Origin of the sequence: Rothia sp. HMSC066H02 (assembly GCF_001814995.1) — a bacterium.
GTDB lineage: Bacteria > Actinomycetota > Actinomycetes > Actinomycetales > Micrococcaceae > Rothia > Rothia mucilaginosa.
The window spans coordinates 115,343-173,013 of sequence record NZ_KV818683.1 but is presented as its reverse complement, the minus strand read 5'-3'; the positions used below and the strand labels follow the sequence as shown (position 1 = coordinate 173,013).

Below are 57,671 nucleotides of genomic sequence, written 5' to 3'. Positions count from 1 at the left end.
CCGCCCGCATGGCGCCGCTGCCGCCGCAGTCGCTCAAGCACAAGCTGCCTCAGGATATTGCGGCTGAGTTGCAGGCTCGTGAGGAGGCTCTTCAGGCTGCTAAGGAGGCGCGCGCGGCGGAGCGTCAGGCTCGCCTGGCGGCTCGTGAGGGCGCTTCGCGTGAGCCGTTGGCTCCGGTGCCGGGTGCTTCTCCGGCGTTGTTGGCGCGTCCGGCTGGTTCGCCGGTGGCAACTACTACCCAGCCGGCTACTATCCAGACGCCCGCTGAGGTTCCGGCGGCACCGGTCGCTCCGGCTACCGCCCAGTCTGCTGTGTCCACTCCTGCTGTTTCTGCGCCCGTTGCAGCTCCCGTTGTTTCGGCAGCTGAGCCGTCGGCCGCTCTGCAGGTGGCTGCCGCTCAGGTGCGTGAGGCGTTGAAGCGTTACCGTCAGGTCTTCCGCCGCGACGCGCTGGCACCCGCCCTGGCGCAGGTGTCTGAGGAGCGTTTCCGCCGTATTGGTTTCGATCTGTTCCTGATGCGCGGCTACACGGTGGAGCCGCTGGAGGCTCGGGGTGTGGACGGCGTGGCGACCCCCGCCACCAGTGAAAAAGAGCGAGCGTTCTACGTTCGTACTCTGCGCCCGGCATCTAACGGCGTGCTGTCCGCGAGCGTTCGGCCTCAGGACATTACCGCGTTCTTCCTGGCAATTCACGCCCGCGGCGGTCAGCTCGGCACCTTCATCACGAACGCCGCATTCAGCGATGAGGCGTACGACGAGTTCATCCGCTGCTCGACCAAGTACCCGAACATTCTGGTGGATCTGGTATCCGGCGATGAGCTGCAGGACCGCCTCATTGCGCACCGCCTCGGCGTGGTCCAGAGCGCGAACGGTCTGCTCGGGCTCAACGGTGAATACTTCGCCAGCTAAGTCGCCAGCTAGCAGCTTGTAACCCATCTGGGTGGCGCCCCGGTCTTCCTCTCCTGCACGTTCAGGAGGGAGAAAGCCGGGGCGTTTTCGCGCCTGAGCCCCGGTGAGTTGTCCACAGGTGAGCTGTTTTCCTCGCATTCGGTGCCGCTCAGCCCGTAATATTGCCGGTTTAAGCGAGCTAAATCACCGAAAATCGTGGTTGAAGGCACACCCCTGCGTTAGGATATGAACATGAGCACTTACCAGGAACTTCCCAGCATCTACCGATTGAAGCGCTCGCTGACCGACGTCGATCAGATTGCTAACGAATATTTTGAAAAGGTCCTCGACCTGAACCCCGTCCATGCAACTGAGCTTGGTCGCAAAGGCGTAGAGACCCTGTACCCCGACTACTCGCCCGCCGGCGAGAAGGCTTTTGCGCGCCTTGCGAAGAAGACTTTGAAGAAGGTCGATAACGTCCTGCCTATTGATGACGTTGACCTGGTCACCCTGGATGCTCTGCAGGAGCGCCTGAGCCTGTACCGCAAGCAGCACAAGGCTGGCTTTGGTGGCTGGCAGATGAATAATATTGCCTCCGTCCCGCAGGAGGTGCGCTCGGTTTTCGACCTGATGAAGCGCAACACCCAGCAGGATTGGGAGCACATTATTGGTCGTATGCACCGCGTGACTGAGGCGCTGGAGGGTTACATCCAGACCCTTGAGGCAGCTCGTGAAGAGGGCAAGGTCGCCCCGCGCCGCCAGGTGGATATTGTCATTGAGCAGACCGCCGCATACTACGCTCCCGGTGGTTTCTTTGACGAGCTTGCCGCCGAGGTCGCCGAGGCTGTCCCCGCGCTGAAGGATGAGGCTGCCGCAGGTGCCGAGACCGCAAAGGAAGGCTACCGCCGCCTCAACAGCTACCTGGTGGAGAAGCTGCAGCCGGTCGCTCCCTCCCGCGACGCTGTGGGCCGTAAGGCGTACAGCCTGCACTCCCGTTCGTTCCTAGGTACCACCATTGACCTGGACGAAACCTACGCCTGGGGCGTGAAGGAGCTGGAGAGCATTATCGCTCGTCAGCGTGAGGTTGCCGAGGAGATTGAGCCGGGCGCAAGCATTGAGCGTGCGAAGCAGCTGCTCGATGAAGATCCGGCGCGTCAGTTGCACGGCACCGATGAGCTGAAGGCATGGATGCAGAAGCTCGCCGACGCCGCGGTGGAGAACCTGGCGGGTAGCCACTTTGAAATTGGCGGCCCCATGCGCCGCATCGAGTGCTGCATTGCACCCACGAACGAGGGCGGCATTTACTACACCGGCCCCTCCCCCGATTTCTCGCGTCCGGGCCGCATGTGGTGGTCGGTTCCCGAGGGTGAGGATACGTTCACTACCTGGCGTGAAACCTCCACCGTGTACCACGAGGGCGTTCCGGGCCACCACCTGCAGATCGCTATTGCTACGGCCCTGAAGGGCACCATGAACTCCTGGCGCACGAACATGCTGTGGGTTTCCGGTCACGGTGAGGGCTGGGCGCTGTACGCCGAGCGCCTCATGGAGGAACTGGGCTACCTGAAGGATCCGGGTGACCGCATGGGCATGCTGAACGCTCAGCGTATGCGCGCCGCCCGTGTGGTCTTCGATATTGGTGTTCACTGCGAGATGCCGATTCCCGCGGAGTGGGCTGAGCAGCTGGGCGTTGAGCCGGGCACCATCTGGACTTCTGAGCTGGGTTACGAGTTCTTGAAGCTGAACCTGGACGAGTCCGAGGGCCACCTGCGTTTCGAGTTCCTGCGTTACCTGGGTTGGCCGGGTCAGGCACCGAGCTACAAGATTGGCGAGCGCCTCTGGCTGGAGCTGCGCGATCAGGCTGTGCGCCGCGGCGATGACATGCGCGCGTTCCATACGCGTGCGCTTCTGCTCGGTTCGGTGGGTCTGGATACTCTGCGCCGCGCTCTGACCGATGAGATGATGCTTCCTCTGGACACTGAGGATGACGACGATGAGGACGATGACGAGTAGCCTCTAGTCTGCTCGCTCCTCGTTGAGTGAATCTCTGGAGTCTCTGAACTGGGGTCCCTGAATTGGAGTCTCTGAACTGGATCCCCTGAACTAGAGCCTTGAGATTAGGAGCTCTATAGACGAAGCCCCCGCTTCAGCTTTGGCTGAGGCGGGGGCTTCGCTGTGTTTTCGTGTCGTCTGAAATCTATATCTTCTGAAGGCTATGTCTTCTGGGGTCTATGCCTTCTGGTGGCTATCCGAAGTTTGCGGCACCGGGGTCCATGGTGCCGAATCCCATGCCGGTGGAGTCGTTCAGATCCACCAGGTGCGGGGCGAAGCGGCACCAGTAGTCGGTGAGCGCGCCGTTCGATTCGCGGATGCCCACGCCTACGGTGCGTCCATCGACCACCCATACGCCGAGGATGGGGTGGCTGACCGGGTTGATGATGCCCTCGTAGCGCGGTGCCGGGATGTATTCCTGGTAGATGAATTCGCTTTCGGGGGCGTTGGCGAAGAAGTCGTCGTCTTCGGGCTTGATGAAGACGTCGTAGTCGGGGGCGTAGATTTCTACGCCGTCGCCTTCGCGTCCGAAGAGGGGCTTGCGAACCCAGTTGCGCATGCCGCCGCGGTGCCCCGCGTAGGTGGGTACGAGGTTCGGGTGGCCGGGGTACTTATCCCAGAGCGCGGCGAGCAGCAGCTTATTGGAGAGGAACATCTTCCATGCAGGCTCAATCCAGCGGTCCATGGCGCCGTGGTAGGCGAAGAGGAGCTTGTCGTACCCTGCTTCGCTGTCGGTGACCAGGTCTTCCCAGGGGTAGAGCTTGAAGAGGTTGGTGATGGCGCGGCCGTGGGCGTCTTCCCAACTCTTGGTGTCTTCGTTGAAGATGACTTCGTCGATGGGAATCATGTGGGTTTTGATGCCCGCCTGCTGAGCCGAGTAGGCGATGAGCCAGAGGTTGTTGTAGTCCTCGTTGGTCTCATCAATTTCGGAGGGTACGTGTGCCAGGTGCAGTACGGGCTGCACGCCCGCGGTGATTTCGGGGGCGAAGATGTGGCGCCAACGGTTGGTGAAGGCTTCACCGATTTCACCCCAGTGGGCGTAGCCGCGGGTGTCGAGGCGCTGGTCTTTCGCCCAGGTTTTTTGGCTGACTGCCGCCTCCACGATGCCGGTGGGGGTGTCGGCGTTGTATTCGAGCAGCTTCATCGGGTCGCCGGGCACACCCGAGTAGGTGAAGTCGAAGCGGCCGTAGAAGTCGGCGTCGCGGCGGTTCCAGGATTCAACCGCGAGGTTGAACGCCGCCTGGGGCAGGCCGAGGGTACCGAACGCGCCGGAGGCAATGTACTCGACGGTTTCCAGGCACATGCGGTGCATTTCTTCCGCCTGGGCGCGCACAGAGTCCATTTCTTGCGGGCTGAAAATGTAGGCGGCGTATTCGTTCCAATAGTGGTCGGTGTCGTGGGGGCCGTCCACGCTGTAGGTGAGGCCTTCCTCAATGATGACGTTCTCCCAGTCGGGTCGGCCGACGGGAAATTCTTCGCGGCGCATGAGGGGCTAGGCTCCTTCGAAGTAGTGAATGGAAAGCGGTGTTGTTACGTCACCGCGGGTGTGGCTGTTCAAGTGAGGAAAATGCGGGCGGGACCGCTCAGTCCCTGCCCGCATTCAGTGTAATGACTTATGGCTTAGCCGCCGGAGGTACCGCCGCCGGACTTCGAGCCGCCACCGAAACCGCCCTTGCTGCCGGACTTCGAGGAAGAGCCAGACTTGGACGAAGAACCGGACTTCGAGGACGAACCCGACTTGGAGGACGAACCAGACTTGGAGGTGTTCGACTTGCTGTAGGAGCCGGTGCTACCGCTATTGCTGGTGCCCTGCTTACCGCTGGAGACCGAGCCAGTGGTCTTATTACGCACCGAGGAGGTCTTACCGGAGTTATTGGTGCTGGTCACCTTGCCGGAGGAAACGGTGGAGGACTTCTTCGCGGTGCGGTAGGAGTCCTCGAAGCCGCCGCCCTTGGAGGACACGCCACTGTAGACGGTGCCGTTGCTGGGGCGGGTGGTGCTGCCTCCGGAGAGCTTGGTGCCCACACCGGGAACAGTGGGGGTGCCGGTAGAGTTCGCGGCACTTTGGCGACCCAGGTAGTACCAGAGGAACGCATTCGAATTATTGTGGGTGGTGGTCGAACCAGAAGTGCCCGAAGACCCAGAAGAGCCCGAGGAACTGGAGGAACCGGAAGAACCAGAAGAGCTTGAGGACTCCGTGGAAGAGGCCGAGGGCGAGTCGGTCGGCTCCTGAACGCCTGCCTTCTCACATTCGCTATCTTCCACGCGCAGGCCGGTCTTCGCGTCCTGGCAGACGCGGGCGTACTCTTCACCCTGCGACAGGAACGCGTTCTCTTCCTGGTGCATGGAATTGTAGGCGAAGATGCCACCGCCAACCAGCAGCACGCCGGCGCCCGCTACGGCAATCATCTTGGCGATGCCGGGGCGGGTCGCACCCAGGTTCAGGGTCTGCTGGGCAGAGGTCTGTGCGGCGCGGGTAGCGAAATCTGCAACCGCTTCCATGCGATTGCGGGGCTTCTTCGGGCCGTTAGGGGTGGTGGTTCCGCCGGGGTATTGGGGAGCAGAACTCATGCATCTCTCCTTGAAAGGTGGTGCGTAGCGTAACGCTCAACGCGTACATAAAGCTGAGTGGGTACAGCATCATCCGGCGACTTTCGCCGGACTATCGGTGTGGTTCCAGCATATCAAGCCCTAGCTTTCGGATTATTAGCTGACGGCAAAATCTCAGCAGGCTTCGCCGCATGTTGCGCAGTTGTTTCCTTTCTGTTTGCTTTTGCGGTGATTCCTAATTAACTATCAGCCGATTTAACCGCCTATGGGGGGAGGTGGCAGCTGGCGGCGGCGTTGCTGGTTGGGCTACGCTGCTGGCGGCGTTGTTGGTTGGGCAGTCGGGTTGGGCTGCGTTGCTGGTTAGACTGCGGGATGTACAGCCGAAAGGTCCCTTCGGAAAGTCACAGTTCGTCACGCATCCCCTACACTGCACCGGATTGCAATACTTCTTCACACAAACTCGCGCCGGAGCGCGCAAAAGTTTTAGAGTATGCCACATGTCTACACCGCATGCATCATCTCGTTCACGTCTGCCCAAGTGGGCTACTTCTTTCGGCAACCAAATCATTGCCTCCCTCATTCTGGGTATTGTTCTCGGCGCGCTCGCCCTCGCACTGGGCGGGGACGCGAAGAGCAACCCCAACTGGCTCATGGTGACCTTAGATACCATCGGCTCCTCCTACGTCACTCTGCTGAAGGCGGCCGTTGTTCCGCTGATTTTCACCGCCGTGGTCGCCTCCATCTCTAACCTGTCGCAGGTGACGAACGCGGCACGCCTGGCGGTTAACACGCTCATCTGGTTTGCGATTACCGCGTTCTTCGCGGTGCTCATTGGTATTGCGATGGGCCTGATCGTTCAGCCGGGCGTGGGTGCGCAGGTGCAGGGCAAGGCGTACACCGGCTCGACCGGTTCGTGGACCGCGTTCCTGACCGGTCTGATTCCGGTGAACTTCTTGGGTCTGGGCGTCAGCGCTAAGTCCGGTGATTCCGGCATCACCGCCTCGGCAAACTTCAACGTGCTGCAGATCCTGGTCATTTCCGGCGCGGTCGGCATTGCCGCGCTGAAGGTTGGTGAGGCTGCCAAGCCGTTCATTGACGTGGTCAAGAGCGCCCTGGCGATTATTCAGAAGATTCTGTGGTGGATTATTCGCCTGGCGCCGCTGGGTACCGTGGGTCTGATCGCTAAGGCAGTTTTCGCGTACGGTTGGGCGTCGATGGGTTCGCTGGTCGCGTTCGTTATCGCCCTCTACATTGGCCTGTTGCTGGTCTTCCTCGTGGTCTACCCGATTATTGTTCGCGCGAACGGCCTGTCGGTTCGCCAGTACTTCTCGGGCGTGTGGCCGGCGCTCCAGCTGGGCTTCGTGTCCCGCTCTTCGATGGGTTCGATGCCGATGACTCAGACCGTTGCCGAACGCAACCTGGGTGTTCCCCGCGCCTACGCATCCTTCGCCGTTCCGCTGGGTGCGACCACCAAGATGGACGGTTGCGCCTCGGTTTACCCGGCTCTTGCCGCGATCTTCGTGGCTCAGTTCTACGGTATTCAGCTGGACTTCACCCAGTACCTGCTGATTGTGATGGTGTCCGTGCTCGGTTCGGCTGCGACTGCCGGTACGACCGGCGCTATCGTGATGCTGACCCTGACCCTTTCCACTCTGGGTCTGCCGCTGGACGGTGTGGGTCTGCTCCTGGCGATTGACCCGATCGTTGACATGGGCCGTACCGCTCTGAACGTTGCCGGCCAGGCTCTGGTTCCCGCGATTGTGGCTCGCCGCGAGGGCATCCTGGACGAGGAGCTCTACAACGCTCCCCGTTCGGAGGGCGGCTTCGTGGCTCAGGAGTTCTACGATGAGCGCATTGCCGGCGAGGCGCAGCGACTTCACGAGGTGGAAGACAACACCGCCGTGGCACACCGCTAATCTGACGAAGGCTCACGCACACGGCGCTAGGCGGTACCGCTTAGCGCCGTGTAGCTTCTCCGCTACCCATGCCCCCAGCATGGGCAAAATACATTTGTCAAACGTCATAAAAGTGTCACTATTGATTCTTTTTTTCTTTAAGGTTTGAGAAGAGTTATGATTTTGAACGGCGTGTTCCATCTCCTACGTGGTTGAGGGGGATGGGACACGCTCTTTCTATGCCCGCCGGTTTTATGCCCCCTCGTTATACCCCTCGGCTCGACACTCCAGCCCTCCCGCAGATCACGCCCCCCCCAGATTACGCGAAGGCCCCGTGTTCAACGCTGACGCACAGGCGGAGGCTTCCACCCAGTGACCCTCAATCTGCACCCGAGAGTAAAACTCACCGGCAACGCTCTAAAATAGAACCCATGACTACCAGCGCTTCACCGATCCGACTGATTCTTGCTTCCGCCTCCCCGGCGCGCCGCAAGCTCCTGGAAGACTCCCGCATCGCATTCACGGTGCGCGTCTCCTCCGTAGATGAAGACGCCGCACTCGCTACCGCCAACGAACAGGCGCGAGCGCAGGGACGTGCGGGACTCACCCCGGCTGAAACCGCCTCCCTGCTGGCGCAGCTGAAGGCGCAGGCGGTTGCCGCCGAACTCGCCGCCGAGGGTGTGCGCGATGCGCTGGTTCTGGGCTGCGATTCGGTCTTCGAGTTTGAGGGTGTTGCCTACGGCAAGCCTCACACTGCCGAGGCGGCACGCGAGCGCATCAGCGCAATGAGCGGCAACTACGGTGTGCTACATACCGGTCACGCGCTCGTGGATATGCGCGGTCTTGAGCCAGGTGCTGAGCTGTCCGCTACTTCTGAGCTTCCTACTGTCTCGGAGCTGCGCAGCGCCACCGTCCACTTTGATGAGCTCAGCCCCGAAGAAATCGAGGTGTACATTGCTACCGGCGAGCCGCTCTGGGTGGCGGGTTCTTTCACCCTCGACGGTTACGGTTCCGCGTTTATTCGCGGTATTGAGGGCGAGTTCCACACGGTGGTGGGCCTGTCCATCCACGCGCTACGCGATATGTTGCGACGCCGCGAAGTAGCGGTGACCGAGTTGTGGCTGCCTCCCGAGGATGAGGATTAGAACCACGCCCACCGCATAAACCCACAGCATAAATCTGTCTCAAAGCGCGCCCTGAAATATACATTGTTGAACACCAATCGATAAGATAGAACAGTATGATGCGCGTTATATTCGCCAATCCTGCCGATGTATCCTTGGAGCAGGAGATTAAAGGAGAGCTTTAAGTGACTCAGCACCAGGCAGAAGCCGCCAAGAAATTTACTGCAGTCCCCGGCCGCCACACCGGCCCGGTCAGCAAGATTCTGATCGCTAACCGCGGTGAAATTGCTGTCCGCGTGATTCGCGCAGCCTGCGATGAGGGTCTGCAGACCGTCGCCGTCTACGCTGACCCCGACCGCGACGCCCAGCACGTAAAGCTCGCCGATGAAGCCTACGCTCTCGGCGGTGCCACCGCGGCACAGTCCTACCTGGTGATGGACAAGCTCATTGAGATTGCCGTCCGCTCCGGTGCTGACGCCGTGCACCCCGGCTACGGTTTCCTCTCTGAGAACGCGCAGTTCGCGCAGAAGTGCATCGACGCGGGCCTGACCTGGATTGGCCCCTCCCCCGAGTCCATTACCCAGCTGGGCGATAAGGTGGCGGCACGCCACATCGCGCAGAAGGTGGGCGCTCCCCTGGTGCCCGGCACCAAGGACCCGGTCAAGTCCGCCGATGAGGTTGTTGCCTTCGCGGATGAGCACGGCCTGCCCATTGCGGTGAAGGCCGCATTTGGTGGCGGTGGCCGCGGCATTAAGGTGGCTCGCGACCGCGAGAGCATTGTTGAGATGTACGAGTCCGCTGTTCGTGAGGCGACCGCGGCGTTCGGTCGCGGCGAGTGCTTCATTGAGCGTTTCCTGGATTCGCCCCGTCACGTTGAGACCCAGTGTCTGGCGGATGCGCACGGCAACGTCGTGGTGGTTTCCACCCGTGACTGCTCCCTGCAGCGCCGCAACCAGAAGCTCATTGAGGAGGCGCCCGCCCCCTACCTGAGCGATGAGCAGAACGAGCGCCTGTACGAGGCGTCCCGCGCGATTCTGCGCGAGGCTGGCTACCAGGGCGCAGGCACCTGTGAGTTCCTGGTCGGCACCGACGGCACCATCTCTTTCCTTGAGGTGAACACCCGTCTGCAGGTGGAGCACCCGGTCTCCGAGGAGATTTCCGGTCTGGACCTGGTTCGTGAGCAGTTCCGTATTGCTCGCGGCGAGAAGATTGAGGAGAAGGACCCGGTTCTGCGCGGTCACTCCTTCGAGTTCCGTATTAACGGTGAGGATGCGGGCCGTTCCTTCATGCCCGCCCCCGGCACCATCGAGAAGCTGACCGTGCCCACCGGCCCCGGCGTGCGCTGGGATTCCGGCTTCGTGGCTGGCGACGTTATCGGCGGTAACTTCGACTCTATGCTGGCTAAGCTCATTGTTACCGGCGCGGACCGTGAGCAGGCTCTGCAGCGTGCCCGCCGTGCCCTGGCTGAGCTGACCATTGAGGGTATGCCCACCGTCATCCCGTTCCACCGCGTCGTGCTGGATGATCCCGCCTTCGCGCCGGCTGAGGGCGGCGAGTTCAAGGTGCACACCCGCTGGATTGAGACCGAGTTCAATAACACCATCCCCATGTACTCCGGCGCACCCGGCAGCGTGGATTCCGATAAGGACGAGCGCACCACCGTGGTCGTTGAGGTTAACGGCAAGCGCATGGAGGTGTCCCTACCCGATCTGGGCGGTGGCGCTAAGCCTGCCGCTAAGCCCGCCGCCAAGACCCGCAAGTCCCGTTCGGCACGTAGCGCGGCGAAGGGTGGCGGCGATGAGCTGACCAGCCCCATGCAGGGCACCATCGTCAAGGTTGCCGCATCTGACGGCGACACCGTCGCTGAGGGCGACCTGATTCTGGTGCTGGAGGCAATGAAGATGGAGCAGCCCATTACCGCACACAAGGCGGGTAAGGTTTCGGGTCTGTCGGCTAAGCCGGGCGATACCGTCACCTCCGGCGCGGTGCTGGCGACCATCAAGTAACACTTCGCTCGGTACTGAGGTCTCGCGACTGCGAGCGCCATAGGCTATACGAATCCCCCGGAAGGGTATGAGGTAATACCTCGTATCTTTCCGGGGGATTTTCTATGTCCGCTCTTGCCTGTTTAGGTGGGATTTACGCCGCTAACCCCTGTGTTCGCGTCCAGATAGTGGCTGTATTTGTTTGGGTTTTTCTGAACAGAGTTATAATGTTGCACTTTAGAGGAGCCTTTCAGAATCCGACGCCTGCCGCACCTCACCCGGTGCGGTCACGGCACCCAGTACGCGCCTACGGCACACCCGCCTCCCGCGCTGACCGGCAACGGAACACCTACCTCAGGCTCCATGTGTACACACAAATTCACCATCTCGGGAGTTTTCCTCATGAGCGCTTCTGCATCCGACACGAAAGCGTCTGCTGCACCGGTGAAGAATACGACTCCTCGCAGTCGAGTTATTCTCGCCTCGCTCGTTGGTACCACCATCGAGTTCTACGATTTCTACATTTACGCCACTGCAGCAGTGGCTGTGTTCCCCGTACTGTTCTTCCCCTCGAAGGACGCAACCACCGAGCTTCTGGCTTCCTTCGCTACCTTCGGCGTCGCATTCATCGCGCGCCCCCTCGGTTCCGTGATCTTCGGCCACTTCGGCGACAAGATCGGTCGTAAGGCTACCCTCGTCGGTGCACTGCTCACCATGGGTCTGGCAACCTTCATCATCGGTCTGCTGCCCACCTATCACCAGATTGGTCTGTGGGCACCGACCATGCTGACCATTATGCGTTTCTGCCAGGGCTTGGGCCTGGGCGGCGAATGGTCCGGTGCGGCGCTGCTCGCGAGCGAATACGCTGAGGATGGCAAGCGCGCCCGCGCCGCGATGTGGCCTCAGCTGGGTGCACCCATCGGCTTCGTGCTTGCGAACGGCTTCATGCTGTTGCTGACCAGCTGGATTACCTTCAACTCCGCAACCGACGCGAAGAACCTCGAGCACCCCTTCCTCATTTGGGGTTGGCGTATTCCGTTCCTGCTGTCCATCGTGATGGTCGCCGTTGGTCTGTACGTGCGTTTCAAGCTGGAGGAGACCCCCGTCTTCGCCAAGGCTGCCGCTAACAACGAGAAGGTGAAGACCCCGCTCGTTGAGGCGTTCAAGGTCGCTTGGTGGCCCATGATTCAGGGCACCTTCATCATGGTGGCATGCTATGTGCTGTTCTACCTGATGACCGCTTGGGTCCTCTCCTACGGTATCGGCAAGGCGGATAAGGGCGGCCTGGCTATCCCCTACCGCGAGTTCCTGATCATTCAGCTGATCTCCATTATTGGCTTCGCAATCTTCATTCCGATCTCGGGTTGGCTGGCTGACAAGTACGGCCGCCGCACCCAGCAGCTGTGGACCACCATCGCGATGGCTGTCTTCGGTCTGTCCTTCGGTCTGTTCATCTCCCCCTCTGTTGTTGGTACCGGCGCGAACGCAAACGCGGCAGTGGTTACCCTCTTCATCTTTATCGGTATGTGCCTGATGGGTCTGTCCTTCGGTTCCATGTCCGCATACCTGCCGGAGCTGTACCCCACTAACGTGCGTTACACCGCCAGCGGTATCGCCTACAACGTGGCGTCCATCCTCGGTGCGGCACTGACCCCGTTCGTGGCTGTTTGGCTGAACACTTCCTACGGTGTGGCTGCAGTGGGCGGCTACCTGGCATTCGCCTCGATCCTGAGTGTTGTCTTCATCCTGCTCACTCACGAAACCCGTGACGTGGATATGAACGCCGTCAGCACCACGAAGTAAAACTTCGCAGGGGCTAAGGCGTCTCTACAGCAAAGCGGTGGGGGTCGCCTCCTGAATCTAAGGAATTCAGGAGGCGACCCCCACCGCTTTTATACTGTTCCGGGATGCTGCACCAGGCGGGGAACGCCCAGCTCAGCACCTAACAGGTTGATGCCTACAGACCGCGAGTGTGCAGCTTACGTGCAGCCTCAGCAATAGAGCCCGAGAGCGAGGGGTAGACCGTGAAGGTATCCGCCAGGTCATCCACCGCGAGCTTCTTCTCCACCGCCAGGGCAATGGGGTAAATCAGCTCGGAAGCACGCTGACCAACCACCACGCCACCAATGACGGTGCCGGAGTGTCGGCGAGCAAAAATCTTCACGAAGCCGTCGCGCATCGCCATCATCTTCGCGCGCGGGTTCGTGCCCAGCTGCAGGGTCACCGCGTCACCGCGGTAGGCGCCTTCGGCAAGGTCCTTCTCACTCACGCCTACAGTCGCAATCTCCGGGGAGGTGAAGATGTTCGCGGCAACCTTATCGGTACGCAACGGGCGCACCGCATCACCGAGGATATGGGCCATAGCGATACGGCCCTGCATCGCAGCCACAGAAGCCAGCGGGTACACACCCGTGCAGTCGCCGGCGGCGTAAATGCTGTTCACGCTCGTGCGGGACACACCGTCCACCTTAATATGGCCGCTCGGGGTCTGCTCAACACCGATGTCTTCCAGGCCCAAATCTTCAGTGTTCGGAATCGAACCAATAGCAACCAGACAGTGAGTGCCAGAAACCTTACGACCATCCGACAGAGTCACAATAACGCCGGAGCCATCCTCAGTACGCTCAACAGCAGCCGCACGGGAACGCGGCATCACTCGCACGCCGCGACGCTCAAAGACGTCCTCCAACACGCGAGCTGCGTCCTCGTCCTCACCGGGAAGCACACGGTCACGCGAAGACACCAGGGTCACCTTAGAACCCAGACCGTTATACGCCGACGCGAACTCCGCACCGGTCACACCCGAACCAATCACAATCAGCTCCTCGGGAACCTCGGAGAGGTTGTACAGCTGAGTCCAGGTCAGAATGCGCTCGCCATCGGGCATACCGGTCGCCATTTCACGCGGATGCGTACCCACCGACAACAGCACAAAGTCCGCGTGCAGAGGGTAGACCAGACCCGCCTCATCAGTCACCTGGACAGTGTGGCGGTCAAGGAGTTTACCGGTACCGTGAATAATCTTCACGCCAGCAGAAGCCAGGGCACGCTTAATGTCGGCGGACTGCTGCTGGGCCAGGTCGCGGACTCGGCGGTTCACGCGGTCCATATCAACACGAAGCTGCGGCGCCTTACCCTTCGTGTTCTCGATGCCCAGGCTACCCGCCTCGGAGAAGCGGGTCATCATATCCGCCGTAGCAATCAGGGTTTTAGAGGGCACAACGTCAGTCAGAACGGCGGAGCCACCAATGGCATTGCGTTCGATCAGAGTCACGTCCGCGTTGGATGCGGCAGCCACCATCGCTGCCTCGTAGCCGCCGGGGCCACCACCAATAATTACAATTCGCTGAGATGCATAGTTCACCGTTGAAGTCATGCCTTAATTGTGAGCTATGCCGCCCCTACGGGGCAAACGCACTCGCCGTGCAGATGTGCCATATTGTGGCAATCTGCACGGCGAGCATCTTCATGGTTCGGCATCATGGTTCGGCAGCCCGATATGACTGGGCGGCGCCTACCCCTGTATGTCTCTACTCCTCGAGAGCCTGCGGCTTCTCCGCGTAAATCGAGTTGATAAACTTCTCAGCCCACTCCAGCATGGGGCGGTCCACCAGTTCCTTACCGCCGACCGGCATGGTCTTCGGGCGCGGAACCAGCGTCAACCAGGTATTCAGACCCTTCGGCTGGGCGTGCGTGGAGCCAGGGTACACGCGCTTCAGACGCATCTGGCGGGACTCCGGCAGCGGCGTAGCGGTTACCACGCGAACCTTCGGCCCCAACACCACCAGCTCATGAATACCGGCGGCACGGGCGTGCATACGCACCGTCGCCACGGCAAGCAGGTTCTCTACCGCCTCCGGCAGCTCGCCGTAACGGTCGACCAGCTCCTCGCGAGCCTCCGCAATCTTCTCCTCGGTATCGGCGGCAGCAATCTGACGGTACGCCTGCAAGCGCAGACGCTCAGAATCAATATAGGTGTGCGGAATATGCGCGTTGACGGGCAGGTCAATCTTCGTTTCGACCTCGCGCTCTTCCTTCTCGCCGCGGTAGTTTGCGACCGCCTCGCCGACCAGGCGCAGGTACAGGTCAAAACCGACACCGGCAATATGGCCGGACTGTTCGCCACCGAGCAGGTTGCCCGCGCCGCGAATCTCCAGGTCCTTCATCGCAAGCTGCAGGCCAGCGCCCAGCTCATTGTGGGTCGCCACGGCCTTCAGACGCTCGTGGGCAATCTCGCCGAGGGTCTTATCCACCGGGTACAGGAAGTACGCGTAGGCGCGCTCGCGGCCACGACCCACGCGGCCGCGCAGCTGGTGCAGCTGGCTCAGACCGTAGTTCTGGGCGTGGTCGACAATGAGGGTGTTCGCGTTCGAAATATCCAGGCCGGTCTCCACGATGGTCGTGCACACCAGCACGTCAAAGCGGCGCTCCCAGAAGTCCACAATAATCTGCTCCAGGCGCGATTCACTCATGCGGCCGTGGGCGGTGGCGATGCGCGCCTCCGGAACGAGCTTGCCGATTTCCGCAGCAACATCGTCGATATCAGCCACGCGGTTGTGCACGAAGAACACCTGTCCTTCACGCATGAGCTCGCGGCGGATTGCGGCGGTAATCTGGCTGTCGGTGCGCGGACCGACGAAGGTCAACACGGGGTGGCGCTCCTCCGGCGCGGTGGCAAGGGTGGAGGTTTCGCGAATACCGGTCAGCGACATTTCGAGGGTGCGCGGGATCGGGGTTGCGCTCATGGCCAGCACGTCCACATTGGTGCGCATCTGCTTGAGCTTTTCCTTGTGCTCCACTCCAAAGCGCTGTTCCTCGTCAATGATGACCAGGCCCAGGTCCTTGAATACCACGCTGTCCGAGAGGATGCGGTGGGTACCAATCACCACGTCCACCGCGCCGGATGCGATTTCTTCGGTAATCTGGCGGGTTTCCTTCGCCTTCTGGAAGCGGGAGAGCACACGAATCTTCACGGGGAATCCCGAGAAGCGCTCGCTGAACGTCTCGTAGTGCTGCTGCGCGAGCAGGGTCGTGGGTACGAGCACCGCGACCTGTTTGCCGTCCTGCACCGCCTTGAATGCGGCACGTACGGCGACCTCGGTTTTGCCGAAGCCCACATCGCCGGAGATGAGGCGGTCCATGGGGATTTCTTTCTCCATATCCTCCTTCACCTCGTGGATGGCGGTGAGCTGGTCGGGAGTCTCGTTGTAGGGGAAGGACTCTTCCAGCTCTCGCTGCCAGGGGGTGTCTGCGGCGAAGGCGTGACCGCGCGAGGCCTGGCGTGCCGAGTAGAGTTTCACCAGGTCGGCGGCGATTTCCTTGACTGCCTTGCGAGCGCGGGACTTGGTCTTAGCCCAGTCGCTGCCGCCCATCTTGGACAGACTCGGGTTCTCGCCACCCACGTAGTTGGAGATGAGATCCAGCTGGTCGGAGGGCACGAAGAGGCGGTCGGGTGCGCCACCGCGCTTGGCGGGGGCGTACTCGATGACCAGGTATTCCTTCATGGGTTGCACACCGTTGACCGGGGAGGCACCCGCCACCGGGCGAGAAGTCATCTCGACGAAGCGACCGATGCCGTGGCGTTCGTGTACCACGTAGTCGCCGGGGTTCAGCGCGAGAGGATCAACCGCGTTGCGGCGGCGGCGTGTCTTGAATTTCTGTCCTGTGGCGCCTCGGGGTGCGTAGGTTCCGCGGCGTCCGAGCAGTTCTGCTTCGGTGAAGACGGCGAGCTTCGCTTCCTCAAGGAGGAAGCCTGCGGAGGCGGGCGCCTCGCAGACCTCGACGATGCCGTGTTCGAGGTCCCCGGCGGGGTCGGCTTCGAGGCTGGTTCGGCGGGCTGCGGGTACGGCGGGTGCCCCTTCGCCGGAATGGAAGAGGTCGATGAGGCGGTCGGTGGAGCCGCGGCCGTTGGTGAGGGCGAGGACGGTCCACTGTTGCTGAATAAGGTCGCCAACCTGGCTGAGCATGCGTTCGACGGAGCCGTTGAATGCGGTTGCGGGGGTGGCGTTGACGGTGTAGGTGTCGATGCCATCTTCGATGGCGTCGGCAATGCTCTGGTTTTCGAGTGCGCCTGCGGCGGCGTCTTCGAGCAGGTCTGCGTCGGTGACGAGTTCGGTGATTTCCCACCAGCTGAGCTTGGCTTCGAGCGCCTGTGCTGTGGTTTGGTCAATGGTGCGGAATCCGCTGTCGCTCATGCGGAGCTGACCGAGGTCGATGGGTGCTACTGCGTCGGCTTCTGCGGAGGTGTCCCATGCGGCGGCGAGGAATTCTTCGTTGGTGGCGACGAGGTCTTCGGCGCGGGCGCGCACACGCTCGGGTTCGACGTTAATGATCATGGACCCAGCTGGCAACAGCTCGGTGAGGGTGTTCATGGATTCGATGAGTAGCGGGGTGAGTGATTCCATGCCTTCGACGTAGATTCCGCCGGCAATCTTCTCAAGCATGGTTGCGGCTGCCGGGTAGTCGGCCTTCAGGCGCGCGGCGCGGCTCATGACCTCGGGGGTGATGAGCAGTTCGCGGCAGGGCAGCAGGGTGAGTTCGGTGAGCTCTCCTCCCCCGCTGAGGGTGCGCTGGTCGGCGACGGAGAAGTGGCGCATTTCGTCGAGTTCGTCGCCGAAGAATTCGAGGCGGACGGGGGTAGTTGCGGTGGGCGGGAAGACGTCGATGATGCCGCCGCGTACGGCGTATTCACCGCGCTTGGCAACCAGGTCTACGCGGGAGTATGCGGCGTCGTTGAGGCCGCGCACCACATCTTTGAAGGGGTATTCTTCGCCGCGGACCAGGTGCACGGGTTCGAGCTTTTCGATGCCGGTGACGATGGGCTGGATGACGGCGCGTACGGGTGCGATGACAACCTGGGGGCGGCTGCTGGGCTCCCCGGTCATGGCGCGTAGTACCTGCAGGCGGCGGCCTACGGTGTCGGAACGCGGTGAGAGGCGTTCGTGGGGCAGGGTTTCCCAGGCGGGGAAGAGCGCAATGTCGGCGGCGGGCAAGTAGGAGCGCAGGGCTGCGGCGAGGTCTTCTGCTTGGCGGTCGGTGGGGGCGATGATGAGGCTGAGCGCTTCGGGGGTGGTTCCGCGTACGGCGGCGGAAATATCGGCAATGAGCGCGGCGTGTGTTCCTCCGACGGCGCCGATGAGGGTGCGGGCGCTACGTTCAGCGGGCTTCGCGGAGGCGGCGGTACGGATCGCGGCCCAGCTGCTGAGTTGGTTGAGGGTTTTCAGGAGGGGGTGCAGGGGTGCCTCGAGGGGCTGTGCGGTAGCTTTTCGGGTGGTGCTCACGGGTTCTCCTGAGTCTGGGGTCTTCGCTTGCGGCGGTTGAGCTGGTGGAGGGTTGCTATGGATGGTCGGTATTGGGCGGTGCCGGTTGGGGCGTCCGAGTGAATTTGCCTTTATTTCATGGTGCTTTTTGTGCGTTTTGGGGTGTTTTTTGCGGCTTTTCCATTGTAGGACTTGTCTGCTTTTTCTGGCATTTTTCTCTTGTATTCCTCTGTGATGAAATATATTCCTTTTTGCACTCGATTGTCGCTTTCGTGGGTGATATTTGAGTATGGTTTTCTTCCGTGTCTGTTCCTGCACCACAATGCCGATTTTATAGGGCGCAAATCACACCCCCACCCGCATCTTTGCACTTTGTGCACCATTATTTTCACAGCTTAATCCTGTACCCTAATCATTAACACTTAGAGAAAAACCAGACAGTATATCCCCTTCCGGATTCTGTTTACCTCTTCCAACCAACCTCAGGTTTTCAGTATTTACTGCGGTTTTTCTAGTGCGCTAAATTCACCGTATCTTTCGATGTTTCTTCCGGAACGTCGCATCAGAAAGACGCATATGACAACCACATACACGAACAAACCCGCTGAAAAGCGCCATGCCCATTCATGGTCTGCTAAAAAGTGGGCCGCTTTCGCACTCGCTTTTGGTACCGCTTTCACTGCGGCACCTCTTACTCCTACTACTCCCGCCTCGGCTGCGACCGGAACCCATGACGGTTCCAGTAGCGATAAGGCGGCTGCTTCCTGTTACGAGGTCAAGCAGGTTAATCCTTCCGCCTCCTCTGGCACTTACTGGCTGTACACCCCGCAGATGAGCGGCCCGGCGCAGTTCTACTGCGATCAGGAAACTGATGGCGGCGGCTGGGTCATGATTGGTCGCGGTCGTGAGGGTTGGACCGAGTCTTACAACGGCACCGGCGACCCGAATCAACTGCGCCAGAACCCCACGGGCCCTTCCGCTTTTACTCCCGTCCAGCTTCCCGCAAACACTGTCGATGCCCTGCTGAACGGCATTAAGCCTCAGGACCTTCCCGATGGTATGCGCCTGCACCGTGCCCACAATGCAAGGGGCACCCAGTGGCAGAACGTTTATGTTCAGCGTCCTCAGACTGAGCAGTGGACCTGGGCAATGAGCTACGGTCAGCGTTGGGGCACCGTGAAGTTCACCGGTGCCGGCATTAACCGCACTGCGCGTATGGGCGGTTCCCCCTCGGAGATGGCTCCGGGTATTACCACCAGTTCTGTTCGTTTCTTCGCGAACCCGAACCAGGGCTACCAGATTGGTTTTGCGTACGGTTCGCTGGTGAACTTCGGTAATGAGAATTCGGATTCATACATTTACCACAAGCGTGGTTCCGCTGGTTACTCCATCCCCTTCACTCAGGTGTTCCTGCGTCCGAAGCTGACTCAGCGTGACTTGAACTTCTCGCAGATTGGTTCTGGCTCTGCCGCTAGCAACCGTCGTGCTCTGCCAAATAGCTACACGATGCCCGTTCGTTGGCGCACCAGTGAGCAGACTGGCACCGGCAAGAAGAACGAGATGAACACCTACGTTCAGGCTATTACTCAGGTGGGCGACACCGTCTTCACCGGTGGCGACTTCAAGTATGTGGAGTCGGCTGGTGGCGAGCGCGTGGACCAGTCGTACCTGGCTGGCTACAACGTGGATTCGGGCGAACTGGTTCGCTCGTTCCGCCCGACTTTCAACGGCCAGATTAAGGCTCTTGAAGCTCTGCCGAATAACCGCCTGGCGGTTGGTGGCGAGTTCACCGAGGTTAACGGCGAGAAGGTCAACCACTTCGTCATTCTGGACGCAACCACCGGCCAGATTGACCGCACCTGGGATCTTCAGATTCAGCGCCGTAATGGCGATGCAGTTCAGGTGAAGACCCTGCTGGTTCAGGACGGCTACCTGTACATTGGCGGTAACTTCACCCATGTGAAGGGCAATACGTCTAAGGCGTACGCTTACTCGCGTGGTGCCGCTCGTATTAAGCTCTCGAACGGTGCGGTGGATTGGAACTGGCGCCCGAACTTTAACGGTACGGTCAACGGTATTACAGCTGCGTCCGATAACTCGACTGTTCACGCTGCGGGTTACTTCACTGAGCTGAATAACCAGCGTGCTTTCCGCCTGGCTGCACTGAATGGCTCGGATGCTTCGAACATTAGGTGGGAGTGGGAGCCGTCGCTGAAGCTGAACATTACTGACCGTATTGTGTACGCGTTCCAGTTCGATGTTCAGGATGCTGGCTCGACCGTGTGGACTGCTGGTGCTGACCACCTGATTGCTAACTACTCGAAGAACGGTTACGGCCGTATTTCCACTGCGATTTCTAAGTATGGTGGCGACTGGCAGGATCTGCACCTGAGCGGTAACACCATTTACGGCGCGTGCCACTGCGGTGACGTCCTCTTTGAGGGTTCAACCGGTTACCACACCTACTGGAAGGAATCGAAGGCGGTTCACCGCATGCGTTTGGTCGCGGCGTTTGATAAGGACAGCGGCGAGGTTGTGGGCGAGTTCAGCCCGGTTCTGAAGGGCGCTAGCGGCTACGGTGTCTGGGAGTCCTTCGTGGATTCTCGCGGCAACCTGTGGGTTGGTGGCGACATTAACCGTTCGCTGGGTGCTAATGGTGAGCAGCGCACTGTCGGTTTTGCTCGTTTTGCTCCTCGCGATGTGACCGCCCCGTCGACTCCGTCGAATCTGTCGGTTCAGCGTGATGGCTCGACCGATAAGCTGTCCTGGTCTGGCGTTCGCGAGAATGGTGCTCGCTACCAGGTGCTGCGTAATGACCGTGTGATTGCTACCGTCTCTGGTACCAGCTACGAGGTTGAGCATACTGATGGCGCTCGCTACTACGTACGCTCCATCGATGCATCTGAGAATTTCTCGGCTTCCACGGGAGCTGCTCAGGCTTAGGTCAGATTGTTGATCTAGTTTCTTTGAACCGCCGCCTGGTCCGGGCTCCGCAGGGTTTGCGGGGTCCGGATCAGGCGGCGGTGATTCCCCCTTTTAGTTTTGGTTTGGTCCGGGTTGTCCGGCTTGTTATCGCTTTGCCTCTGTGGCGGCTATGATGGGTTGGGATTCATCGCGTCGGATGGGTTGCTTCCGTCCTTCCGATGCTGGGCTGAATCTTGGTCTGTGGTGTTTCTTCGCTGTTGGTACGGCAGGGGAAGTTTCACAGATTTTTTAGCGTTCCGCTTCTTATGGCGTGTTGCCGTTGTTGGCTTCGTACGTGCGGTGGTGGAGCGTATTCATTCAATTTCCGATAACTACACTCACTGATTCCGGCAGCAGACTCACTGTTAGTGCAGTTCATACCGCTTCTTCTTCCCCCGATACCTGGTCACTGTGTTGTGCCTTGTGTGGGGTGGGTGTTGCTGTGTGAATTGTATTTTTCTGCGGTGTGCCGGTTGAGGTCTCTAGGAGAGACAAATGAATTTTCTTCCGTTCGCGCATGGAGGGCGTTCGCAGGGCGCCTCTTCTTCCGCTTCTGAGGGCTCTCGTGTAGCTTCTCGTTCTGGTTCCCGCGCTTTGGGTGCGGCGGCCGCTTCTTTTGCGATGGTTGCGGCTTCTTTGGGTCCGATTGCTTCGGGCGCGCAGGCTGCTGATGCACGCTACTATGACGGTTCGTCGAGTGAGCGCGCGGCTGCGAGCTGCTGGGAGGTTAAGCAGAATAATCCGCGTGGCAAGAGCGGCGCGTACTGGCTGTACACCCCTGCGATGAGTGCTCCTGAGCAGTTCTATTGCGATCAGGAAACTGATGGCGGCGGCTGGGTTATGATTGGCCGCGGTCGTGAGAGCTGGACTGAGAACTACTACGGTCGCGGTAATGCCGATCAGCTGTATAAGAACCCGACCGGCTTTGATGCAGTACAGCTTCCCTCCAACAAGGTGGATGCTCTACTGAACGGTACCCAGCCGCAGGATTTGGCGGATGGCGTGCGTTTCCACCGTTCGTTGAATGTTGAAGGAACTAAGTGGCAGGATTTCACTGCTAAGCGTGCGGCAAGCCCCCAGTGGTCTTGGTCTTTGCGTGCGAGGATGTACTGGTCGGATGTTACAATCAAGAACCCTTACCCCTACACTCGCTATAACTACTCCTCCAGCGAGAAGCAGATGGGGCGTATCTTCACCCATGAGTCGTACGACTTCCGCAATATGTACTTTGTGGAGCAAGCCTCTCAGGGATATAAGCAGGGCTTCACCTATGGTCCGGAAGCGCCGATTGCTAATTGGTTCACTGCGTACAAGATGAACAACCAGTCCTCTTATATTTACCGTCCGGCGAACGATTCGAACCCTCCTCTGGTGTTTACTCAGATGTTCTTGCGTCCGAAGGTGACGCAGAACGATTTGGCGGCTAAGGGTCTGCACGCTTACGGTCAGCAGGGCGCTGCGGCAAGTAGCCGCCGTGCACTGCCCAATAGCTACTCCGAGAAGTGGAAGTGGCGTACCAGTGCTGACACCGGTACCGGTAAGAAGGGTGAGATGAATACCCAGGTCGAGGCTATCACCGAGGTTGGTGGCGCTGTCTTTACCGGTGGTGATTTCGCGTACGTTGAGTCGGCTAGCGGCGAGAAGGTTGAGCAGGCTTTCTTGGCGGGTTACGAGGTGGGTACCGGCGAGCTGCGCCGTTCTTTCCGCCCGAAGATTAACGGTCAGGTGAAGTCCGTTGAGGCCCTGCCGAACGGTCTGCTTGCTGTGGGCGGCTCCTTCACCCAGGTGAACGGTGAGTACTACAATGGCTTCGTGATTCTGGATCCGCAGACCGGTCAGATCGTTAAGGACTGGGATATCCGCCCGGTGAGCCGCATTGCTTCCGTACCGGTGCAGGTTAAGACCCTGCACGTTCGTGACGGCTACCTGTACATTGGTGGCTCCTTCACTCACATTAAGGGTCAGACCTCCCCCACCTATGCGTACGCAAGGAACCTGGCTCGTATTAAGTTGAGCAATGGCGAGGTGGACTGGAATTGGCGTCCGGTCTTTAACGGCACGGTCAATGGTGTGAGTGCTTCTGAGGGTAACACTGATGTGTACGTCGCTGGTTACTTCACTCAGCTCAATGGTGCTGAGGCTTTCCGTATTGCACATATGAAGTCGGGCTCTCAGAAGGGCGGCAATTGGAACCACCAGCCTTCGTATATTCCTGAAGGTGCTCGTCTGAATGATCTGAAGAATGAACGTCTGATGTGGGGGTTCCAATTCGACGTTCAGGATGCTGGTTCTTCGGTGTGGCTTGGCGGTACTGAGCATATGATTAGCCGTTACGATAAGGCGACCATGCGCCGCACGTATAGCGCGATTACTCGTGAAGGTGGCGATTTCCAGGATCTGCATCTGAATGGCAACACCATTTACGGTGCGTGCCACTGTGGTGATTACATCTACCAGAACTCCACTACCTGGGAGAAGGCTTGGGAGAGCGCGAAGGATGCTCAGACTATCCGTCTGGTAGCTGCGTTTGATAAGGACAGCGGTAAGATGCTGCCGGAGTTCGCACCGATTATGAGCGGTGCACATGGCTACGGTGTGTGGGAGTCCTTCGTGGATTCGACCGGCACCCTGTGGGTTGGTGGCGATATCCGTAGGTCGCTGGGTGCTAACGGTGTGCAGGAGACCATTGGTTTCGCTCGTTATGCACCTCGCGATGTAACCCCTCCGGTTACCCCGAACAACCTGAAGGTTACGACGAACGGTTCTAAGGATCAGCTGACGTGGTCGGGTATTTCCGAGCGCAGGGTGAAGTACCAGGTTCTGCGCGATGATCGTCCTATTGCGACGGTTACGGGTACGAGCTATTCGGTGGATCACCGCGATGGCGCCCGCTATTATGTGCGCGCGGTAGATACTGCAGATAACTATTCGGCAAGTACCGAGGCCGTCCAGGCAGCATAACCCCTCATCAGGGCAATATCCACTTTTATGACAAAGAATTTTAGTGATGTTCGTCCTATTGTCCCGGGCTGGTTTATGACCAACCCGGGACTTTTTTGCACAATGTGAACCTATTTCATTCATTTACATGAAGGTTCTTTCATTCAGAGATATATATTTATCTTCCATTCGGGCAAAAATAGAGCATTATTTAGAGCTTATTCTCATCTTTTATAAAAACGTTATTTTTGCGGGTCTAAGTGTTTTCCCAGCTTTGCGTGTTAGCCTTTAGGTGCTTTGCTACTGTGCGAGGTATTATCTTCCGGAATATAGTCATTCTCACTCCAACCACTAAAGAGGCTTCCTATGTCAGCATTCTTCGAGCAGTCCTCCCGGTCCCGGCTTCTGGGCACCCTGGGCACCGTTGCGGTATCCGCTTTGGTTCTGAGTGCTTGCGCTACTGAAAACCCGAGCTCTGATAGCTCTTCTTCCGCTTCTGCTTCCGCAACCGTTTCCGCTTCTGCACACGCTTCTTCCGCTCAGTCTTCGAGCGCTTCCCCTAAGGTTTCTGAGCAGGGCACCGCTTCTGCATCCGCTGAGGCTTCGGGCGAGGCATCTCCCAAGGCAAATGCTGAGGCTACTTCTTCTGACGGTCAGAAGCTTGAAGAGATTTACACTGGCTCTGAGGAAATGAAGAACGCTTCCTCCGTGCCCGTTGACGCTGAAGAAGTTAAGAAGACTACCGAACTGGTCAATTCTTTTGAGACCATTCTGACCAAGGTTAAGGCAGCTCCTTCTGCTGCTCCCTCTCCCGAGCGTACCGTTGACCCGAGCAGCGATGAAGAGGCTGAGAAGCAGAACGTTGAGCAGGCGCGCGCTGTTCTCGATGATGAGACGATTCGCTCCATCGAGGCGGTAGCTGTGGATTCCGCTGCCGCTGAGTTTGCCGTGCAGGCTTCCGAATACGCACTGGCTGGCTGGCACTACGAAGGTTCTTCCACGGTGGTGGGCACTCCCCGTATGACTGAGACTCAGTACAAGGGTCAGCCCGCGCGCATGCTGGAAGTATGCATGGATTCTTCCTCGGTGAAGATCTATGACGAGAATAATCAGCCCGTTAAGGATGACAATTCTCCTAAGCGTTCACTCAATATTTACACCCTCGTTCAGGTCGATGGTCAGTGGAAGATTGCGACCCATGATTTCCCGAACAATCCTGATTGTTAGGGTCTAATTAAAGATGCCGGTTTCCAGCTATGATTCGCTGGAACCCGCGCATTATCATCCATAGCGCATTAATGTTGATGCGCACTCGATAACATTTCTTGGCATTCATTTGGAGATATTATGAAAGCCCACCTTGGCATGACGGGCTCCGGCTTTTCTCGTTCTGCTATAACTCGCTCAACTCTTTGCTTGAGCATTGCTACGGCTTTGGCTTTGCCCGTAGCTATCCCCGCTATTACGCCGAGTACCGCTGTCGAACAGACTGCGGAAAAAAGGGACTCTGCTTTCTACAATGGCACGACCTCCGAGCGTGCTGCCGCCAGCTGTTGGGAAGCCAAGCAGGCTAACCCCGAGGCAAAGAGCGGCGCCTACTGGCTGTACACCCCCGCAATGAGCCAGCCGGCACAGTTCTACTGCGATCAGGAAACTTATGGTGGCGGTTGGGTCAAGATTGGTGAAGGCCGCGACGGCTGGACCGAAAACTACGAGGGCCAGGGCGACGCCTCCCAGCTCTACAGCGATGCCGCGCCCGCATCGTCCGGTTTAACGCTTGCGCAGGGTAAGGCTTTGAGCTCCCTGCCCGCAGCGAAGACCCCTATTCAGCTTTCGGGCATCACTATTTCTCAGCTGCTCAACGGCACCCGCCCTGATCAGCTGCCCGATGGTTACCGTTTCCGTCGCGCTCTGAACACCTCGGGCACCAAGTGGCAAGAGGCGACGGTGGATCGCCGCCAGACTTCTGAGTGGACTTGGGCTCTGCGTTCGAACGCTATCTGGGCCAACGCGACAGTCACCAACCCTGACGAGTTCTCTTCCTACAATGAAAATGGCCGCAGGGACTGGCCTAATGGCACGTGGCAGGACCACATTCTGGGTGGTCAGAATAACGGCTTCAAGACGTTGAAGTTCGATGAGATGGCTTCCCAGGATTACCGTATGGGCTTCCATTACGGCGCAAACTCCCCCATTTCGCAGGATGGCTCTGAGCCGGCGATGACCGACGCGCGGAACTCCTACATTTACGGTAAGGAAAGCAAGGGTGAAACCTCTTTCGGTTACACCCAGATGTTCCTGCGCCCGAAGCTGACCCAGAACGATTTGCATCTGGGTGCTATCCCGGATTCCGGTACTCAGGCGAGCGCTCGTCGTGCCCTGCCCAGTAGCCGTTCGGCGGATTGGCGCTGGCGCACCAGTGCTAAGACCGCCTCCGGTAAAACCACCGAGATGAACACCTATGTTGAGGCCATCACCGAGGTCAATCACGGCAACGGCACCTCCAGCGTGTTTATTGGCGGCGACTTCGAGTACCTTGAGTCCTCTACCGGTGAGCATGTTGCGCAATCTAATATTGCTGCTTTTGACCCGGAAACCGGCGAGTTGCGCCGCGACTTCAAGCTGACTGTTAATGGTCAGGTGAAGGCTGTTGAGGCTCTGCCGAATAACCGTCTGGCGGTTGGCGGCACCTTTACCCTGGTTAACGGTAAGAAGCATGAGAGCTTCGTCGTTGTTGACGCCACGACCGGTGAGGTTGCCCCTGAATGGTCCCAGGTTAGAGTCGAAGATCGCATTCGCACCGAGTTCATGACGGTGAAGACCATTCACCGTCAGGGTGACTACGTGTATATTGGCGGCACCTTTACCCACATTTATGAAAGTGACAAGGCGGGTGAGGCGTATTCGCGCAATATTGCCCGTTTTAAGTTGGGTGAGCCTTCTAACGGTGTGCCCGGCATTGTGAGTATAGACCGTAACTGGCGCCAGGTGTTCAACGGTACTGTCAACGGTATTAGCGCCTCCGCTGATAATTCTCATGTTTACGTAGCCGGTTACTTCACCTGGCTCAACGGCGGCCTTGCCTACCGCGTGGCTGATATTACTCAGCATATGCAGAAGGGCAGCCCGTGGGCGTACCAGCATTCTGAGATTCCTGCCGGTGCTAATGTCTCTGACCTGCGCAACGAAACCAAGATTTGGGGTTTCCAGTTCGACGTTCAGGATGCCGGTACCGGCGTCTGGGTGGGCGGTACTGAGCACCTCATCTCTCGTTACGATAAGGCCTCTCTGACCCCCACCTACACCGCGATTACCCGCGATGGTGGAGACTTCCAGGATCTGCACCTGCACGGTAACACCATCTACGGCGCCTGCCACTGCGGTGACTTCCTCTACCAGGATTCGCGTAACAAGCGGACCCCCGTGGGCGGTTCAAGCGTGATTCATTCGATCAAGCTGGTTGCTGCGTTCGATAAGGACAGCGGTAAGATGCTGCCGGAGTTCTCCCCCGCTATTAAGGGTGACCACGGCTTCGGTATCTGGGAGTCTTTCGTTGATTCGAAGGGCACCCTGTGGGTTGGTGGCGATATCCACCGTTCGCTGGGTGTTCACGGCACTCAGGATACCGTTGGTTTTGCGCGCTTTGAGGCTCGCGATGTGACTCCTCCGGCTACCCCGCAGAACCTGCAGGTCGAGCTGAAGGACGATAAGGACGTTCTAACCTGGGATGCTGTGCAGGATACCGGTAGTGTCCGCTACCAGATTCTGCGTGACGACCGCGTCATTGCAAGCACTTCGGGTACGAAGTTCGAGATTGACCACACCGATAACGCACGTTACTTTGTGCGTGCTGTGGACACCTCGGATAACTACTCTGCGTCCACTCCGGTTCAGGTAGCTCCGGTTCGCCCGACTCCTACCCCCACGGAGACCGCAACCGAGACTCCTACCGCTGATCCGACCGCGAGCGCTGACCCCAGCCCTTCGGCAAGCGCTACCCCGAGTGCAGAAGCAACTACCGAGGCACCGAAGGAAGAGAATCCGAAGCCTGAGGACCCGAAGCCTGCCGATCCCAAGCCTGAGGAGCCCAAGCCTGCCGATCCCAAGCCCGAGGACCCGAAGGAAGAAGCCGCTAAGGACCAGATTGTTCTGCCCTACGCCTCGGATTGGAAGTACATGGTCTCTACCCAGGCTCCCAACCGTAAGTACGGTTGGAAGTACAACTTCCACTTCAGCCTGGAAGATATTGCGCAGGAAGCATGGCAGACCGGCAAGACCCCGATTGGGGTCGGTACTGGTAACCTCAACACCTCCGTTAAGGTTCCGCTCGTGCGTTCCCGCCACAATATCTACGCCTACACCACCATCCAGCTCACTCGTGAGCAGGCCAGCCGTGATCTCGTGCTGACCACTTACGCGGACGATGCTATTGCGGTGGGTGTCAACGGTGAAGAGGTTGGTCGTTCCAACTTCGATACCAGGGGCAAGCTGTGGAATAGCACGGTAGCTTCCAGCTCGGTAGATACCGCTGAGGCTCAGAAGACTCCGGTAACTTTCACCGTTCCGGCTTCTCAGCTGAAGGCTGGCGAGAACCTCATCGCTGTTGAGGTTCACCCGGCATTCCCGCGACGCAATATTCTGCCGAACGTGAGCTTCGATCTGCAGGCTATTTCCAAGGCACCGGTTGCTGAGCAGCCCGCCGAGAAGGAAGCTGACAAGGAGGCGGAGGCACCCGTAGCAAACGAGGCTGAGCAGCCCGTGGTTGATAACGCGAACAATGCGGCAGCCGACCGGGGCGAGCGACGTGCCGTCAATAACGGAGTCGGAACCCGCGTTCCGATGCAGTCCCGAAGGAACTAATACCTTCTAGACAATCTCAGCTAAATGGGGTTTGATTTTCTGAATGATTCAGAAAATCAAACCCCATTTGCGTGTGATACCCGCTTTTCTGTGTTTTTTGCATCATTTATTCTTGTTATTTGTGTTTCTGTTATCTGCCTCTCTGCACAATATTCAGAAATATTTTCTAAAGCTAGAATTCACAGGATGAAAGGGTCTACACTCCCGGTTAGCGAGGCCCTCACTCCGTTTGAAGGAACACGCAAATCTGCACTAAAGCGCATTGTCAGTGGCTTTTTACGACACAATTGTTACCCCTGGCCACACGCACCCTGCCGCACTTTATCTCGTTGTAAAATATCTATATAGTGGTGTATGTGAAAAAAGGGACCAACCACCTCTTTTTTCGCGTGCGGGACTTCCGGACTTTCTCGCAGCCACCCCGAAAGGGAGTAATTCACTCTCCTTCACTCCTCTCACCGAATAAAAAGGAATGTGCATGTCCACCTCTGAGGCACCTCACACCCCAAACTCCGCGCCCACATCGGGATTTTCTGCGAAGTTTTCTCATACCCTGCGCTCTCTTGAAGCAGCGCAGAAGCCCGGCATTGGCGTTCCCGCCTACACCCGCTGGGTCAACCGCCGAGTAGCACGCTACTTCGCTGCGGCAGCTGTCGCTCTGGGCATCACCCCCAACGGCGTCACCGCTATTTCCGCTGCATGTTCCGCGGCAGGCCTCGTCGTTCTGATTACCTGCCCGCCCAGCGTTGGTGTAGGTATCTGCGTTGCACTACTCTTCGCCTTCGGTTACGGCCTGGACTCTGCTGACGGCCAGGTTGCTCGCGTGACCGGTGCGTCTTCCCCCGCCGGTGAGTGGCTCGACCACGTGGTCGACTCCATCCGTGTGCCCTCCGTGCACATGGCAACCCTGCTCTCCTTCCTGCTGTACCCGGCACACTACTCCTTTACCGGCTCCAGCGCATTCAACGGCTGGATTATTGCCATGCCCATGATTTTCACCGCGCTGACCGCCGGTCACTTCATGAGCCAGATTCTGGCTGAGCAGCTGCGCAACAACCGCAAGACCGCGGCACCTCCCACCGGTGGCCCCCTGCGCTCCTTCATCAACCTGCACATGGACGCTGGCACCCTCTGCTGGATTTATATTTTTGTTGGCTTCGGCCCCGTATTCGTTATCGTCTACGCGCTGCTTCTGCTGGCTAATGCCGCAACCGTCCTGCTGTCCATGCGTCGCAAGTACGTTAGCCTCGCGACCCCCGCTGAGTAAGGAGAACCCCAATGATGCACTTCACCTCTCGCAACCCTGCTGTTTCCGCCGTTATCGCGACCAACGGCAAGCGCCCCGAACTGCTGCGCGTGGCTATCCGCTCCATCCTTGAGCAGAGCTACCGCGGTTTCGTTGAAGTTGTTGTCGTCTTTGACCGTGTTGAGCCCGACCGCCTCGAGGATATTGAGGTCGGCGAAAACCGTGCCCTGAAGATTGTCTCCAATACCCGTTCCGGCGGTCTGGCTGGCGGCCGCAACAGCGGCATCATCGCCTCCAGCGGTGAGATGATTGGTTTCTGCGATGACGACGACTACTGGATGCCTTCCAAGCTCACCCAGCAGGTCGCTCTCTGGCGCGAAAACCCCGAGGCAGCCGCTATCTCTTCGGGTATTACCGTCCGCTCCGGCGGTCAGGACATCGTGCGCCTGGCACCCGAGCGCGCAACCTTCGCAGACTTCCTGCGTTCGCGTATCACCGAGATTCACCCCTCCGCCATGCTGTACTCCCGCGAGGACCTGCTCGGCGTTGACGGTCAGCCCGCCCGCATCGGTCTGGTCGATGAGGAGCTGCCCGCCGCCTACGGTGAAGACTACGACCTGCTGCTGCGCGCAACCCGCCACGGCGATGTACTGAGCGTGCCCGAGCCGCTGATTCTGGTGCTCTGGGACCGTCCTTCCTTCTTCTCTGGCAAGTGGCAGTCCATGGTTGACGGTCTGAGCTACATTCTGCGTAAGTTCCCCGAATTCGAGCAGGATCCCAAGGGCCTGGCACGTATTGCCGGTCAGATTGCGTACGCTCAGGCATCCCTGGGTAACAACAAGGAGGCGCGCGCGTACGCTCGCTCCGCTCTGCGCCGCGACCCCAAGCAGCTTCGTGCGTGGGCGGCGTATGTTGTGTCCACTGGCGTTATTAAGCCCGCTACTCTTCTTGATCTCGTCCAGAAGACCGGCCGAGGTCTCTAACCAGGTATCGCACAGACATGGTTTCCTCTTCCGTTCTTTCCCCTCCGGGTGCTTCGCCTGTTGCGCTGAAGGATTCCGCAGGGTCGGCTAGTACGCCGCCCAGCGGTATTCTGCGTGCCCGCGCGCGCATCCGTCCGATGTCTACGGCGCAGAAGAAGCTCCCCGCGTGGCCTCTGCTGGCGTTGCTGTACGGCTTCCCGGCGCTGTGGGCTCTGGGACTGCTTCAGATTGCGCCGCTGGTACTGGCAGCGATCATGCTTTTTTACCTCATTATTCGAGGTAATGTGCGTGTTCCCGGTTCCCTGTGGGTGTGGGGCGCATTCTGCGTGTGGGTTGTTGTTGCGGCACTTGCTCTGACCCGTTCCACCGACATTATTGGTTGGGGTCTGCGCTTTGTGAACATTCTCAGTGCCGGCATTTACGCCCTGTACTACTACAACGCGCGCTCCTCTATTAGCGTCAATAGGCTGCTGGGCGGTCTGGCGACTCTGTGGGTGACCCTCATTGTTCTGGGTTACGGCGGCGTTCTCTTCCCCGAGTTCCGTCTGCGTACTCCGATGAGCTTCATCATGCCTTCTGGCTTTATGCAGAACCCGCTGGTGCGCGACTACATGCTTCCTCCCCTGGCTGAGGTTCAGCGTCCTTGGGGTGCACCCGAGGCGTATATTCGACCCTCCGCGCCGTTCCCCTACGCGAATAGTTGGGGTCTGGCGTACACCCTGCTCACCCCGGTGATGCTGGCGTGCCTGTTGCGTCTGCGTTCCATCTGGTTGCGTATTGCGCTGCTAATCGGCATGGCGCTTTCTACCGTGCCGGCAATTGCGACCAGTAACCGCGGTATGTTCATTGGTCTGGGTATCAGCGCAGCGTACGTGTTGTTGCGTCAGTTCCTGGCAGCTAATTGGCGTGCTGTGGGTATGGGTGTTGCGGCAATTGCGGCTGTGGTTGTGGCACTCTTTGCGTCGGGCACCGTGGATAATATCCTGGGTCGTCAGGACTACTCGGACTCCACCGGCGGTCGTGCGGCGCTCTACCGCGCTACTTGGAACGCGACCTTGGAGTCCCCGATTATCGGTTACGGCACTCCGCGTATGGAACCGAGCATTGGCGTGTCAATGGGTACCCAGGGTTACCTGTGGACTCTGATGTTCTGCTTCGGTTTTGTGGGTCTTGCCCTGTTCGCGCTCTTCATGGTGTGCACTGTGGCAAGCGGTGCACGAGTGAAGACCGCATCCGGGTACTGGTTGCATAGTGTGCCGGTGGCGTGTTGCATTGTCTTTATCTTCTACAGCTTCGATATCGCTCAGCTGACCATTCTGATGCTCGCGTCGATGGCGTGCATGCGTTCCATTCGGGATGGTGAGGGGCTATGACGAAGGATCAGTCCCCTCGTGGTTTAGATACCGCTTCGGTTTCGTCTTTTGATGATGCGTATTCGATGGGTGGTCATCCTAGCCGTCGTGCGCGTCTGCGTGAGAGCGGCGAGTATGTGAATCCGGTAGTGGAACAGTCTGATTCTCAGGCAGAGTCTTCTGCTGATGAGTTTGCTCCCACGGTGGATGACATCCGTTCGGGTCGTTTTCCTGCAACCACGGCTCTGTCCATTGTGCCTCCGGCTCAAGGCTTTACCTCTGAGGATTCACTCCCCGATTCTTTGGTGGCGAATTCATCGAGCTCAGGTACTTCGGCTGCAGGTTCTTCAGCGGCGAGCGCTACCGCTGTGGCGGGTGCTCATCTGTCCGGGTCCCGGCGGGTTGCCTCGGCGACCGCCGAGTCTGCCGATTCGAAAGTGCAAGCCGATAGCGCCTCCACTAAGAATGCACCGGTTACGAAGGCTCCCGCTAAGGATAAGCAGCCCAGCCTCGCGAAGAGCGGTTCTCTTGCTTCTCTGTGTGTGATGTACGGTGCCGGTATCGCGTTCGTGACCACGATGGTGGTGTCGAATGGTATTGGTGCTGAGGGTTCGGGCGAGTTTTTCCGTCTGATGGCGCTATTCGCGATTGCGATTTCGCTGGTGACCTTCGGCGCGGATACGGGTCTGGTTCGTACGATGAGCGCTCAGCGTGCGCTGGGTCGTTACGGGGTGCTTCCGCAGCTAATCCGTTACGGTCTGATTCCTTCGCTGGTGACTTCGGTGCTTCTGGTGGCGGGTGTTTACATCTACACCGAGATTGTGCCGATGGCTCCCGAGTATCAGGCAGCGATGCGTGTCAGCTCCGCTTTCGTGCTGGTTGCGGCGCTGATGACGGTGTTCTTCGGTGCTCTGCGTGGCCTGCACCGTGTGGTGACTTTTACGGTTCTGCAGAATGTTCTGCTTCCTACTCTGCGTTTTGCGGCTGTGGGGTTGGTGGTTCTGTTCTCGGGCCAGCTCATGGATCTGGTGTACGCCTGGACTGTTCCGGTGGCGATTACCGCGGTGGTTGCTCTGTGGCTTTTGGAACGGGCCTTCCCCTCCGAGGAGCATGTGGAGGTTCTTCCTTCTGAAGATTCTCCGGCCGAGACGTTCCGTTCGTTCTGGGGTTTCAGCTCTGCACGCGGTGTCGCTACCGTTGTGGAGACGATTCTGGAGTGGATTGACGTGCTGGTGGTGACGGCGTTCTTGGGTGCCGCTGCCGGTGGTGTCTATGGTGCTGTGAACCGTTGTGTTCGTGTGGGTACCATGATTGAGCACACCGGACGTGTGGTGACCGGCCCGTCGATTAGTGCGGCGTTGGCGACTCGTCAGCTAGATCGTGCTCGAGAGATTTTCCTATCGACTACTCGCGTGTTGACTGCTCTGTCTTGGCCGTTCTACCTCTCCCTGGCGTTCTTTGGTCCGGTGCTATTGCACTTCTTCGGTAAGGGCTTTGAGGCTGGCGCCGGTATTCTCTGGGTGATTTGCCCGGCGGCGATGCTGTCAATGAGTGCCGGTGGTGTGCAGTCTGTTCTGCTGATGAGCGGTAAGAGCCGCTGGCAGCTGTTGAACAAGCTTTCCTCGCTGGTGGTGGCTGTGACTTTGAACTTCACCTTGGTTCCGGTCTGGGGCCTATACGGTGCGGTGACGGCGTGGGCATCGGCTCTGCTGATTGATACCTTCCTGGCGAGCTACCAGGTATTCCGTCTGGTCGGTATTCGCGCTTCGGTTCGCGAGATGGCTCCTTCGCTATTCTTGGGTGCGGCTGTTCCGACGGTGTGTGCTCTGGCGTCTTTGGCTTTCTTGGGTCAGAGCGTGCTGGGTGTCATCGTGTACGTGGTGCTGCTGGTGCCGGTGTACGGTGCGGTGTTGTTCCGCTTCCGCAAAGCACTCGGTATTGAGCGTTTCCTTTCCGCCCGCCGAGCGAAGTCTTAGCCTTCCGCTTCTTCTACAGTTTTTCTCCGATATTTAGTGTCCGTTTCTCTTCCTCAAGGATGTCCTCATGGATAACACCTCTCATACCTCCTCGGTTACCCTTGGCAGCCAGGTACGTCGCATTTTCCGACACCGTCTGCTGATTCTGCTGTCGGTTGTGGTTTTCGCTGTGGCGGGTGCCGTCTACGGCTACATGACCAATAGCAAGTACACTTCTAAGGCGTCGCTGGTTGTTTACCCGCTGGTGGTTGATCCCGCCGGTACCGGTAGCGCTAACTCCGCGAAGGTGGATATTGCGACCGAGTCTCGCGTTGCATCCTCTCGCGAGGTTGCACAGAACGCGGCAAAGTCTCTGATTGCTAATGGCGATACCCTCTCTGAGGCTCAGCTGACCAGCCGCCTCATGAACTCCGTCAAGGTGACTGGCACCTCCCAGACTGCTGTGCTGGATATTGAGGTAACCCGTCCCAACGGCACGGATGCTGCACGTTACGCTAACGCTATGGCAAACGCGTACCTGCAGGTTCGTTCCGAGTCTCTGAAGAGCAGCGTTGATTCCGCTCTGCATCAGATTGATGAGCAGATTTCTGCTCTCGAGGGTGACCAAGGCCGTGCGGGTCTGCTTTCTCAGCTGCAGGAGCGTCGCGCGCAGATTCAGCTGACTTCTACTACCGGTGGCCGTGTGATGAGCGAGGCTCAGGTTCCTTCTTCTTCCTCGGCTCTTGGCCCGGTGAAGATGGCTATTGTTGGTGCTGTTGCCGGTCTGCTGATTGGTGCTGTGCTGGCTTACGGTCGTGACCGCACCATGCGTCACGTTGGTTACGCTGACCGTCTGGAAGATGCTGGCATCCCTGTTCACGAGCTGGGTTCCTCTTCGGAGGCGAATGACGCGTTCATGCTGCTGCGCACCATGGGTGCTCCCGATGGCGATGTGAAGAGTGCTGGTGCTTCCGGCATTGTCATTCTGCCCGGTACTGACCGTGGTGTTGAGCACCTGTACCAGATGCTGCAGCGCGTTCTGCCCACCGAGTACGCACGTTTCACCGATTACGCTTCGGTCCGTGACGCCCTGACCCGCCACACTCCCGAGTCGCTGGTTGAGAAGAGCGAGACTCCTCTGGTGATTAGCCTGAGCACCGCTACTCCCCTGTCGACCCAGCTGCGTTTCGTTCAGGCTGGCGGCGTGGCTCTGGTTCCGGTGACTGCGGCTACTTCTCTACAGCAGGTTCGTGAGCTTTTCGCTCAGCTGGATCAGCTTGAGGGCGTGAACGCTCTGGCTGTGTTCCTGGATCGCGAGTAATCAGACCGCGAGTACTCGGGGTTCTGTTGATGGATGCCTCGCCTCTGTGCGGGTTCGTCCTTCGTCCTTGAGCTTGGGGTGCGGTAACGCCTGTTGAGGCGGCTCTGCTGATGCAGGCGTTGCCGGCCCACCAGCTCACCCTTATCTTCTCTTCTTATTTTTCTCTTGTATTGGGGCTTTAGGAGAACACTATGACTGAGGCAACTTCCTCTCAGGCACCGAAGAAGCTTCTGCTGGTTTCTAGCAGTGGCGGACACTTGAAGCATCTGACGGCTACTTCTGCTGCGTGGCAGGATTATGACCGCGTGTGGGTTAGCTTTAAGCAACCCGATGTTGAATCTTCTCTGGCTGATGAGAAGACCTATTGGGCTTATTACCCGACCACCCGAAATATTAAGAACGCTATTCGTAATCTGTTCTTGGCATTTCGTATTTTTCCGAAGGAACGTCCGGATGCGGTTGTTTCTGCGGGTGCAGGTGTTGCTGTTCCTTTCTTTGTTGCAGCTAAACTTTTTGGCGTAAAGACTCTTTATATTGAGTGTTTTGACCGCCCGACTCTGCCGACGATGACCGGCAAGATGTTGTACACCTTTGCTGATCGAATTATTGTTCAGAGCGAGGAACAGCAGAAGAATTTCCCTGATTCTCGTGTGATTCATCCCATTTTCTAAGAGTGATGAATTTATCCTGAAAATAGCGTCCTCGCGTGTGCTGAGGGCGTTATTTTCAGGGTATAGTATTTATTAAACATACAGATACGCATAAGTCGTGCGCTCCACTGTGGACTCACCATCCAAGCGAACTAACCACTCGCCAGAGAAGCGTATGCGGAGATTACTCACCATTTTCTCCGGCACGACGCCGCCACGTATACCAATGATGCCCTCCGGATTTTTTGCGTCAGGTATACGGGGTTACTACCGATAAATACATAGAGAGGAATAGGCTATGTCTATTCAGAACTTCCCCCGCGTCAGCGTTGATACTTCCAAGTTCGACCTGCCCGTATTTACTCCTGCCGTCGCGCCCGTTCGTATTCCTACCAAGACTTACGATTTGGTGGTGTCCCTCGGCACCGACGTTCACACTTTTGATCGTCTTCTGCGTTGGGTTGAGGCTTATCTTGAAGCTCACCCCAAGGTCACCTGCCTCGTGCAGCATGGTCACACTGCGCCCATTAAGCACGCAGACAACCTCAAGCTTCTTCCCGCCTCCGAACTGCTGGATTACTACGCAACCGCGCGCGTAGTGCTGGTTCAGGGCGGCCCCGGCTCCATCCAGGATGCACGCCGCACCGGCGCTCTGCCCCTGGCTGTTCCGCGCCGCGCAGAGTTCGACGAGGTCGTTGACAACCACCAGGTCCCCTTCACCACTCTGATGGAGAAGCGCGGTCACGCTGTTGTTGTTGAGAGCCGCGAAGACCTCTTCGCTAAGCTGGATCTTGCTCTAGCGAACCCCTCCCTGTTCCGCACCGCTGAGCCGTACGTCTCCACCCCGGAGATTTCTGCCGCGCAGCTGAGCGAGGAACTGCAGGATCTGCTCGCTGGCAAGACCCACCGTAAGGATTCCTTCTGGGGTCGCCTGAAGCAGGCTGCTCGCGCACACCGTGCGGGTAAGGCTGAGATGGCTCGCATCGATGCGATGGCTCCCAACGCCTAAAAGCTTTAGCTTTCTAAACCCCGCATCCTTAGTGATGCGATGTGGGAGCCACCCGTAGGTGTTTCCCTCATTTTTAGACCGGCATGCGAATCCTCCAACCACCCTGTGAGAGGCTGTGGATGTTTTCCCTTGTTCACGGCATATTCTCAGGTGGATTCGCGTCTTTACATTGGTTGTGAAACCCCGCGCCCCGTATCCTTAGTAAGGGATAATGCGCGGGGTTTTCGCGCACTACGAAAGGAACAATTATGGCAGTTCAGGAATCGACCGTTATCAACGCAAGCGTTGAGCAGGTTATCGAGGCGTTCTCCAGCGAGGACTTCGCACGCTTCGTCTGCTCCGAGGTTGGCGTTGAGTTCGGCAGCTTCTCCGTTTCCGGTGACACCTCCGCAGAGTTCACCGCAACCACGGAGCGCACCGTGCCCGCTGAGCGAGTGCCGGACATCGCCCGTAAGTTCGTCGGTAGCGGTGTCTCCATGACTCAGGTGGACACCGTGAGCGCACCGGCAGCTGATGGTGCACGCACCGTCTCTACCGAGGTGAAGGTTAACGGCGTGCCCGTGTCCGCTCAGGCTACCCAGCACCTGATTCCCGAGGGCGAGCAGACCCGCCTGGACGTCAACGGCGAGGTTTCCTGCTCCATCCCGCTGGTGGGCAAGAAGATTGCGGCCGCGGCTGAGCCTCAGGTTGGCCGCGTGCTGAAGGTTCTGGGTACCTCCGCTGAGAAGTGGCTGGCACAGCGCTAAAGCTTATGAGACGCTCACCTTTGAGGTGTAGCTGATATACCGCCAATATACAAAGGATCCCCGCCGTAAGTAATTACGGCGGGGATCCTTTGTGCCTTTATGAGTCTCTATGAGCTCTAGCGCCCCTATGAGGGCGTAGGAGCTTTAGGAGGCGACAGTGTTAGGAGGCGATAATGGCCTCGGAGTACTCGCGCTCGCCGAGCAGTTCGGCGAAGCGGCGCATCTCTACGCGCAGGTCGTGCTCTGCTTCGAGCAGGTCAACGACCTTGCGCAGCTTGGTGCTGGAGGTGTGCTCGGTGTAGGGGAAGTAGTGCACTTCAACGCCGACCTCTGCGAAGCGTGCTTCCAGGGCGTTACCCTTGTCGGTGCCCTTCCAGTCGTCGCCCTTGAAGAAGACGTTGAAGGGCTTCTGCTTCCAGGTTTCGAGCTTGTCAGGGGTGGTTTCGACGTGCACTTCGTCCACGTAGTCAATGTGGCTGACGATGGCGGCACGCTCTTCAATGGGGATGACAGGGCGGCGACCCTTGGTCACTTCCAGAACGTCATCGTGCACGACGCCTGCGATGAGGTAGTCGCAGTTTTCCTTAGCCTTGCGAAGAATCTCGAGGTGTCCGTAGTGGAAAAGGTCGTAGGCGCCTGCGGCGTAGCCAATAATCATGGGGCTTCCTTGTGGTTGGTAGCGGCGATGGGTATTCCGGTGTGGTTGAGGTACCGGAGGGATGAGAAACATATCCGCGGTCTGGGGTGAGCGTCTATAAATGAGTGAAGAATGTGCAATATTGAGAAAATATTTTCTACTATTGTCCTATTTCTTCTCTCTGTCGCCTCAGAGTGTGCGGGTCCGAAAAGAGTTTCTCGAGGGTGCTGGTTGGGCGCCCTTCGTCCTTTTATTTTACCAGTCACCTTTTTGGAGAAAAAGGGAAAGATATAAATATGAGGCGGATACAGTGTAGTGTCCGCCTCATATTTTCTATACGTCGCTTGAAATCAAAGAAAGCTTATATATATAGATAAACAATTAACCGCTAGATTTTAGCGAAGAGTTTTAGCCAGTATTTTCTGCACGCTTCGACCGCATATGCTTACGTTCTTGTGCAATATTTTAGGTTCAGTAGCCATTCGGTATTTTCGATTGGCGTTCAAATACTAGCTACTCCCCCACCGGTTCAGCCTGCCTTCTCAGCAAAGGTTTAGTTCTTCGCAGCTGCTTCCTTAGTAGCTTCCTCAACCGCAACCCACGAAAGCATCGCGCACTTCACGCGCGCCATGAACTTCGAAACGCCGGAGAAAGCCGCCATATCGCCGTACTCCTCTTCGTCCAGGGTCACCTTACCGCGCGAGCGCAACATCTCGCGGAACGCGTCCACGTGGCTCTGCAGCTCGGAGGTAGTCATGCCGGGAGCCATTTCAGAGAGCACGGAGGCGGCAGCCATGGAGATGGAGCAACCGTCGCCTTCCCAGGAGATCGACTCGATGGTCTTCTCGCCATCCTTCAGCTCGTCAGAGAGCACCACGCGCAGGTTGATTTCGTCGCCGCAGGTGGGGTTGTACTGGTGGTTATCGGCGCTTGCGTGGCCGGCGGGTACCTCTACGAGGTGCTCGCCACTGCGCTGCTTAGAATGCTCCAGAATAATTTCCTGGTACAGGGATTCAAGAGACACGGTGATCTTCTTCCGTCAGTTGGTATGTCTGAAAATTCGGGGCGTTAGCGTCTAACGCGTCTACATTTAGAAGCCGAAGTAGGGGCGTACCTCGGCAAGTGCCTTCAGGAAAGCGTCCACATCTTCGGTGGTGTTGTAGATGTAGGTGGAGGCACGGGTCGAGGCGGTCACACCGGCGCAGCGGTGTAGCGGCTGAGCACAGTGGTGACCCACACGCACGGCGATGCCCTGGGTGTCGAGCAGCTGACCCACATCGTGCGGGTGCACGCCCTCGATGGCGAGGGCGACCAGGCCAGCACGCTTGGTAGGGTCGGTGGGGCCAAGCAGTCGCACACCTTCAATCTTCTGCACGCCCTCAACCAGGCGAGCGCCCAGTTCGTGTTCCCACGCCTCAATGTTCTCCATGCCCAGGTGCTGCAGGTAGCGCACAGCAGCAGCGAAAGCGACCGCCTGCGAGACACGCTGGGTACCTGCCTCAAACTTGATGGGGGCGGGCATATACTCGGCATCCTGCAGACCCACGCGGGTAATCATGGAGCCACCGGTCAGGAAGGGCGGCAGGGCGTTCAGCAGTTCGGCACGGCCATAGAGGGCACCGATGCCGGTGGGTGCCAGCATCTTGTGGCCGGAGAACGCCGCGAAGTCGACGTCCAGGGCGTGGAAGTCTACGGGCATGTGCGGTACGGACTGGCAGGCGTCCAGTACAACGATTGCGCCGTGCTTACGAGCCATAGCAACCATGCGGGGCACATCAGTAATTGCGCCAGTCACGTTCGAGACGTGGGTGAACGCCACGATGCGGGTCTTCTCGTTGATGATACCCTCGGCTGCCTCGTAGTCGAGCTGACCGTCCTCGGTGGAGGGGATGTGACGCAGAGTTGCGCCGGTACGCTGAGCAAGGATCTGCCAGGGAATGAGGTTCGCGTGATGCTCGATCTCGGTGGTGACGATTTCGTCGCCAGGGCCCAGCGCGAAACGCTCAGCGGCGGGACCGCCGATACCCTGGGAGGCGTTGCCGATGGAGTAGGCAACCAGGTTCAGTGCCTCGGTTGCGTTGGAGGTCCACACGAGCTCTTCATCAGTGGCGCCAACGAAGTTCGCAACGGTGATGCGCGCATCCTCGAACAGGTCGGTTGCCTCAACCGCGAGGGTGTGTGCGCCACGGTGTACAGCAGAGTTAGCGTGCAGGTAGAAGTCGCGTTCTGCGTCGAGCACCTGAAGGGGTTTCTGGCTGGTCGCCCCCGAATCCAGGTAGACCAAGGGATGCCCGTTGACCTCAGTGTTGAGGATCGGGAAGTCCTGGCGAAGCTGGCGTACGATCTCGTCGCTCAGCGGGGTGTTGGCGGGGGTGGAGTATTCAGCCACGGGTACCTTCTTCTCTCGCTCATACGCTCCACGGGTCGGGTATTTTCCCGTCGTGGAGCGTATAACGTCATTCTTTTCTAGCTTATTCCCTCACCGGGCTCTTGCATAGTTAGGTAGAGCCTAGTTCACACATCGACCCACACCATGCATTGCCCAGTTCAGCGCATGCCCAGTGCGGTCTTATGCTTAGGAGCCTGCGCCGTGGTAGCGCTGCTGGGTAGCCTGTAGGCCCTCCTTGATGAGCATGACGGTTGCATCCGCGGCGTTCGAGATGAGGAACGGCAGAGCCTTCGCCTCGGTACTGCTGAAGGGTTTGAGCACGAAGTCCGCGGTGTCCATGCGTCCGGGCGGACGACCGATGCCGGTACGCACGCGGTAGTAGTCCTTGGTGCCCAGAGCCTTGGTGATGTCGCGCAGTCCGTTATGGCCGCCCTCTCCCCCGCCAATCTTAAGCTTGATGGTGTCGAAGGGGATGTCGAGCTCGTCGTGGACGACGATGATGTGGTCGGGGTCAATACCGTAGAACTTGGCGATGGCGCTAACGGGGCCGCCCGAGGTGTTCATGTAGCCGAGGGACTTCATGAGCACCACCTTGGGGCCGCCGAAGCCGAGGCGCCCCTCCACCACGACCGCGGATGCCTTGGAGTGTTTCTTGAAGCTGCCGCCAACTTCCTTGGCGAGCTCGTCCAGGACCATCTGGCCGATATTGTGGCGGGTTTTGGCGTAGTTGGGGCCGGGGTTGCCCAGGCCCACGATCAGCCAGGTATCAGACATCTCTTCGCCCTTTCCACGGCGCTGTAAAAGGTTTTTAGAAAATTCATGGACTACACCATTCTATGAGTATGGCCCGCTACCACCTCAGAAGAGAGGTAGCGGCGGGCCATCCACAAATCACTGTTGCGCTAGGCGCGGTCTAGTGCTTTGAGTTATCTGAGTCGTGAGCTTCGCCAGCCTAATCTGATTCCTCGGAAGCTTCAACGATGTCACCCTCGGGTGCGTTTTCGCCTTCTTCACCGGGCTCGGGAACGTCGAGTTCCTCGGGCTCAGAAACGTTAACGATCAGCAGTTCAGCGTCTGCAACCAGGGTTACGCCTGAGGGCAGTTCAACGTCTGATGCCAGAACGTGAGCGCCAGCTTCGCGGCCTTCGATGCTCACGGTCAAAGCTTCGGGTGCCTTCAGTGCGTCAGCTTCAACCAGAAGAACGGTTTCTTCCTGGTTAGCAACGGCGCCAACAGCAGGCTCGCCTTCAACGTGTACAGGAACCTCAATCTCAACGCGCTCGCCGCGCTTAACGGTCAGCAGGTCGATGTGCTGCAGTTCGGGGCGGATTGCGTGACGCTGGATGTCCTTGATCATTGCGAGGTGTGATTCACCTTCGATGTCGAGGTCGAGGATAGCGTTGGGGACGCGGGCAGCCAGGGTGGTTGCGTGGCCGGGGAGTACTACGTGCTTGGGCTCTTCGCCGTGGCCGTAGATGACGGCGGGGATGTCGCCTGCCATGCGGATGCGGCGCGCGTAGCCCTTGCCGAAGTCGCTACGTACGGTAGCTGAAATTTTGATGGTATCTGACATGAGTCGTCCACCCTTTCTTGGTTAGAAGTGATGCGCCAAGTGGAATAGGGACTGGCGCCAGAAATCTCTTTCCAACCAGCCACCGTCAGTTACGGACCTACACGTTTCGTGTATTCCACCGCCTTGGCCAAGACAATATTGTACAGGTTCCCGGCTCTTCTTCAAGGGCCGGGAACCTGTAATATGGCGCTTTTCACGCCTTTTATGCTGTTATCAGCAGATATTAGGACCAAATCCTAGAGGATTAGGAACCCATTTCTGCAAGGTAGGCGGCGAGCGCCTCGCGGTGATTGCGCGGGGTGAAGCCCGCGGCAATCAGCTTGGACAGGTCCATTGCCGAGTTCGTCGGACGGTGAGCGAAGAGCTCAGCGTTGGCGAAGTATTCCTCGGTGGTGGTGTCGCTGACTCGTGCCGGGTCGTGGCCGGTACCCTCGTACACTGCACGAGCGAACTGTGCCCAGTTGATGACTTCACCGGTGTTCGACACGTTGTAGGTGCCGTATTCAGCGCCGGAGAAGAACAGGTGCAGGGCAGCTGCTGCCAGGTCCTGGGTGAAGGTCGGGCGACCCCACTGGTCGGCGACCACGGACGGGTCGATACCGCGCTCAGCCAGGGACGCCATGGTGCCCACAAAGTTCTTGCCGGCGCCAACAACCCAGCTGGTACGCAGGGTGTAGTGCTTACGCCATGCGGCAGCGGCAACCTCACCGGCAGCCTTGGACGCGCCGTAGACGCTCAGCGGTGCCAGGGGGTAATCCTCCGGGTATTCCTCACCCAGGGGCAGGGAGCCGTCAAAGACGTAGTCGGTGGATACGTGAACTAGCGGCAGGTTAGCTTCTTCACAGATAGAGGCAAGAGCGCTCACACCCAGGGCGTTAGCTGCCCAGGCTTCACGGCGACCCTCGGGGGTTTCTGCCTGATCCACTGCGGTGTACGCTGCAGCGTTGATAACCGCACGGAAGGAGCGCCAGCGGAATGCATCGCGCCACTGCTCGGGCTTGCCCAAATCGAGGCGGTCGCGATCCACAGCCAGGAAGGGCACGTTCTGCTCGGTGAGCTGGCGAACCAGCTCGGTGCCGAGCTGACCGCCAGCGCCAATAATCAGAATCGGATCGGCTTCCAGAGGCTTAATCTCGTTCAGACGCGGGTGGTTACGGTCCTTCTCAGAGAGCTCTGCCTTCTCCAGGTCGATAGGCCAGTCGATTGCGACGGTCTCATCGGCAAGGTTCAGGAAGCTGTAGCCGGATACTGCATCCGCCGACCAGTGGTCGTTCACCAGGTAGGTGTAGGCGGTGTTCTCTTCCAAGGTCTGGAAGGAGTTACCCACGCCGCGGGGCACAAAAATAGCGGTATCCGGGCCCAGCTCCACGGTGACGACCTTACCGAAGGATTCGCCGGCACGCAGGTCAACCCACGCGCCGAAGATACGGCCGGTCGCAACAGAAACGTACTTATCCCACGGCTCGGCGTGAATACCGCGGGTGGTACCTACCGAAGCGTTGAACGAAATGTTGTTCTGCACCGGGTTGAAGTCGGGCAGACCGGCTGCGACCATCTTCTCGCGCTGCCAATTTTCCTTGAACCAACCGCGATTATCGCCGTGAACCGGCAGGTCAATGATGCGCAGGCCGGGAATCTCGGTTTCAGTAACCTTCAATTCCTTGGTCATTACTGGCCAGCCTTTGCGTACTTCGCCTCAACCTCAGCCTTCAGGGGCTCCCACCAGCCGCGGTTGTCGGTGTACCACTTAATGGTGTCGGCAAGACCGGACTCGAAGTCGGTGAACTTCGGCTCCCAGCCGAGCTCTGCACGCAGGCGGCTACCGTCGATTGCGTAGCGCAGGTCGTGACCGGGGCGGTCAACCACGTGCTCGAAGTCGTTCTCGTCCTTGCCCATCAGTCGCAGGATGGTGCGCAGAACGGTGATGTTGTTCTCTTCACCGTCTGCACCGATGAGGTAGGTTTCGCCAATCTTGCCCTGCTCCAGGATGCGCAGCACAGCAGAAGAGTGGTCGGATGCGTGAATCCAGTCACGAACGTTCAGGCCCTCGCCGTACAGCTTCGGGGTCAGACCCGAGAGGATGTTAGTGATCTGGCGGGGGATGAACTTCTCGATGTGCTGGTAGGGGCCGTAGTTGTTGGAGCAGTTAGAGATGGTTGCTTCAATACCGAAGGAGCGGACCCATGCGCGCACGAGCAGGTCGGAGCCTGCCTTGGTGGAGGAGTAAGGGGAAGAGGGGTTGTAGGGGGTGGTTTCGGTGAACTTTGCCGGATCGTCCAGCTCGAGGTCGCCGAAGACCTCGTCGGTGGAGATGTGGTGGTAGCGAGTGCCGTGCTTACGGACTGCTTCCAGGAGGCTGAAAGTACCGATGAGGTTAGTGTGAATGAACGGTTCGGGGTTGGAGAGGGAGTTGTCGTTGTGCGATTCCGCAGCGTAGTGAACGACAGCGTCTGCCTTGCCGACCAGTTCGTCAGCCAGCTCGCGGTCGGCAATGTCGCCTACGACGAGCTTAAAGCGGGATTCAGGAAGACCTTCCAAAGACGCAGCATTTGCGGCGTAGGTCATCTTATCCAGCACAGTAATAGTGTGATCAGTGTTATCGATGAGGTGGTGAACAAAGTTCGAACCAATAAAACCGGCACCGCCGGTAACAAGAATGTGAGCCATACGGTATATTTTACCTGCCTAAACAGCGATTTTTATGCCTCAACAAAGAGATAAACATGACACAATAAGAAGTTATGAAGGGAATTATTCTTGCCGGCGGCACCGGAAGCCGTTTGCACCCTATCACTCAGGGTATTAGCAAGCAGCTCACTCCGGTCTATGACAAGCCGATGATTTACTACCCGCTGTCCACTCTCATGCTGGCGGGTATCCGCGATATTTTGATTATTACCACTCCTACCGATCAGGAGCAGTTCCAGCGACTGCTCGGTGACGGTTCCCGTTTCGGTATTAATCTCGAATACAAGGTGCAGCCGTCTCCGGATGGTCTGGCACAGGCATTTATTCTGGGTGCTGATTTTATTGGTAATGACCCCGTAGCCCTCGTGCTCGGTGACAATATCTTCTACGGTCCCGGTCTGGGTACTCAGCTTGCCACCTACGAGCAGAAGGATGGCGCGACCGTCTTCGCTTACCAGGTTGCTGATCCTCGCGCTTACGGTGTGGTGGAGTTCGATGAGAATTTCAATGCACTGTCTATTGAAGAGAAGCCCGAGAACCCCAAGAGCGACTACGCTATTCCGGGTCTGTACTTCTATGACTCGAAGGTTGTAGAGTATGCACGTCAGATCGAACCTTCCCCGCGCGGTGAGTTGGAAATCACTGACCTCAACCGCGTCTACTTGGAACAGGGTAAACTGAAGGTTGAGGTTCTGCCTCGCGGTACCGCGTGGCTCGATACCGGAACCTTTGATTCACTCGCTGATGCCACTAACTTCATCCGCACTGTTCAGAGCCGTCAGGGTCTGTCGGTTGGTTGCCCGGAGGAAATTGCGTGGCGCCACGGTTGGCTCTCCGATGAGCAGTTGCGCGACATCGCTACCCCCCTCGTCAAGAGCGGTTACGGTAGTTACCTGCTCGGATTGCTCCGCTAATAAACACCAGGGGATCTTCGTATCCCTTCACCGCCTGCAACAACACTCCACGTTGCAGGTACGCTAACTCAAACTTTCTGGAGTATTCTCACTACCATGACCATTTTGGAATTTTTCCGCACCACGAGGGCTAACCTCTGGCTGCTGATTATTGGCATCGTTGTCGGTGCCGCAGCGGGCTTCGGCTATGCCTCTCTCCAGCCGAAGGTCTACGCTGCATCGTCCTCGGGCTACGTGACCGTGGGCGAGTCCGGTACGGTGGATGTTCTCTCGGGTTCTTCGGCTGCTAAGGAGCGTGCTCGCTCCTACGCTGCTATCGTCTCCTCTGAGGCCGTGGCACAGAAGATTAAGCAGAACAACCCCGAGCTGTCCCTGAGCACCGGTCAGATTCGCGCGAGCCTAACCGCAACCGCTGGTGACAACGCTGCACTGATTACCGTGAGCGCGCAGGCTTCTTCCCCGAAGAACGCACAGTTGCTCGCTAACGGTGCGTTGCAGGCTACCGCCGACTACATCAAGGAAATTGAGCAGAACCCCGGTAACGCTCAGGCACTGGTGAACGGCGAAAACGCCGCCGCATCCCCGACCACCAACAACACCGTTCGCGTGATTCCGCTAAACAACGCAAGCGTGAACCCCCCGCTGGTAGCTCCGAATTACCAGCAGAACGTGCTCATCGGTGCTGTTGCTGGCCTTGGTCTGGTGTACCTGGCGATCTTCCTGCGCCGCGCACTGGATCAGCGCATCCGCACTCGTGACGATGCTACCAAGGCAACCGGCGCGAGCATCCTGGGTGTCCTGCCCGTCAGTGACGACCTGAACGAAGAAAACATCGTTAACGGCAACACCGACGACCACATCGCGCAGGAATCCATTCGTCAGTTGCGCACCAACCTGCGCTTCGTGAACGTTGACACTCCCCCGCGTTCGTTCATCGTCACCTCCGCAGTGCCCGGTGAAGGTAAGTCGACCGTGTCGCTGGCGCTGGCTCGCGCAATGGCTGATGCAGGTTCGCCCGTCATCCTCATTGACGCCGACCTCCGCCGCCCGACCGTGGCTAAAAAGCTGAAACTCGACGCTAAGGTCGGTCTGACCCAGGTTCTGGCTGGCCAGGTCGAGATTGCTAACGCTGTGCACCAGCTGGGCGATTCGAACCTCTTCGTCCTGCCTGCAGGCCGTATCCCCCCGAACCCCTCCGAGCTTCTGGGCTCGGATAAGATGCGCCAGCTGATCAACGAGCTCTCCGAAGAGTTCATCGTGGTCGTCGACGTTCCGCCGTTGCTGCCCGTGACCGACGCTTCGTTGCTCTCACACTCCGTGGATGGCGTAATTCTCGTTGGTTCTATCGGCCGAAGCCACCGTGAACAGATGACTGAGGCTGCAAGCATCCTGAAGAAGGTCAACGCGAAACTCCTCGGTATGGTTCTGAACCGTGCACCCCGTAAGGGCCTGGGTAACTCCTACTACGGTTTCGGTTACGCAAGCGCCTACGTTGGTTATGCAACCTACTACGGTTACGGCAAGGAAGGCGACAAGAAGTCGTCGAAGAAGTCCTCGACCAAGAAGTAATAACGTAATAAGCGCCCTAAATCATAGGGAGCAACATAGGGCGGGATGGGCAGTATTTTCTGCCCGTCCCGCCTTATACTTATCTGGTATACATGTGCACCGAAAGGCTATTGTGACCACTCACTCATCCAATACCCCGGAGCCGCAGACTACTCCGCTCGCGGCACGGATTCGGCTTGCGCACGCCTACTTCCAGCGGATTGCCGACATGCACTCCATCGATATTCTGCATGTCAAAGGCTACGCTTTCTCCCAGGAAATTTACCGCAAGGGCAGGTACAGCTCCGACGCTGACCTGCTCGTCCGTCCCTCTCACGTGGACCGCTTTGTAGAGATCCTTCTGGCAGATGGATGGCGTATCCAAGCCCACTTCGAAACAGGTTCCGTGTTCGAGCACGCGATGACGCTTTACCACGCTTCATGGGGCCTGACCGATATTCATCGTTTCTTCCCCGGTCTGGGACGCCACGGTGACTACGAGAAAGCTTTTGACCGCATCTGGGCGGCACGCAAGACCCGTATGATTGCTCACCGTCCCTGCACCGTCCCCAGCGATCTGGACGCGCGTCTTCTCGTGGTGCTTCACCGCGCCCGCGCTGCATCACGTTACAGCGCAGATATTAACTATCTGGTTTCTCTGCTCTCCTACAGCGATTGGCAGCGCCTACGAGCCCGTGCGGAGGAACTTGACTCTTCCCTCGCATATAGCGCGGCTATGGGCGGTCTGGAGCAGTACCGTGACGACCGCGATTACCTGCTGTGGCTGTCGGTTTCCCAGGATGTGCCCCACTACATCCAGTGGATCGGACGTCTGCAATCAGCAACTACCCTGCACGATAAGCTGCGCACCCTCAAAAATATTTTCCTCGTGAATAAGGACCATTTGGCGATGCAGCTGGGACGCACCCCCACTAAGGCAGAGATACGTGCAAAGTTCTTTGAGCGTTTTGGAATCAAGGTGAAAAAATGAGCAATCCAGTAGATTCCCGTCAGACCGTATACGGCATCCCCGAGAACATCGCGTATGTCCATTCTGAAGAGTTCGCTAAGTACTCCCCCACAGCAACTTATCTCGCAAATCTTGCCAACGGTGAGCTGTCTGTTCTTCAGGACTCAGCCTCCATTATTTGGAGTATTTTTGAAGACCCGATGCCATTGCAGGACGCTATCGACGTGCTCTGCGAAATGTATGAACAACCCATAGAGACCATGGGACCGCAGATTGAGGGTTTCATTCCTGAACTGCTCTCCAAGGGGCTCCTAGAGGCCCGCTAAGGCTCTCAGAACGAATAAAGAAGGCGGGGCGGTAGAACTTTATAGTTCTACCGCCCCGCTTTCTTCTATGAGCCGAGCTCTTTTAGTCTTCGGGCAGGGCCTGCACGTAGGTCTTCAGACGGCTGATGAAACGAGCCTCCGAGAAACCGTCAACGTGCTCACGGATATAGTCGGCATCCCAGTCGTCCGGGTTGAAAGCCTTGAGAGCTTCCACCAGTTGCTCCACGGTCGGCTGGTTGATGAACATGCCGGTCTTGCCTTCCTGAATGGTATCCAGGAAGCCGCCCGCACGGTAGGCAATCACGGCCTTGCCGCTAGCGCCCGCTTCCAGCGGGGTAATACCGAAGTCCTCATAAGAGATAGCCAGCAGTGCCAGGCAGTGACGGTACGCATAACGTAGCTGCGCGTCCGAAACACCCGAAGCAATACGAACAGTCGGGCCCGCAAGCGCTTCCAGACGTTCCTTCTCCGGACCGCGGCCGATCACCAGCAGCTTCTTACCCAACTCATTGCAGGCTTCAACAGCCTTGTCAACATTCTTGTAGGGCAGCAGGCGAGAAACGATCAAGAAATAATCGTCCGATTCGGTGAACTCTTCCAGACCCGGAATAGGCTCAACCGGTGCGGTGGTGTCTACCGAGTGCGGCGGGAAGAAAATCGGAACGTCCTTCTTGCCGTACACGTTCTCGATGCGCTTCTTAATCACGCTCGCATTCGCCACGTACACCGCCGAGCGGTGAGCCGCCCAGTGATCCCACAGCATCAGTGCAGGACGCAGGGTCTTCAGCAGCAGAGGTACGGGGCCGGTGCTCTTCTCACCCAAGTACTGATCGCTCAGGTACAGCCAACGCGCCGGAGAATGGCAGTAGATGAACTTACGGCCGGCGAAGTTGAAACCGTGCGCCCAACCGGTCGTCGACACCACAGCACGCTCAGCCGGCACCTTCAAGAAAGAAGAAGCAAACGGCAGAATCGGCAAAGCCATGCGGTGGTTACGACGCAGATAACCAATCTTGTTCAAAGGACTCGTGATAATCTTCGCGTCCTTGAACTCGGGAAAGGTACCCTCCGGGTCGTACAGAGTCGTGTAAATCGGTGCGTCCGGGAACGCACGGTGCATTGCCAGGACAACACGCTCCGCGCCGCCGCGCTGAGTCAGGTAATCATGGGCAATCGCAATCTCTTCAGTAGCCTCAGGCTTGACCATCGGCGCGTAACGGCGCACCAGGCGGCCAAGCTTCTTGAGGCTCTTCGGGATATCCGCGAGCACCGCGTCAGGGTTCTTCGGCCCGGTAAACGGAGCGGAGGTCAAGAGCTGAGTGAGTGACATTTCCTTTTCCTCCTAGAAAACTTTCTGAGCACGCTCAGGATAGTGAATACCAGCATAGGATGCAGCCTCAACCTGCAGCGCCACAAGCTTCTCTGCAACCTTGGCGGGTAGCTTAAGCAGAATCTTATCGCTCGCATCCCCCAGAGCCTTAATGGTCTTCTCGGTGGTGAAACGAGCGAGGGTCTTGACCAAGAAACCCCAGGGACCAGTCGGGTTCGGGGCAGGGTGCGCCGCATCGCCGTGCTTACGCACGAAGATGGTGCGGGCAGAACCCGAGTGCAGGGCACGCAGGGCACGCACCGCAGTGGTGGTAGCCTCAGCATAGTGCTTGACCTCAACCTCATCAGAGATGATGATGCGGCCACCAGCGTCATGGACCATTTTGCCCATGTCTACGTCTTCCCACCCGTAGAGACGGTACGCGGGGTCGTAGCCGCCAGTACGCTCAAAGTACTCCGCAGAGATAGAAGAGTTACCGTTCCAGTACAGCCAACGGCCTTCTTCAGCTACGCTGAGGGCGCCCTCTTTGAATCGAGCATCGCGGAAGTTACCATACACACGAGAGTAGGGAGTGTCCGGGTACACGTTCTTCAAGGTACCAATCACACCGTCGTAATCACGGTGCAGGCGAATCTGCGCCTCAACATAGTCGGTAGCGGGCTCAAGATCATCATCGCAACGGATGAGGACATCCGCATCAGCCGCACGGTGACCAGCGTTCAGCGCTGCCACACGACCGCGGTTCTCCTCGAAAACAATCTTGGTCAGGTTCAGCTTGCCTTCCGCAATGTAGCGGTCAAGCACAGCTTCGCTGTTATCAATATCGCCGTCGAGGACCACGATAACCTGGAAGTCCTTCTCGGTCTGGGCAGCAAGCGCATCCAGCGGGTAGTGCAGAATATCTGCACCACCGCGAGAGGGGATGATAACCGCAGCCTTGTAACGGTGGGTAGTCGTCATAATTTTCCTTCGGGTTTGAGTGAGAGGATATCCGTTGGGAATGATTTATAGGGTTAGAAGCACCTTAGCGGATAAAACGCTCCAGAATCTCACCAACACGGACCTTACCTGCTTCAGGCGAGTAGTTTTCCTGCCAACGCCAGAACAGCTCGGAGGTTCGCTCCGCCAGGGCATCCGTATCTTCTCGAAGCTCAGTACCCAGGCTCTTAATGGCCTGCGCAAGAGCTACCGGCTGGTCTGCAGGCACAACGTACGGGTACGAGGCGCCGCCCAGCACCTCCGACAGAGCACCCGCGTCACTGACAATCACAGGGACGCGTGCGCTCATCGCTTCAGCGACCACCAAGCCAAAGGACTCGGGGGCAATCGAAGGTACAACGAGCATGTCGATGTCACCGAAAAGACGGTCCGGGGTAGTCCAGCCCAAGCGGGTGCTGAAGGTAGCAACACGGGCTAGCGCGTCCTCAACCTCAGCGCGTTCCTCGTCAGATGCGAAGACAGGCTCGCCGCCAATCACCAGGTCGTATTCAATGCCGTTAGAGTTCAAGGAACTCATCGCCTGGCACAGGGTCGCGATGCCCTTAGACGGAGTCAAACGCCCCAGGTAACCGACGCGAAGTCGGCGCTCCCCCACACGGTGATCCAGCTCGGTGGATACGCCGCTGACCCAGTTCGCAAACAGTTCGCTGCCGGGGCAGGCACGAGCCACATAGCGGCTCGGGACCAGGGTGACAGACGCCTTATGGCGGGCAAAGGGTACGAGCTTCGCGTTCACGCCGGTAGGAAGCTGATGCAGGTGCACGATGCGGTTCTTGCGACCGCCCGTTGCCGTTGCGGGAACCAGACCGTTACACCACAGCAGAACATCCTTGTGGCGAGCGTGCCAGCTACGCAGAGCCACCATGTACTGTGCGCGGTTCTTAGCTGGCAGTACCACGCGCGCAAAACCTTCATCCGCAGCAGCTTCTACAAGCTGCTTCGGCTCGGAAGGGCCCACAATGGTGACCTTGTAGCCAAGGCTACGGGCCGCGCGGGCGATGTTCAGAAGCATGACCTCGCCGCCGCCCATGTCACCGTTATTGGTGGCGATGTAGAGTTCTTTCTCCATCCTTCTACTCCTTCACCAGCTTACGGGCGGGCACATAATTCTTACCAGAGTATTTGATACTTCCACGGATACGCCCCAACGAAGCAACCCAGGTAGCAACATCACGACGAGCAACCTTACGTTGGGTCACAGCCTGACGCAGAATATTCAGCAGCTGCTGAACGCTACCAGCCACAGTAGACTTCAACGAATACGTTGCAGAATCATACTTGGGGAAACGGCGGGCCATCAGCACACGTCCCACACCCAGCTCGTACTTCTTACGGATAGAGCTCTTCCCCTCCGAGAGAGTAAAGCGGATCTCTGCTTCAGGGATAAAGCGCATCACGCCGTCAGCTTCCTGATGGCGCCACGAAATATCCACATCCTCATAGCCGTAGCGAGGAAGAGACTCATCGTAGCCGCCAATTTCGAAAAAGCGTGCACGGGTAATGGCACAGTTACAGTTGCCCACATGCGGCAGATAAGCAGTTGCAATCAAACCCTTACCAAAGGCGTCGGGGCGGGGGGTGCCGTTAGCATCAAAAGCACGAATCCAGCCACCCGCCAGTTCCTTGTCCTGCACATCTGAAAACGCCTGAACCCACTGAGGAGATACTTCATCATCAGCATCGCAGAATGCCAAGACCCTACCGGATGCGGCACGTGCGCCAGCATTACGGGCCGCGGGAATACCCGGAGTTGCGGAGGCGTCCACAACCTTGACCGTGAACTTATCCTCTCGGGGTTCCTGAGCCCACGCTTCCATAACGGCACGGGTGTCGTCCTCCGAACCGTTGTCTACCAAAATCACTTCGTACGGAAGCTCAGTTTCCTGGTTCTCCAGAGCCTTAAGCTGGCGAGGAAGAGTCGATGCCGCGTTCAGCGCGCAAATAATGACGCTCACTTCAGGAGCTTGATTAGTCTTAGACATTTTCTTCCTTCCACACCGACGCAGCGTGTTGCGACTTCTCTTCAGCATCACGAATTTCAATTCGCTCGTCGAAGCCTTCGATACTCGCCTCATCGTGGCCAGTGCCCAAACGCTGTTCGCGTTCAATCAACAACACGCGCAGAGCCAAACCACAGACAACGGCCCACGGCCAGGTGTAGAACACTTCGCCCAGGCGAGAAGCACAAATCATGATGGCGACGCCAGCACCCTGCACGACGTAGAACTTTGGCGGCAGAGTCTTCTTATCGCTAAACACGTTCACGATAAAGAGCAGGGTAATGGTGACAACCAGGATCATCCATGGCCAGCCACCCTCAATCAGAGCAGACCAGTACGAGTTATGGAGGAACCAGGTCTTCGAACCGGTATGAACCAGGTATACGTATGCCTCACCCAAGCCCTGGCCGAAGAAGCCAGTTGCCTGAACTTTGATTTCAGATGCCTGGTCAATCAGCGAACGAAGCGCATCCGTACCGGTACGATCTGCGAAGGCACCGGACTGTGCGTAGTCACTGGTCAAAATATCAATCAGCCAGTACAGGGCCACACCCAAGGCGATGCGACCGAAAGTCTTCAGACGGTTCGCGATGACAATCCAAATCAGACCCGCAACATACGCCGCAATAGAGGTACGAGAACCCGTAGCCCATAGCAGACCGGAGAAAACAACAATAGCCCCGATAACTTCAATTTTGTTACGGGCAAAGCTCAAAATGAGCAAACCGAAGAGGCAATACACCAGACCCGAGAAGTTCTTGTCACCCAACCAGCCGGTCAGATAACCAAGATAACCAGTTGACGGGGCAAAACCCGCAAAATACCCTACCGCGTTGAAAAGAATCGCAGATGAGTACCCAAGAACAATAGAACGGATATGCAGACGCCCAGCAGCAATAGCCCAAATCAATACCGTTGCCGCTACAAGACGCAGCAAACGACGCGTCCAGTCCGATGCGTCCTCAGAGTGAACACCATTGATTGAAACGAGTGCGAGGTAACCCATAGCAACAAACATGATGGCGCGCAGACCCGAAAAATGACTCACGTCAAAAGTCGGCTTACGAGTCAGACCGTACAGCGCCAGCAGAAGAATGATTACCTGGTTAAAAGGCAAACCAATACCCGGTACCGCGTCACCAAAAAGCAGAAGGAACGCCATAATGAACTCGGGCATTCGGATCTGGCTACTCTGATGGCGGAGGTAATCGCTACCGCGAGACACAGCTTCAGAGAAACGCGAAACTTCCGACTTCTCAGCGGGCTCATTCAAGTGCGCGTAAACCTGCGAAGTCTGGCTCATAATCTGCCTCCTCGAAGTACACGTGCGTAAATATCAACCGTCTGAGCAGCCATCTGCTCATTCGAGATCCAGGTGAAAGACTCAGACTCGCCCTTCAGCAGCTGCTGGCGCATAACCTGCAGAACATCCTGAGTCAGGGTTGCACTCTGGCGGTCCACCAGCTCGTCGGCACCCAGAATCTCCGGGTTGCCGCCCACAGCGGTAGCGACCGTCTTCAGGCCGGCTGCCTTAGCATCCAGCAGAGTGTAGGAGCAGTTCTCCCACACCGACAGCTGAACAATCATGTCGCTACGGCCCATCGCCTCAATCGGGTTAACGAAACCGCTGAAGGTCACCGATTCCCCCAGGTTCAGGCGCTGTGCCTGAGCCTGCAACTCGGACGCCAAATCGCCAGAGCCCGCAATCTCAAGATGAGCCTGCGGGTAATCAGCACGAAGCTGTGCAAAAGCATCCAATAGCACGTCGATGCCCTTCTCAGGGGACAGACGGGACAGCGAGAGAATACGCGGGCCTCCCTCTGCGGGAACACGCTGCTGCTCAACAGCCGCATGCACCTCGGGGATATCCACGCCGTTGTACACCAGCTCCACGCCGCGAGCGCCCCACTTGGCACGCATCTGATCAGCAGTGGAACGGGAAACAGCAATCGCCTGGTCAGTGCCCCACAGGCGCACACGGTGTACGGTCTCCATGAGCTTAGAACGCCAGGAGCTACCGTGGTACACCGAGTCATTACCGGCGATACCGTGTTCAGTGGTCAGAAGCTTCGGCACGCAGGTGCCGCGCTTAATCACGCTACGGATACGCAGAGCATTCACCACGGCGGTCGCTACAACGTCCGCATATGCCAGGTGGCTGTGCACAATATCCGGGCGGAGCTGCTCAATAGCCTTCTGCAGAGAGGTAAAGGAAGTCTTAAAACCGTAGTCGGGACCGAACTCAGCCTTGATGACGGTGACGTCCAGTTCCTCAAGGCGGCTCGTGAGCTTACCTTCGGGTGCGAGAACCACCAGGTTAAAGCCGGGGAGCCCGGCACGTGCCATATCGACAACGTGCCGAGCTACTCCACCAAAATCGGGAACCGGAACGACCCACAGGGCAGTGGGAAATCCGTTTGAATTCATGAGTGAGTGTCTACTTTCTACAGCCACTTCTCGAGGCGGTCCAGTGCGGTGAAGAAGCCCTCACCGTTATTGATGTGGCCCTGCCAGATTTCGGGAATGAAGGATGCCTTCGGTGCCAGCTCACGCAGCTGCTTACCCAGGGATGCCCAGTCGACATCGCCTTCGCCGACCTGAACGCCCTCACCGTCAACGCCGGTGCCGTCCACCAGGTGCAGGTGGATGGACAGCGGTGCCAGCTGCTCAACAGCCTCCGACAGCGGAATGTTCAGGAAGTTGCAGGCAAGCATGGTGTGGGAGATGTCCAGGCAGAGTGCGGTGTCGAATGCACGCGAGAACTCTGCGGTGTCCTTCGGGTCCAGGAACAGGTTGTGGTACTGCTGACCACCCATCAGCCAGGGGTACGGGGGCAGAGTCTGAGCCGCCAGGCGAACGCCAGATGCGTCCAGACGCTTCAGTGCCTCACCGATACGCTCGTACTTCTCAGCACGTGCAGCAGCGGGGATATGCTTGTCCTTGGTGAAGCCACCCATGGTCACGACCATGACCGGGTCCTCGTCTACGGTGAAGTAGCGGGTCAGGTCACGGGTGATATCGATGGTGCGCTGAACCTCAGCGATGGAGCGCTCCCACACCTCGGGGTCCTTCGATGCGAGGTCCACCAGGAAGTCGCCTGCGAACAGGTCGGGCAGGTGGGTGGTGAAGCCCATGTCCAGCTTGGAGTCAAAGACGTCGTCGATGTTGATCTCGAGGTCCTTGTAGGAGAAGTGGAACTCCAGGAAGTCCGGCTTCGCCTCTTCAATCAGCGGCTTGTAGTCGTGGTAACGAACCGGCAGACCCCAGGGACGGTCGAACTTGAAGTCGCGACGGGTCACCAGGTCGTCCTTCAGGTCACCCTCGAAGAAGAACGAGCCTTCTTCAACGTCACGCTGCATGGTGCGGCCCAGCAGCTGCGGCAGGTAGTTCGGCTGCAGACCACGGCCGGGGGACTTCACAGCAACATCAGCCTCGGTCACGACCTCACCCTTAGCGATGTGGCGGGTAGCAACCAGGGACTTTGCCAGGTTCACGCGGTTCATCAGCTCACCGGTGGACACCTCACGAGGAGCAGCAGAACCGATAGCGGCCTCAACCTCACGGATCTGCTGAACCATTGCCTTGAATTCCTCAGGCAGCAGGGAGACGGTGTGGTCGTTACCCTCGAGGGTCTTGTCAGTGGTGAAGTGCTTCTCAATGATCTTCGCGCCGCGAGCAACAGCAGCGATCGGCACGTGGTAGCCACGCTCGTGACCGGAGTAGCCGACCAGGCACTGACCAATCTCAGCCAGGCGGTCCATGTACGCCAGGTTGACGTCCTTGAAGGGTGCCGGGTATGCGGACTGGCACTGCAGCAGAGCGTAGGATGCGCCTGCGTTACGCAGCAGGGCAACGGACTCGCGGATTTCCTCTTCACGGCTCATACCGGTGGAAACCAGCATGGGCAGGCCGCGGGAAGCCACGTCGCGCAGCAGCTCGTGGTTGGTCAGGTCAGCAGACGCAATCTTCATACCCTGGATGCCGTAGTCAACCAGCGCCTGAACGGAGGGTGCGTCCCAGGGGGTGCACATGATGTCCATGTCGTGCTGCTTGACGTGGTCGAAGACCTCGTACATCTGGTCAACGGTCAGGGAGAAGCGGGACAGCAGGTCCAGGGTGTACTGAACGCCCAGGTCCTCACCTGCGGTTGCCGCACCGCGCTGGCGGTACAGAGCGTCCATGTCGCGCAGCTGGAACTTCACAGCGTCCGCGCCGGACTCAACAGCCAAATCCACCAGTTCCTTAGCGAAGTCAACGCTACCCTGGTGGTTGTTACCAATCTCAGCAATGATGAAGGAGGGGGAATCCTCGCTGATGGTGTGCTTACCGATGCGCAGAACGTCCTGCTCGTCCATTGCCAGTGCCACGAGGTGACCGCGCTCGTCGGTCAGCGGCACGTGGTTGATGCCCTTCGCGAAGTATGCGCGCAGGGTCTCGGGATCAGCGTCAGCCGGTGCGGTCTGCGGGTTGGTGTTTGCAGCGTCCAGGGCGCTGGTCTCCAGGGATGCAGTGGGGTTAG

General features: G+C 58.3%; 40 protein-coding genes (2 of these 40 running past the window's edge). 22 read left to right on the top strand and 18 right to left on the bottom strand.

Features of this window, described 5'->3' with window-relative positions; translation table 11 throughout:
- On the top strand, window positions 1–908 hold the final stretch of the coding sequence (locus tag HMPREF2999_RS04890) for a restriction endonuclease (protein WP_070676172.1). 1,531 nt of this gene lie to the left of the window's left edge; only the last 908 of its 2,439 coding nucleotides appear in the window; the start codon falls outside the window, past its left edge; the stop codon is at window positions 906–908.
- Between the two features lie 231 nt (window positions 909–1,139).
- A complete protein-coding gene (locus tag HMPREF2999_RS04885; RefSeq protein WP_070676171.1) occupies window positions 1,140–2,900 on the top strand; it encodes a DUF885 domain-containing protein in 1,761 nt (586 codons plus the stop codon).
- 232 nt (window positions 2,901–3,132) lie between these two features.
- Here the strand turns inward: HMPREF2999_RS04885 and HMPREF2999_RS04880 are convergent, their stop codons facing one another.
- Complete coding sequence (locus HMPREF2999_RS04880; RefSeq protein WP_070676170.1) at window positions 3,133–4,425, bottom strand: glutathionylspermidine synthase family protein; 1,293 nt, start codon at window positions 4,423–4,425, stop codon at window positions 3,133–3,135.
- A gap of 134 nt (window positions 4,426–4,559) precedes the next feature.
- Window positions 4,560–5,510, bottom strand: coding sequence for a hypothetical protein (locus tag HMPREF2999_RS04875; RefSeq protein ID WP_070676169.1), 951 nt, complete (start codon window positions 5,508–5,510; stop codon window positions 4,560–4,562).
- A 476-nt stretch (window positions 5,511–5,986) separates the two neighbouring features.
- Here HMPREF2999_RS04875 and HMPREF2999_RS04870 point away from each other — a divergent pair, with 476 nt between their 5' ends.
- The 4 genes from HMPREF2999_RS04870 (at window position 5,987) to HMPREF2999_RS04855 (ending at window position 12,296) form a co-directional block, all read left to right on the top strand.
- A complete protein-coding gene (locus HMPREF2999_RS04870; RefSeq protein ID WP_070676168.1) occupies window positions 5,987–7,405 on the top strand; it encodes a dicarboxylate/amino acid:cation symporter in 1,419 nt (472 codons plus the stop codon).
- Between the two features lie 410 nt (window positions 7,406–7,815).
- Window positions 7,816–8,529 (top strand): Maf family protein, encoded by a 714-nt coding sequence (locus HMPREF2999_RS04865; protein WP_070676167.1) that lies wholly within the window; start codon window positions 7,816–7,818, stop codon window positions 8,527–8,529.
- A 164-nt stretch (window positions 8,530–8,693) separates the two neighbouring features.
- Complete coding sequence (locus tag HMPREF2999_RS04860) at window positions 8,694–10,514, top strand: acetyl/propionyl/methylcrotonyl-CoA carboxylase subunit alpha (protein ID WP_070676166.1); 1,821 nt, start codon at window positions 8,694–8,696, stop codon at window positions 10,512–10,514.
- Between the two features lie 381 nt (window positions 10,515–10,895).
- On the top strand, window positions 10,896–12,296 hold the full coding sequence (locus HMPREF2999_RS04855) for an MFS transporter (RefSeq protein WP_005508870.1): 1,401 nt from the start codon (window positions 10,896–10,898) through the stop codon (window positions 12,294–12,296).
- 154 nt (window positions 12,297–12,450) lie between these two features.
- Here HMPREF2999_RS04855 and HMPREF2999_RS04850 read toward each other — a convergent pair whose 3' ends face one another.
- Both HMPREF2999_RS04850 and mfd read right to left on the bottom strand, forming a co-directional pair.
- Window positions 12,451–13,869 carry an NAD(P)H-quinone dehydrogenase gene (locus HMPREF2999_RS04850; RefSeq protein ID WP_070629063.1) on the bottom strand — a complete coding sequence of 473 codons (1,419 nt, stop codon included), beginning with the start codon at window positions 13,867–13,869 and terminating at the stop codon, window positions 12,451–12,453.
- Between the two features lie 154 nt (window positions 13,870–14,023).
- The gene (gene mfd / locus HMPREF2999_RS04845) at window positions 14,024–17,773 is read right to left on the bottom strand and encodes a transcription-repair coupling factor (RefSeq protein ID WP_070676165.1); all 3,750 of its coding nucleotides are present in this window, start codon (window positions 17,771–17,773) and stop codon (window positions 14,024–14,026) included.
- A gap of 555 nt (window positions 17,774–18,328) precedes the next feature.
- Between mfd and HMPREF2999_RS04840 the strand changes: the two genes are divergently transcribed.
- The 12 genes from HMPREF2999_RS04840 (at window position 18,329) to HMPREF2999_RS04785 (ending at window position 37,778) form a co-directional block, all read left to right on the top strand.
- Window positions 18,329–20,695: a fibrinogen-like YCDxxxxGGGW domain-containing protein gene (locus HMPREF2999_RS04840; RefSeq protein ID WP_070676164.1), complete on the top strand. Its 2,367-nt coding sequence runs from the start codon at window positions 18,329–18,331 to the stop codon at window positions 20,693–20,695.
- Between the two features lie 516 nt (window positions 20,696–21,211).
- Complete coding sequence (locus HMPREF2999_RS04835; protein WP_070697732.1) at window positions 21,212–23,677, top strand: fibrinogen-like YCDxxxxGGGW domain-containing protein; 2,466 nt, start codon at window positions 21,212–21,214, stop codon at window positions 23,675–23,677.
- Between the two features lie 345 nt (window positions 23,678–24,022).
- The gene (locus HMPREF2999_RS04830; protein WP_070676162.1) at window positions 24,023–24,883 is read left to right on the top strand and encodes a hypothetical protein; all 861 of its coding nucleotides are present in this window, start codon (window positions 24,023–24,025) and stop codon (window positions 24,881–24,883) included.
- A 207-nt stretch (window positions 24,884–25,090) separates the two neighbouring features.
- Window positions 25,091–28,516, top strand: a complete 3,426-nt coding sequence (locus tag HMPREF2999_RS04825) for a fibrinogen-like YCDxxxxGGGW domain-containing protein (RefSeq protein WP_246823078.1) — start codon at window positions 25,091–25,093, stop codon at window positions 28,514–28,516.
- Window positions 28,517–28,994: 478 nt separating this feature from the next.
- Window positions 28,995–29,783: a CDP-alcohol phosphatidyltransferase family protein gene (locus tag HMPREF2999_RS04820; RefSeq protein ID WP_070676160.1), complete on the top strand. Its 789-nt coding sequence runs from the start codon at window positions 28,995–28,997 to the stop codon at window positions 29,781–29,783.
- 11 nt (window positions 29,784–29,794) lie between these two features.
- A complete protein-coding gene (locus HMPREF2999_RS04815; RefSeq protein WP_070676159.1) occupies window positions 29,795–30,745 on the top strand; it encodes a glycosyltransferase family 2 protein in 951 nt (316 codons plus the stop codon).
- A 17-nt stretch (window positions 30,746–30,762) separates the two neighbouring features.
- Window positions 30,763–32,118 (top strand): O-antigen ligase family protein, encoded by a 1,356-nt coding sequence (locus HMPREF2999_RS04810; RefSeq protein ID WP_070676158.1) that lies wholly within the window; start codon window positions 30,763–30,765, stop codon window positions 32,116–32,118.
- Complete coding sequence (locus HMPREF2999_RS04805; RefSeq protein WP_070676157.1) at window positions 32,115–34,073, top strand: lipopolysaccharide biosynthesis protein; 1,959 nt, start codon at window positions 32,115–32,117, stop codon at window positions 34,071–34,073. The genes HMPREF2999_RS04810 and HMPREF2999_RS04805 overlap by 4 nt, the downstream gene beginning before the upstream one ends.
- A 67-nt stretch (window positions 34,074–34,140) precedes the next feature.
- Window positions 34,141–35,373 carry a Wzz/FepE/Etk N-terminal domain-containing protein gene (locus HMPREF2999_RS04800; RefSeq protein WP_070676156.1) on the top strand — a complete coding sequence of 411 codons (1,233 nt, stop codon included), beginning with the start codon at window positions 34,141–34,143 and terminating at the stop codon, window positions 35,371–35,373.
- A gap of 191 nt (window positions 35,374–35,564) precedes the next feature.
- Window positions 35,565–36,044 (top strand): PssD/Cps14F family polysaccharide biosynthesis glycosyltransferase, encoded by a 480-nt coding sequence (pssD, locus tag HMPREF2999_RS04795; RefSeq protein ID WP_070676155.1) that lies wholly within the window; start codon window positions 35,565–35,567, stop codon window positions 36,042–36,044.
- A 277-nt stretch (window positions 36,045–36,321) separates the two neighbouring features.
- Window positions 36,322–37,032, top strand: coding sequence for a glycosyltransferase (locus HMPREF2999_RS04790; protein WP_070676154.1), 711 nt, complete (start codon window positions 36,322–36,324; stop codon window positions 37,030–37,032).
- A 248-nt stretch (window positions 37,033–37,280) separates the two neighbouring features.
- Complete coding sequence (locus tag HMPREF2999_RS04785) at window positions 37,281–37,778, top strand: DUF2505 domain-containing protein (protein WP_070676153.1); 498 nt, start codon at window positions 37,281–37,283, stop codon at window positions 37,776–37,778.
- Between the two features lie 160 nt (window positions 37,779–37,938).
- Here HMPREF2999_RS04785 and HMPREF2999_RS04780 read toward each other — a convergent pair whose 3' ends face one another.
- From HMPREF2999_RS04780 to rfbB, 7 genes are all read right to left on the bottom strand, one after another.
- Window positions 37,939–38,436, bottom strand: coding sequence for an FAD synthase family protein (locus HMPREF2999_RS04780; RefSeq protein WP_005506961.1), 498 nt, complete (start codon window positions 38,434–38,436; stop codon window positions 37,939–37,941).
- Between the two features lie 532 nt (window positions 38,437–38,968).
- Window positions 38,969–39,439, bottom strand: coding sequence for a Fe-S cluster assembly sulfur transfer protein SufU (sufU, locus tag HMPREF2999_RS04775; protein ID WP_005506960.1), 471 nt, complete (start codon window positions 39,437–39,439; stop codon window positions 38,969–38,971).
- A 66-nt stretch (window positions 39,440–39,505) separates the two neighbouring features.
- Window positions 39,506–40,804 (bottom strand): aminotransferase class V-fold PLP-dependent enzyme, encoded by a 1,299-nt coding sequence (locus tag HMPREF2999_RS04770; protein WP_070676152.1) that lies wholly within the window; start codon window positions 40,802–40,804, stop codon window positions 39,506–39,508.
- A 186-nt stretch (window positions 40,805–40,990) separates the two neighbouring features.
- Window positions 40,991–41,578 (bottom strand): aminoacyl-tRNA hydrolase, encoded by a 588-nt coding sequence (pth, locus tag HMPREF2999_RS04765; RefSeq protein WP_070676151.1) that lies wholly within the window; start codon window positions 41,576–41,578, stop codon window positions 40,991–40,993.
- A gap of 178 nt (window positions 41,579–41,756) precedes the next feature.
- Window positions 41,757–42,377: a 50S ribosomal protein L25/general stress protein Ctc gene (locus HMPREF2999_RS04760; protein WP_005506952.1), complete on the bottom strand. Its 621-nt coding sequence runs from the start codon at window positions 42,375–42,377 to the stop codon at window positions 41,757–41,759.
- A 244-nt stretch (window positions 42,378–42,621) separates the two neighbouring features.
- Window positions 42,622–44,046, bottom strand: coding sequence for a sugar nucleotide-binding protein (locus tag HMPREF2999_RS04755; RefSeq protein WP_070676150.1), 1,425 nt, complete (start codon window positions 44,044–44,046; stop codon window positions 42,622–42,624).
- The gene (gene rfbB / locus HMPREF2999_RS04750) at window positions 44,046–45,044 is read right to left on the bottom strand and encodes a dTDP-glucose 4,6-dehydratase (RefSeq protein WP_044142793.1); all 999 of its coding nucleotides are present in this window, start codon (window positions 45,042–45,044) and stop codon (window positions 44,046–44,048) included. The genes HMPREF2999_RS04755 and rfbB overlap by 1 nt, the downstream gene beginning before the upstream one ends.
- Before the next feature lie 74 nt (window positions 45,045–45,118).
- On the opposite strand from rfbB, the gene rfbA reads away from it, so the two are divergent.
- The 4 genes from rfbA (at window position 45,119) to HMPREF2999_RS04730 (ending at window position 48,823) form a co-directional block, all read left to right on the top strand.
- Window positions 45,119–45,979, top strand: coding sequence for a glucose-1-phosphate thymidylyltransferase RfbA (rfbA, locus tag HMPREF2999_RS04745; protein WP_070676149.1), 861 nt, complete (start codon window positions 45,119–45,121; stop codon window positions 45,977–45,979).
- Between the two features lie 96 nt (window positions 45,980–46,075).
- A complete protein-coding gene (locus HMPREF2999_RS04740) occupies window positions 46,076–47,548 on the top strand; it encodes a tyrosine-protein kinase domain-containing protein (protein WP_070676148.1) in 1,473 nt (490 codons plus the stop codon).
- A gap of 112 nt (window positions 47,549–47,660) precedes the next feature.
- Window positions 47,661–48,518, top strand: a complete 858-nt coding sequence (locus HMPREF2999_RS04735) for a nucleotidyltransferase family protein (protein WP_070676830.1) — start codon at window positions 47,661–47,663, stop codon at window positions 48,516–48,518.
- Complete coding sequence (locus HMPREF2999_RS04730) at window positions 48,515–48,823, top strand: PqqD family protein (RefSeq protein WP_070676147.1); 309 nt, start codon at window positions 48,515–48,517, stop codon at window positions 48,821–48,823. The genes HMPREF2999_RS04735 and HMPREF2999_RS04730 overlap by 4 nt, the downstream gene beginning before the upstream one ends.
- An 82-nt stretch (window positions 48,824–48,905) precedes the next feature.
- Here the strand turns inward: HMPREF2999_RS04730 and HMPREF2999_RS04725 are convergent, their stop codons facing one another.
- From HMPREF2999_RS04725 to HMPREF2999_RS04695, 7 genes are all read right to left on the bottom strand, one after another.
- Window positions 48,906–50,153: a glycosyltransferase gene (locus HMPREF2999_RS04725; protein WP_070676146.1), complete on the bottom strand. Its 1,248-nt coding sequence runs from the start codon at window positions 50,151–50,153 to the stop codon at window positions 48,906–48,908.
- Window positions 50,154–50,165: 12 nt separating this feature from the next.
- Window positions 50,166–51,113 (bottom strand): glycosyltransferase family 2 protein, encoded by a 948-nt coding sequence (locus HMPREF2999_RS04720; protein ID WP_070676145.1) that lies wholly within the window; start codon window positions 51,111–51,113, stop codon window positions 50,166–50,168.
- 64 nt (window positions 51,114–51,177) lie between these two features.
- Entirely contained in the window at window positions 51,178–52,221 is a 1,044-nt protein-coding gene (locus HMPREF2999_RS04715) for a glycosyltransferase family 4 protein (protein WP_070676144.1), read from the bottom strand.
- Between the two features lie 4 nt (window positions 52,222–52,225).
- A complete protein-coding gene (locus HMPREF2999_RS04710; protein WP_070676143.1) occupies window positions 52,226–53,134 on the bottom strand; it encodes a glycosyltransferase family 2 protein in 909 nt (302 codons plus the stop codon).
- On the bottom strand, window positions 53,127–54,455 hold the full coding sequence (locus HMPREF2999_RS04705; RefSeq protein ID WP_246823077.1) for a hypothetical protein: 1,329 nt from the start codon (window positions 54,453–54,455) through the stop codon (window positions 53,127–53,129). Before HMPREF2999_RS04705 ends, HMPREF2999_RS04710 begins: the two co-directional genes overlap by 8 nt.
- Entirely contained in the window at window positions 54,452–55,579 is a 1,128-nt protein-coding gene (locus HMPREF2999_RS04700) for a glycosyltransferase family 4 protein (RefSeq protein ID WP_070676141.1), read from the bottom strand. Before HMPREF2999_RS04700 ends, HMPREF2999_RS04705 begins: the two co-directional genes overlap by 4 nt.
- Before the next feature lie 17 nt (window positions 55,580–55,596).
- Window positions 55,597–57,671, bottom strand: the 3' portion of a protein-coding gene (locus tag HMPREF2999_RS04695; protein ID WP_070600621.1) for an N-acetylneuraminate synthase family protein. Its footprint extends 169 nt past the window's final position; only the last 2,075 of its 2,244 coding nucleotides appear in the window; the start codon falls outside the window, past its right edge; it ends in the stop codon at window positions 55,597–55,599.

Coding starts and splice junctions, on each gene's coding strand:
- HMPREF2999_RS04880 (WP_070676170.1), bottom strand. CDS start 4,425: ATGCGCCGCGAAGAATTTCCCGTCGGCCGACCCGACTGGGAGAACGTC.
- HMPREF2999_RS04730 (WP_070676147.1), top strand. CDS start 48,515: ATGAGCAATCCAGTAGATTCCCGTCAGACCGTATACGGCATCCCCGAG.
- HMPREF2999_RS04700 (WP_070676141.1), bottom strand. CDS start 55,579: ATGAATTCAAACGGATTTCCCACTGCCCTGTGGGTCGTTCCGGTTCCC.
- HMPREF2999_RS04760 (WP_005506952.1), bottom strand. CDS start 42,377: ATGTCAGATACCATCAAAATTTCAGCTACCGTACGTAGCGACTTCGGC.
- HMPREF2999_RS04805 (WP_070676157.1), top strand. CDS start 32,115: ATGACGAAGGATCAGTCCCCTCGTGGTTTAGATACCGCTTCGGTTTCG.
- HMPREF2999_RS04830 (WP_070676162.1), top strand. CDS start 24,023: ATGTCAGCATTCTTCGAGCAGTCCTCCCGGTCCCGGCTTCTGGGCACC.
- rfbB (WP_044142793.1), bottom strand. CDS start 45,044: ATGGCTCACATTCTTGTTACCGGCGGTGCCGGTTTTATTGGTTCGAAC.
- HMPREF2999_RS04855 (WP_005508870.1), top strand. CDS start 10,896: ATGAGCGCTTCTGCATCCGACACGAAAGCGTCTGCTGCACCGGTGAAG.
- HMPREF2999_RS04785 (WP_070676153.1), top strand. CDS start 37,281: ATGGCAGTTCAGGAATCGACCGTTATCAACGCAAGCGTTGAGCAGGTT.
- HMPREF2999_RS04740 (WP_070676148.1), top strand. CDS start 46,076: ATGACCATTTTGGAATTTTTCCGCACCACGAGGGCTAACCTCTGGCTG.
- pssD (WP_070676155.1), top strand. CDS start 35,565: ATGACTGAGGCAACTTCCTCTCAGGCACCGAAGAAGCTTCTGCTGGTT.
- HMPREF2999_RS04865 (WP_070676167.1), top strand. CDS start 7,816: ATGACTACCAGCGCTTCACCGATCCGACTGATTCTTGCTTCCGCCTCC.
- HMPREF2999_RS04870 (WP_070676168.1), top strand. CDS start 5,987: ATGTCTACACCGCATGCATCATCTCGTTCACGTCTGCCCAAGTGGGCT.
- HMPREF2999_RS04850 (WP_070629063.1), bottom strand. CDS start 13,869: ATGACTTCAACGGTGAACTATGCATCTCAGCGAATTGTAATTATTGGT.
- HMPREF2999_RS04820 (WP_070676160.1), top strand. CDS start 28,995: ATGTCCACCTCTGAGGCACCTCACACCCCAAACTCCGCGCCCACATCG.
- HMPREF2999_RS04755 (WP_070676150.1), bottom strand. CDS start 44,046: ATGACCAAGGAATTGAAGGTTACTGAAACCGAGATTCCCGGCCTGCGC.
- HMPREF2999_RS04840 (WP_070676164.1), top strand. CDS start 18,329: ATGACAACCACATACACGAACAAACCCGCTGAAAAGCGCCATGCCCAT.
- HMPREF2999_RS04815 (WP_070676159.1), top strand. CDS start 29,795: ATGATGCACTTCACCTCTCGCAACCCTGCTGTTTCCGCCGTTATCGCG.
- HMPREF2999_RS04725 (WP_070676146.1), bottom strand. CDS start 50,153: ATGTCACTCACTCAGCTCTTGACCTCCGCTCCGTTTACCGGGCCGAAG.
- rfbA (WP_070676149.1), top strand. CDS start 45,119: ATGAAGGGAATTATTCTTGCCGGCGGCACCGGAAGCCGTTTGCACCCT.
- HMPREF2999_RS04790 (WP_070676154.1), top strand. CDS start 36,322: ATGTCTATTCAGAACTTCCCCCGCGTCAGCGTTGATACTTCCAAGTTC.
- HMPREF2999_RS04710 (WP_070676143.1), bottom strand. CDS start 53,134: ATGTCTAAGACTAATCAAGCTCCTGAAGTGAGCGTCATTATTTGCGCG.
- HMPREF2999_RS04715 (WP_070676144.1), bottom strand. CDS start 52,221: ATGGAGAAAGAACTCTACATCGCCACCAATAACGGTGACATGGGCGGC.
- HMPREF2999_RS04835 (WP_070697732.1), top strand. CDS start 21,212: ATGAATTTTCTTCCGTTCGCGCATGGAGGGCGTTCGCAGGGCGCCTCT.
- pth (WP_070676151.1), bottom strand. CDS start 41,578: ATGTCTGATACCTGGCTGATCGTGGGCCTGGGCAACCCCGGCCCCAAC.
- HMPREF2999_RS04875 (WP_070676169.1), bottom strand. CDS start 5,510: ATGAGTTCTGCTCCCCAATACCCCGGCGGAACCACCACCCCTAACGGC.
- HMPREF2999_RS04780 (WP_005506961.1), bottom strand. CDS start 38,436: ATGATTATTGGCTACGCCGCAGGCGCCTACGACCTTTTCCACTACGGA.
- HMPREF2999_RS04810 (WP_070676158.1), top strand. CDS start 30,763: ATGGTTTCCTCTTCCGTTCTTTCCCCTCCGGGTGCTTCGCCTGTTGCG.
- HMPREF2999_RS04705 (WP_246823077.1), bottom strand. CDS start 54,455: ATGAGCCAGACTTCGCAGGTTTACGCGCACTTGAATGAGCCCGCTGAG.
- HMPREF2999_RS04800 (WP_070676156.1), top strand. CDS start 34,141: ATGGATAACACCTCTCATACCTCCTCGGTTACCCTTGGCAGCCAGGTA.
- HMPREF2999_RS04720 (WP_070676145.1), bottom strand. CDS start 51,113: ATGACGACTACCCACCGTTACAAGGCTGCGGTTATCATCCCCTCTCGC.
- HMPREF2999_RS04885 (WP_070676171.1), top strand. CDS start 1,140: ATGAGCACTTACCAGGAACTTCCCAGCATCTACCGATTGAAGCGCTCG.